Genomic DNA, 57671 nt, shown 5'->3' with positions numbered 1-57671 from the left:
GCAGGAGAAGGGAATAACCTGACTAACTAAAGCGCATCTGCTGTTCATGGCTTATCACGCGTGGCTGACGTTCCAGAATACGGGTATTGCGCGCGGCCTCCTCGCCGAGCCAGGTGGTGTTGGTGCGCGAGCCGGCCTCCCGATATTTCTCCAGATCGGAGAGCCGCACCATATACCCGGTAACGCGCACCAGGTCGTTTCCGGCCACATTCGCGGTGAACTCACGCATACCGGCGTTGAACGCCCCCAAGCACAGCTGCACCACCGCCTGAGGATTGCGTTTAACCGTCTCATCCAGGGTGAGAATATCGCTGATCCCCGAATGATAATGTTTATGGTGCGGGGCTACGGCCAGCAGGTGGCTGATGGGATCTGGCTCGTCACCGTACGGCAGACGCGCCCCCGGCGTGGTGCCTGAATCAGAACTGATCCCTGACTGCGCGTGCAGCATCGCGCGGTGCTGCCAGCCGTGTTTCACCGGCGTGTTTTCAACGAACGCCGCCAGCTGTTCACTGATGCGGTAACCCAGCGCATTGGCCTGCTCGTTTTTACCGTACCGTCCCGTAATGCCTGCTTTCTCGCACAGCACGTTTACCGCTTCGGCCAGACCGTACATGCCAAACATCGGTACAAAACGATCGGCATCAATCAGCCCCTCTTTCACCAGGAAGCTATTCTCAAAGAAGCCGGATTGTTCATATAAAAAATCGCAGCGCGCATTAATGATCGCGATTTGTTGCTGGCAGTAGTGGGGAAGGGTACGGGTGAAAAAGTCTTCCGGTGAGCGGCTGTGCTCCGCAATCGCTTTCAGGTTAAGGCGCACCAGCGTGCTGCCGCCGCCCGCCAGCGGCAGGGAGTTGTAACAGCTCACCACGCCATAGCGACCTTTTGTGAAAATTTTATCATTTACCGGGCCATTGGAAATATGCGGCTTACTACACTCACAAATGTTTTTCGCCACGCTCATCAGCAGATCGTCAGGGGTGACGTCCGGGTCGTAAATAAAGGTCAGGTTCGGCGCGACCTGCTTCAGCTCTGCGTCCGCTCGCAAAATGGCACGCGTGACGGGCGTATCCGCCGGGCCGATATTGGCATGCATAAAGGCATCGGGCAGGGTTCTGTCCAGGTAACGCCAGAAACGTTTTATTCGGCTATCGATTTCATCCTGTGTTAGAATTTTAACATATGGGTTGAGTATCTCATCGAGCTGACCCAGATAGACTGGCATCGATGTGACGGACGGAACATGGTGATAAAGGATAGTGAGCAGTGACAGGGCATCATCCAGATCTTTCGCCCCTTCCAGCTCCAGCCATTCTGAGCCGTTAGCCAGAAATTTAGCGTAGTCCGGCAGCACGTAGCGCGGTTTGTAAGGCGCATGACCTTCGAACATGTCGCAGATGTATCCCTCGTCCAGCGCGGCGCGGGCCGCCTCTGGCAGAGCGGGATAGAGCAGATTGTTCTCCGCTTCCAGCGCCAGAAAATGACGTTTTTGTTCCGGGGTTAACACCGGGCTGGTCACAATGTGCTGGCATCGTTGTTGCAGGGCGTCGGGCATGTTCAACTTCCTTGAGGGTTCTGCGGATGGTGAACGAATTGTAAGAAGCCAGCCTGCCGGGGCTTTTGATCCGACAGGGGGTATCGCTGCTTTTGTCGGCGGTTGACGCATGAAAGTTTGAAGAAGATCTCATTACAGTAATGCAAATTTGCACACAGTTTTCATTAACTGTGATGAATGTCGAAGTGTGGATGCGGGTGAATGTTAGAATACTCACAGACCCGCAAGGTAAAATTTATACGGCACTGCCGTTGGAGAATGTTATGACCGATTTAACTGCAAGCAGCCTGCGCGCGTTGAAACTGATGGACCTGACCACCCTGAATGATGACGACACCAATGAAAAAGTCATCGCCCTGTGCCATCAGGCAAAAACGCCAGTGGGTAATACCGCCGCCGTCTGTATCTACCCGCGTTTTATCCCGATTGCCCGCAAAACGCTGAAAGAACAGGGCACGCCGGACGTGCGCATTGCGACCGTGACTAACTTCCCGCACGGTAATGACGACATCGAGATCGCGCTGGCGGAAACCCGCGCGGCGATTGCGTACGGCGCAGACGAAGTTGACGTGGTATTCCCGTACCGCGCGCTGATCGCCGGCAACGAGCAGGTCGGTTTTGACCTGGTGAAAGCCTGTAAAGACGCATGTGCGGCGGCAAACGTGCTGCTTAAAGTGATCATCGAAACCGGCGAGCTGAAAGAAGAGGCGCTGATTCGTAAAGCGTCTGAAATCGCTATCAAAGCGGGCGCAGATTTCATTAAAACCTCTACCGGTAAAGTGCCGGTCAACGCGACTCCGGAAAGCGCGCGCATCATGATGGAAGTTATCCGTGATATGGGCGTGTCCAAAACCGTTGGCTTCAAACCGGCAGGCGGCGTGCGTACCGCAGAAGACGCGCAGCAGTTCCTGGCGATTGCCGACGAGCTGTTCGGCGCCGACTGGGCGGACTCCCGCCACTACCGCTTCGGCGCGTCCAGCCTGCTGGCCAGCCTGCTGAAAGCGCTGGGTCACGGTGACGGTAAGAGCGCAAGCAGCTACTAAGTTTGAATTGCCGGGTGGCCTACGCTAACCCGGCCTACAGGATCGTAGGGCGGGTCAACATACCCGCCGCCATTCACCCGATTCCGCATGGAGGTTACCGTGTTTCTCGCACAAGAAATTATTCGTAAAAAACGTGATGGTCATGCATTAAGCGACGAAGAGATCCGCTTCTTTATCAACGGCATTCGTGATAACACCATCTCTGAAGGGCAGATTGCGGCTCTGGCGATGACCATTTTCTTCCACGATATGTCGATGCCTGAGCGCGTGTCCCTGACCATGGCGATGCGAGATTCAGGAACCGTTCTGGACTGGAAAAGCCTCAACCTCAACGGCCCGATTGTGGACAAACACTCCACCGGCGGCGTGGGCGACGTGACCTCCCTGATGCTTGGCCCGATGGTGGCAGCCTGCGGCGGTTACATCCCGATGATTTCCGGGCGCGGCCTGGGTCATACCGGCGGTACGCTCGACAAACTGGAAGCCATTCCGGGCTTCGATATCTTCCCGGATGACAACCGCTTCCGCGACATTATTAAAGACGTTGGCGTGGCGATTATCGGCCAGACCAGCTCTCTTGCGCCAGCAGACAAGCGTTTCTACGCGACGCGTGACATTACCGCGACCGTAGACTCCATCCCGCTGATCACCGCCTCTATCCTCGCCAAAAAGCTGGCGGAAGGGCTGGACGCGCTGGTGATGGATGTGAAAGTGGGCAGCGGCGCGTTTATGCCGACCTATGAACTCTCTGAGGCGCTGGCTGAAGCGATCGTTGGCGTTTCCAACGGCGCGGGCGTGCGCACCACCGCACTGCTGACGGACATGAACCAGGTGCTGGCGTCCAGCGCCGGTAACGCCGTTGAAGTCCGCGAGGCCGTGCAGTTCCTCACAGGCGAATACCGTAACCCGCGCCTGTTCGATGTCACCATGGCGCTGTGCGTTGAGATGCTCATCTCCGGCAAGCTGGCCAAAGACGACGCTGACGCGCGCGCGAAGCTTCAGGCGGTGCTGGACAACGGCAAAGCGGCGGAGATCTTTGGTCGGATGGTGGCGGCGCAGAAAGGCCCGACCGACTTCGTGGAAAACTACGCGAAATACCTGCCCACCGCGATGCTCAGCAAAGCGGTCTATGCGGACAGCGAAGGCTTCGTCTCGGCTATGGATACCCGCGCGCTCGGCATGGCGGTCGTGTCTATGGGCGGCGGTCGTCGTCAGGCATCGGACACCATTGATTACAGCGTCGGCTTTACCGATATGGCCCGTCTGGGCGACAGCGTTGACGGCCAACGTCCGCTGGCGGTGATCCACGCGAAAGACGAAGCCAGCTGGCAGGACGCGGCGAAAGCGGTGAAGGCGGCAATAACTCTTGACGATAAAGCACCGGAAACCACACCGACGGTCTATCGTCGTATCACTGAATAGCGGTATACTGATCTGATCGCATTTTTATGAAGCACTAAGTACGGAGAACAATTATGAAACGTGCATTTATTATGGTGCTGGACTCATTCGGCATCGGCGCAACCGAAGATGCAGAACGTTTTGGTGACGTGGGTTCCGATACCCTGGGTCACATCGCGGAAGCCTGTGCAAAAGGTGAAGCGGACAACGGTCGTAAAGGCCCTCTGAACCTGCCAAACCTGACCCGCCTCGGGCTGGTAAAAGCGCATGAAGGTTCTACCGGTAAAATCGCAGCCGGTATGGACGGAAACGCGGAAGTGGTGGGCGCCTACGCGTGGGCGCACGAGCTCTCTTCCGGTAAAGATACGCCGTCCGGTCACTGGGAAATCGCTGGCGTGCCGGTGCTGTTTGACTGGGGTTACTTCTCCGATCACGAGAACAGCTTCCCGCAGGATCTGCTCGATAAGCTGGTGAAGCGCGCCAACCTGCCGGGCTACCTCGGCAACTGCCACTCTTCCGGTACCGTGATTCTGGATCAGCTCGGCGAAGAGCACATGAAAACCGGCAAACCGATTTTCTATACCTCTGCTGACTCTGTGTTCCAGATCGCCTGCCACGAAGAGACGTTTGGCCTGGATAAACTGTACGAGCTGTGCGAGATCGCCCGTGAAGAGCTGACCGAAGGCGGCTACAACATTGGCCGTGTTATCGCGCGTCCGTTTATCGGCGACAAAGCGGGTAACTTCCAGCGTACCGGCAACCGTCACGATCTGGCCGTGGAGCCACCAGCGCCGACCGTGCTGCAAAAACTCGTCGACGAGAAAGACGGCCAGGTCGTTTCCGTAGGTAAAATCGCGGACATCTACGCTAACTGCGGCATCACCAAAAAGGTCAAAGCGACCGGTCTGGATGCGCTGTTCGACGCCACCATCAAAGAGATGAAAGAAGCGGGCGACAAGACCATTGTCTTCACCAACTTCGTGGACTTCGACTCCTCCTGGGGCCACCGTCGCGACGTTGCCGGTTATGCCGCGGGTCTGGAGCTGTTTGACCGCCGTCTGCCAGAGCTGATGGAGCTGGTGGGGGAAGATGACATTCTGATCCTGACCGCTGACCATGGCTGTGACCCGACCTGGACCGGTACCGACCACACCCGTGAGCACATTCCGGTGCTGGTGTACGGCCCGAAAGTCAAACCGGGCTCGCTGGGTCATCGTGAAACCTTCGCGGACATCGGCCAGACGATTGCGAAATACTTTGGTACGTCTGACATGGAATATGGCAAGGCTATGTTCTAAACGGATTGGGTGAGGCCTGATGCCCTCACCCCGACCCTCTCCCACAGGGAGAGGGAGAACAGAATGTAGGCCGGGTAAGGCGCAGCCGCCACCCGGCAAAAACAACAATGTAAAAGGAACTGAAGATGGCAACTCCTCACATTAATGCAGAAATGGGTGATTTCGCTGACGTCGTATTGATGCCGGGCGACCCGCTGCGCGCGAAACACATTGCAGAAACCTTCCTCGAAGACGTGCGTGAAGTGAACAACGTGCGTGGCATGCTGGGCTTCACCGGTACCTATAAAGGCCGCAAAATCTCCGTGATGGGTCACGGCATGGGTATCCCATCCTGCTCCATCTATACCAAAGAGCTGATCACCGATTTCGGCGTGAAGAAAATCATCCGTGTCGGCTCCTGCGGCGCGGTGCGCATGGACGTTAAGCTGCGTGACGTGGTGATCGGCATGGGCGCGTGCACCGACTCTAAAGTCAACCGCATTCGCTTTAAAGATCATGACTTTGCGGCCATCGCTGACTTTGACATGGTGCGTAACGCGGTTGACGCAGCAAAAGCGCTGGGCGTTGACGCGCGCGTGGGCAACCTGTTCTCTGCCGATCTGTTCTACTCGCCAGAAGGCGACATGTTCGACGTGATGGAAAAATACGGCATTCTGGGCGTGGAAATGGAAGCGGCCGGTATCTACGGCGTGGCGGCTGAATTCGGTGCGAAAGCGCTGACCATCTGCACCGTGTCTGACCATATCCGTACTCACGAGCAGACCACCGCTGCCGAGCGTCAGACCACCTTCAACGACATGATCAAAATCGCGCTGGAATCCGTTCTGCTGGGCGATAAAGAGTAAGAGCTGTTGTGCCGGGTGGCGGCCTCGCCTGACCCGGCCTACGGTTTTGTAGGCCCGCTAAGCGCAGCGCCAGCGGGCTTTTTTACTAGCGCACGGCCTGAGCAATCCACGCCGATACATCCCGCAGCTCTTTTTCCTGCTCCGGAAAATCCCCAATTAATGCATCACATTCCTGCTGCAGCATATCCGCCCGATACAGACAGCCCTGTAAACGTGCGGCCAGCGCCTCCAGCGGTGCAGGATTGAGACTATCCGTAAAGACCTGCGTGCGGGTAATATGGCCCTTCTCCACGTCAAAGTGCAGCTCAACGCCGCCCCATGTAAATCGCTCATCCAGCAGGTGTGAAAACGCCGGTGCCTGACCGAAGTTCCACTCCCAGCTGCTCTGGCGCGCAAAGGTTTCCGCGAAGTTGGGCAGGTCCGGGGTTTTATCCGGAGAAATCACCTCGGCTTCTACGCGTTCACCGTAATGCTTGAAAAAGGCTTCACGGATCGCGTCGCAAATCTGCTCATGAGTAATCCCCGGCAGCAGATCCACCAGATTCGCCACGCGACCGCGCACGGAGGTAATGCCTTTCGCCTGGAGCTTTTTCTTGTCCGGGTTCAGATAGTTTGCCAGACGGCTCAGATCGGCATTCAGCAATAATGTGCCGTGGTGGAATCCGCGATCCATCGTTTCGCGGTAGGCTGAGCCTGACACTTTCCGGTCGCCTTCAGGTGTTTTCACCACCAGATCGTTACGACCCGAGGCTTCAGCCGTCACGCCGAGCGAATTGAGCGCGTTGAGCACAATGGAGGTCGAGATGGTTTTGTCGTATTCCGGCTTGCCCGCCATAAAGGTAAAGCAGGTGTTGCCGAGATCGTGGAACACCGCACCACCGCCGCTGCTGCGGCGCGCCAGGCGGACGTTGTCCTCTTCCATACGGCGGGTGTTACACTCTTTCCACGGATTTTGCGCGCGGCCAATAACGACCGTATCAGCGTTGCGCCAGAGAAACAGGACGCGCTGGGTGGCGGGCATCTGGCGGAAGATGCACTCTTCCACCGCGAGATTAAACCAGGGATCGTAAGAGTCAGAGATAAGCAGGCGTAACGTCGACATGGCAGAGTTCCTTTTCCGAATCATCCGCCTACTTTATCACTATTCTTTCTTCTCGCTCTCTTCCTCTTCGGGAACTGACTTGCTGGCGGTTAACAGGAACGGCGACTGCTGCCAGCGGGTGCGCTTGCCTTGCAGCAGCGTGCGCGCCAGTACCACGCCAATCGCCAGCGAGAGCAGCAGCATCAGGCGCAAAATATTGGTGGTGTTATCCACCTGTTTGGCTTCGGTTGGCAGGGTGTGGGTGTCGAGTGTCAGACGTAAATAGCCGAGTGGGCCATTCTTGCCCTGAATGGGTTCAACGATTTGTTGATTGAAATAACCGCCAGCTTTTTTGCCGTCCAGTGCCAGCCTGTCGCGCACGTCGACATGCTCACCCGCGCGGGCAATCAGGTCGCCCTGTTCATCGTACACGCCCGCATCCAGAATGCGGCTGTTTTCCGTAAGCTGGCGCAATACCTGGGCTATCCGCTTGTCATCCGGCGTTTCGGTGCGCATAGACGGCGCAACGTTGAGCGTCACCTGGCGCGCCAGCGTACGGGCCAGTTCTTCAAACTGCGGGTTACGCTGTCGTTGGTGATTCTGGCTAAACCAGGATGCCCCCTGCATAAGCGCCACTAATAGTGCGAGACAGATCAGGACAATCACGGCGCGATGAAGCCGGAATTTCAGTTTTGCGCGAGCCATATTCCACCTGCTTAAAATTTACGGCTTAATGTTGCCAGAAGTGATGGTTACAGGGTAGCCTCATGCGTTATTTTCCCTCTGGAACCTTCCGGCGCGAACGAAATTACAGGAGCTTCAATGCCGAACATTACCTGGTGCGACCTGCCAACGGATGTCTCTTTATGGCCAGGATTGCCGCTCTCTTTAAGTGGCGATGAGGTGATGCCTCTCGATTACCACGCTGGCCGTAGCGGCTGGCTGCTGTACGGACGCGGCCTGGATAAGCAACGCCTCACCCAGTATCAAACTAAACTGGGCGCAGCGATGGTCATCGTTGCGGCCTGGTGCGTGGAAGATTATCAGGTTATTCGCCTGGCGGGTTCCCTGACGCAGCGCGCCACGCGTCTGGCGCACGACGCCGGGCTGGACGTAGCCCCGCTCGGCAAAATTCCGCACCTGAAAACGCCTGGCCTGCTGGTGATGGACATGGACTCCACCGCCATTCAGATCGAGTGTATTGACGAGATTGCTAAACTGGCGGGCAGCGGCGAGCTGGTGGCGGAAGTCACCGAGCGCGCGATGCGCGGCGAGCTGGATTTCACCGCCAGCCTGAGACAGCGCGTGGCGACCCTGAAGGGGGCCGATGCTAACATTTTGCGTCAGGTGCGCGATGAACTGCCCCTGATGCCAGGGCTGACGCAGCTGGTGCTCAAGCTGGAGACGCTCGGCTGGAAAGTGGCGATTGCCTCCGGTGGGTTCACCTTCTTTGCCGATTACCTGCGTGACAAGCTGCGTCTGACCACCGTGGTGGCAAACGAGCTGGAGATCATGGACGGCAAACTCACCGGACAAGTGATTGGCGACATCGTGGATGCGCAGTACAAAGCCAATACGCTGACGCGTCTGGCGGAGAAATACGCCATTCCGGTCGAACAGACCGTCGCCATCGGCGATGGCGCGAACGATCTGCCGATGATCAAAGTTGCCGGACTGGGTATTGCCTACCACGCCAAGCCGAAAGTGAATGAAAAGACGGAAGTCACTATCCGTCATGCTGACCTGATGGGCGTGTTCTGCATTCTCTCCGGCAGCATTAATCAAAAATAGCGGCCTGCTTTTGTAGGCCGGGTAAGCGTCAGCGCTATCCGGCGCGCAGACCGCACAGAAATAACGAGGTAAACCGTGGCGAAAGCTCCAAAACGCGCATTTGTCTGTAATGAATGTGGTGCGGATTATCCGCGCTGGCAGGGGCAATGCAGCGCCTGTCATGCCTGGAACACCATCACCGAAGTGCGTGGTGTGGCGGCTTCGCCGAGCGTGGCCCGCAATGAACGCCTGAGCGGCTATGCGGGCAATGCAGGCGTGTCGAAGGTACAAAAACTTTCGGATATCAGCCTTGAGGCGCTGCCGCGCTTCTCAACCGGATTCAAAGAATTTGACCGCGTGCTCGGCGGTGGCGTAGTGCCGGGCAGCGCTATTCTGATCGGCGGTAACCCGGGCGCGGGTAAATCCACCCTGCTGCTGCAAACGCTCTGCAAGCTCGCCGAACAGATGAAAACCCTGTACGTCACGGGCGAAGAGTCACTCCAGCAGGTGGCGATGCGCGCGCACCGCCTCGGTCTGCCGACCGGCAATCTGAATATGCTCTCGGAAACCAGCATCGAGCAGATCTGCATGATCGCCGAAGAAGAGCAGCCGAAGCTCATGGTGATCGACTCCATTCAGGTGATGCATATGGCGGACATTCAGTCGTCACCGGGGAGCGTGGCGCAGGTGCGTGAAACGGCTGCGTACTTAACGCGCTTTGCCAAAACGCGCGGCGTAGCGATAGTGATGGTGGGCCACGTCACCAAAGACGGCTCGCTGGCCGGCCCGAAAGTGCTTGAGCACTGTATCGACTGCTCGGTGATGCTCGACGGCGATGCGGATTCCCGTTTTCGTACCCTGCGCAGCCATAAAAACCGCTTCGGCGCGGTGAATGAACTGGGCGTGTTTGCCATGACCGAGCAGGGGCTACGCGAAGTCAGCAACCCGTCGGCCATCTTCCTGAGCCGTGGCGACGAGATTACGTCCGGTAGTTCGGTGATGGTGCTGTGGGAGGGGACGCGTCCGCTGCTGGTTGAAATTCAGGCGCTGGTGGATCACTCGATGATGGGTAATCCGCGGCGCGTGGCGGTCGGTCTGGAACAGAACCGCCTGGCGATCCTGCTGGCGGTGTTGCACCGTCACGGCGGCCTGCAAATGGCGGATCAGGACGTGTTCGTCAACGTGGTTGGTGGGGTGAAGGTTACGGAAACCAGCGCGGATCTGGCGCTGTTGCTGGCGATGGTCTCCAGCCTGCGCGACAGACCGTTGCCGCAGGATCTGGTGGTATTTGGCGAAGTAGGGCTGGCGGGCGAAATTCGCCCGGTGCCGAGCGGTCAGGAGCGTATCTCCGAAGCGGCAAAACATGGCTTCCGCCGCGCAATTGTTCCGGCCGCCAACGTGCCGAAAAAAATCCCGGAAGGGATGCAGGTTTTTGGCGTTAAAAAACTCGCAGATGCGTTAAATGTCTTTGACGACTTATAATTACGTATTCGATTTTGCAGGAGGCACCGTAATTTATGTCATCATTTGACTACATCAAGACCGCTATCCGCCAGAAGGGCTGCACGTTACAGCAGGTAGCGGACGCCAGCGGCATGACCAAGGGCTACCTGAGCCAACTGCTGAACGCCAAAATCAAAAGCCCCAGCGCGCAGAAGCTGGAAGCGCTGCACCGTTTTCTGGGGCTTGAATTTCCGCGGATGCAAAAGAACATTGGCGTGGTGTTCGGTAAGTTCTACCCGCTGCATACCGGGCATATCTATCTGATCCAGCGCGCCTGTAGCCAGGTCGACGAGCTGCATATCATCATGGGTTATGATGAAACCCGCGATCGCCAGCTGTTTGAAGACAGCGCCATGTCGCAGCAGCCCACCGTGCCGGACCGCCTGCGCTGGCTACTTCAGACATTTAAGTATCAGAAAAATATTCGTATTCATGCCTTTAACGAAGAGGGCATGGAGCCGTACCCGCACGGCTGGGACGTGTGGAGCAACGGCATCAAAGCGTTTATGGAAGAGAAGGGCATTGCGCCTAACTGGATCTACACCTCTGAAGAGTCCGACGCGCCGCAGTTCCGCGAGCATCTGGGTATCGAAACCGTGCTGATCGATCCTAAACGCACCTTTATGAACATCAGCGGGGCGCAGATCCGCGAGAACCCGTTCCGCTACTGGGATTACATTCCGACCGAGGTGAAGCCATTCTTCGTGCGTACGGTGGCGATCCTCGGCGGCGAGTCGAGCGGGAAATCGACGCTGGTGAATAAGCTGGCGAATATCTTCAATACCACCAGTGCGTGGGAGTATGGCCGCGATTACGTCTTCTCACACCTCGGTGGTGACGAGATGGCATTACAGTATTCCGACTACGATAAAATCGCGCTTGGTCATGCCCAGTACATTGATTTCGCGGTGAAATACGCCAATAAAGTCGCCTTTATTGATACCGATTTCGTCACCACGCAGGCGTTCTGCAAAAAGTACGAGGGGCGCGAGCACCCGTTTGTGCAGGCGCTGATTGATGAATACCGCTTTGATCTGGTTATCCTGCTGGAAAACAACACCCCATGGGTAGCCGACGGCATGCGCAGCCTGGGCAGCTCGGTAGACAGGCGTGAGTTCCAGACCATGCTGGTGGAGATGCTTAACGAGAACAACGTTGAGTTTGTGCATGTGGAAGAGTCGGATTACGACACCCGTTTCCTGCGCTGCGTCGAGCTGGTGAAAGAGATGATGGGTGAGCAGGGGTAAAAAACTTACCCCTCACCCTAACCCTCTCCCCAAAGGGGAGAGGGGATCGCACGGAGCTGTCTTTACCCTCTCCCCCGTGGGGAGAGGGCAGGGTGAGGGGGAACAAACCACTCAATACTCAACCACCACTTTCCCACGCATATGCCCCTCCAGCACCATGTGGTGCGCTTCGGTAATGCTTTCCACGCTCAGCCCGTGCAGCGTTTCGCTGAGCGAGCTTTCCACCACGCCGTTATCCACCAGCTTCGCCACCTCATTTAAAATCTCGCCCTGGCGCGCCATATCCGCGGTCTGGTACATGCTGCGGGTGTACATAAATTCCCAGTGCAGGGCGGCAGATTTGGACTTCAGCTTGTCCTGGTTTAGCGGATGCGCATTTTCAACGATGGAACAAATGTGTCCCTGAGGGGCAATCAGATCGCTGACCGCATCCCAGTGCCCGTCGGTGTCGTTGAGGATAAAAATGTAATCCACAAAGGTGAGCCCCTGTTTCGCCAGTTCACCCTTCAGGTCGCGGTAATTTACGACAACGTCAGCCCCGCGATCGCGACACCATCGGGCGGAATCTTCTCGTGAGGCGGTTGCGACGATCTTCACCTTGCTGTTGTGCTTCGCAAACGGGATCGCCAGCGATCCGACTCCACCCGCGCCGCCAATTATCAGCAGCGTTTTATCTGCGTCGGCATCCTGAATCTTCAGCCGTTCAAACAGGCCTTCCCACGCGGTGAGCGCCGTCAGCGGCAGTGCTGCCGCAGAGGCCCAGCCAAGGTTTGCAGGCTTGTGCCCGACAATGCGCGCATCGATAAGCTGGTGCGTGGTATTGCTGCCCGGTCGGGTGATATCCCCCGCGTACCATACTTCGTCACCCGGTTTGAATCCAATGACGCCAGCCCCGACGGCTTTGACGATCCCGCTGGCATCCCACCCGAGAATGCGCAGCTCCTTCAGCCCGCTTTTGGCAATGCCTGCATGTACTTTGGTATCCACCGGGTTTACGGAGACGGCTTTCACCTCCACCAGCAGATCGTACTCGCCGGGCTGCGGCATCGGCGGGGTGATTTCAACGAAGGTGGAGGGATTTTCTGGGTTAACGGCAATGGCTTTAACAGACATGGTGTTCTCCTCAATGAATGCGTTGTGTTGAGGCTAGTCTATTAAGTGGTCAGCTGCATGATAAGATGGACAATCAAGAACTCAGCGTTCGTACAGGGTGAACAATCATGTTTAAACAGCTACAGGATATGGCGCTGTTTGCGCTGGTGGCTGAGATGGGCAGCTTTACTGCGGCGGCGCAGAAGGCGGAACTGCCGAAATCCAGCGTCAGCCAGCGCATTAGCCAGCTGGAGCAGCAGGTGGGGATCCGCCTGCTTAACCGCACGACGCGCAGAATAAGCCTGACGTTTGCGGGCGAGCACTATCTGGTGCACTGCCGCGAGATGCTGGCGGCCAGCGAGCGCGCGGAGTATGCCATTCAGCGGCTGCGAGAAAACCCCAGCGGACGGCTGAGGATCACCTGTCCGGCAGGGATTGGCGCGACGCTGCTGGCGCATATGAATGCCGAGTTCCAGCTTCGCTACCCTGACGTGTCGCTGGATGTATCAATTTCAGACGATGTGGTAGATCTGGTCGAGTCGGGTTTTGACGTGGCGCTGCGCACCGGCAAACCGCAGGATTCTTCCCTGATTGGCCGCATGATTGGGCACTGTCCGCGCTACATGCTGGCCTCGCCTGACTATCTGGCGCGTCGGGCGCCGTTAATCCATCCCCGACAGCTGGTGGATCACCGCTGCATTACGCACCGGGCATGGTCGGAGTGGCTTCTGCGAAGCGAGAGTGAGGATTACCGCTACCTGCCGGATAACGCCCACATGACGGATAACCTGGTGTACGCCCGAGAATGCGCCATTGCCGGGGCGGGGATCACGCTGTTACCCGCATTCCTGCTGGAAGATAAAATTGAAAAGGGCGCGCTGGTAAAGGTGCTACCGGAGTGGCGCGTTGAGGGGAACGATCTCTGGCTGGCCTATCCGAGCCGTAAGCTCAATTCGCCTGCGCTGATGAGATATATCGACTTTGCGATGCAGTTTGATGAGGTGAAGCGGTATTACGTGGGCAAATAAAAAAGCCGGGTGGCGGCTTCGCCTTACCCGGCCTACACACTGTGCGGCCTGATGCCCTCACTCTGGCCCCCTCACGGGGAGAGGGAACAAACATAAAAAACGGCAACCGAAGTTGCCGTTTTGCTTTTATTTCGCAATACGCTTGTACTTAATACGCTTCGGCTCCAGCGCGTCTGCGCCCAGCGTGCGTTTCTTGTACTCTTCGTATTCGGTGAAGTTACCTTCGAAGAACTCCACTTTACCTTCGTCCTGGTAGTCCAGAATGTGGGTTGCGATACGGTCAAGGAACCAGCGGTCGTGCGAGATAACCATGGCGCAGCCCGGGAATTCCAGCAGGGCGTTTTCCAGCGCGCGCAGGGTTTCGATGTCCAGGTCGTTGGTAGGTTCATCGAGCAGCAGAACGTTGCCGCCAACCTGAAGCAGCTTCGCCAGGTGCAGACGACCACGCTCACCGCCAGACAGCTCGCCCACGCGTTTGCCCTGGTCGGTGCCCTTGAAGTTAAAGCGGCCAACATAGGCGCGGCTTGGCATCTCGGTGTTGCCGATACGCATGATATCCAGACCGCCGGAGACTTCTTCCCACACGGTTTTGCTGTTGTCCATCGCGTCACGGAACTGGTCAACGGAGGCCAGCTTCACGGTCTCACCCAGGGTGATAGAGCCGCTGTCAGGCTGTTCCTGACCGGACATCATGCGGAACAGGGTGGATTTACCCGCGCCGTTCGGACCAATGATGCCGACGATAGCACCTTTCGGTACGGAGAAGGTCAGATCGTCGATCAGCAGGCGGTCGCCGTATGACTTACGCAGGTTGGTCACTTCAACCACTTTATCCCCCAGACGTGCGCCAGGCGGGATAAACAGTTCGTTGGTTTCGTTACGCTTCTGGTATTCGGTGTTGTTCAGCTCTTCGAAGCGCGCCAGACGGGCTTTGCCCTTGGACTGACGGCCTTTCGCGCCCTGACGAACCCACTCCAGCTCTTTCTCAATAGACTTACGGCGCGCCGCTTCCTGAGACGCTTCCTGCGCCAGACGCTGATCTTTCTGCTCCAGCCAGGAAGAGTAGTTGCCTTCCCACGGAATCCCTTCACCGCGGTCCAGCTCCAGGATCCAGCCCGCCACGTTGTCGAGGAAGTAGCGGTCGTGGGTAATTGCCACCACGGTGCCTTCGAAGTCGTGCAGGAAGCGTTCCAGCCAGGCCACGGATTCCGCATCCAGGTGGTTGGTCGGTTCGTCGAGCAGCAGCATGTCTGGTTTTTCCAGCAGCAGGCGGCACAGCGCCACGCGGCGGCGTTCACCACCGGAGAGATTCGCGATTTTCGCATCCCAGTCCGGCAGACGCAGGGCATCTGCCGCGCGCTCCAGCTGCACGTTCAGGTTGTGACCGTCGTGCGCCTGGATAATCTCTTCAAATTTGCCTTGCTGAGCGGCCAGTTTGTCGAAGTCCGCATCCGGCTCGGCGTATTTGGCATACACTTCATCCAGACCTTTCAGGGCGTTAACCACTTCGGATACCGCTTCTTCAACGGATTCACGCACGGTGTGTTCCGGGTTCAGCTGAGGTTCCTGCGGCAGGTAGCCGATCTTGATGCCAGGCTGCGGACGGGCTTCACCTTCGATGTCTGTATCGATGCCGGCCATGATGCGCAGCAGGGTGGACTTACCGGCACCGTTGAGACCCAGAACACCGATTTTTGCGCCCGGGAAAAAGCTCAGCGAGATATTTTTAAGAATATGACGTTTCGGCGGGACAACTTTGCCGACACGATGCATGGTATAAACGAATTGAGCCACGTTGGACTTCGCCTCTTTTATCGTGATGAGAATGAATTTCAGCCTCGAAGTGTAGCCTTTTTCACGCCCTAATCCCAGCCAGGAACGTCGGGAGTGTTAAAACGCGCAAGAAAGGTAAAAAAGTGTCCATGACGTGGCGCGTTGTGGGATGCCTGGTTAGCATAAGTTGAGGTAACTTTAACGTGGCAAGACGCTGCAACTGACGAAAAACAATGAGGAAGAGCTTGTGGAAAAAGCCAAACGGGTGGTCTGGCGTCTGCTGGCTGCCAGCGTATGCGTAATGGCGGTAAGCCAGGCGGTGCATGCCGATTCACTGGATGAACAACGTAACCGCTATGCCCAGATTAAGCAGGCATGGGACAACAAGCAGATGGATACCGTGCAGGCGCTGATGCCGACGCTGAAGGATTATCCGCTGTATCCGTATCTGGAGTATCGTCAGATCACTGATGATCTCATGAATCAACCGACCGTCACCGTAAATAACTTCATTCAGGCGAACCCGACACTGCCGCCTGCGCGCACCCTGAAGTCACGGTTTGTGAACGAGCTGGCCCGTCGCGAAGACTGGCGCGGCCTGCTGGCTTTCAGCCCGGATAAGCCGGGCGCGACGGAAGCGCAGTGTAATTACTATTATGCGAAATGGGCGACCGGTCAGCAGGAGGAAGCCTGGACCGGCGCGAAAGAGCTGTGGTTGACGGGCAAAAGCCAGCCAAACGCCTGTGACCCGCTGTTCAGCGCCTGGCGCGCCTCGGGCAAGCAGGATCCGCTCTCTTACCTGGAACGTATTCGCCTGGCGATGAAGGCCGGTAACACCCGGCTGGTCACCGTGCTGGCGGGCCAGATGCCCGCGGATTATCAGACCATTGCCTCTGCCGTTATCAGTCTGGCAAACGATCCCAATACCGTGCTGACGTTTGCGCGTACCACCGGCGCGACCGATTTTACCCGCCAGATGGCGGCGGTGGCCTTTGCCAGCGTGGCGCGTGAGGATGTGGAAAACGCCCGGCTGATGATCCCGCAGCTGGTGCAGGCCCAGCAGCTTAATGACGATCAAACCCAGGAACTGCGCGATATTGTGGCATGGCGACTGATGGGAACAGATGTCACCGACGAACAGGCGCGCTGGCGTGACGACGCGGTAATGCGTTCAAACTCTGTCTCGCTGGTGGAGCGTCGCGTGCGCATGGCGCTGGGAACGGGCGATCGTCGTGGCCTCAATACCTGGCTGGCGCGCCTGCCGATGGATGCTAAAGAGAAAGATGAATGGCGTTACTGGCAGGCGGACCTGCTGCTGGAGCGTGGTCGTGAAGACGAAGCCAAAGCGATCCTCCACTCCCTGATGCAGCAGCGCGGCTTCTACCCGATGGCGGCGGCGCAACGTCTGGGTGAGGAGTACACCCTGAAGATCGACAAAGCGCCAGCCAACGCGAACCCGGCGCTGACGCAGGGTCCGGAAATGGCGCGCGTGCGCGAGCTGATGTACTGGAATCTGGATAATACCGCGCGCAGCGAATGGGCCAACCTGGTCACCAGCCGTACCACCGACGAGAAGGCGCAGCTCGCCCGCTATGCGTTTGATAATCGCTGGTGGGATCTGAGCGTGCAGGCGACGATCGCCGGCAAGCTGTGGGATCATCTCGAAGAGCGTTTCCCGCTGGCTTATAAGGATCTGTTCGATCGCTACACCAGCGGCAAAGATATTCCGCAAAGCTACGCGATGGCCATTGCCCGTCAGGAAAGCGCCTGGAACCCGAAAGTGCGTTCGCCGGTGGGGGCCAGCGGCCTGATGCAAATTATGCCGGGCACCGCGACGCACACGGTGAAGATGTTTAATATCCCAGGCTACAGCAGCCCGTCCCAGCTGCTGGATCCGGAGACCAACATCAACATCGGTACCAGCTACTTGCAGTACGTCTATCAGCAGTTCGGTAATAACCGCATCTTCGCGTCAGCGGCGTACAACGCCGGGCCAGGCCGCGTGCGGACATGGCTTGGTAACAGCGCAGGGCGACTCGACGCCGTGGCGTTCGTCGAGAGCATTCCGTTCTCGGAAACGCGCGGATATGTGAAGAACGTGCTGGCGTATGACGCCTACTATCGGCACTTCATGGGGGAGAAAGATGCCCTGATGAGCGATGCCGAGTGGCAGAGACGTTACTGATCGGCGCGGGTTGTGTTATGCTGTACTCGCTAATGAGTACAAGAGGCAGCATAACATGACCCAGCATTCCCCGTATTCCTCGGCCATGGCCGAACAGCGTCATCAGGAGTGGCTTCGTTTTGTGGAGTTGCTCCGCCAGTCTTACGACAAAGATCTTCATTTACCCTTGCTACAGCTGATGCTGACGCCAGACGAGCGTGAAGCGCTGGGTACACGGGTACGCATTATTGAGGAACTGCTGCGTGGCGAAATGAGCCAGCGTGAACTGAAAAACGAGCTGGGCGCGGGCATCGCGACGATTACCCGGGGTTCAAACAGCCTGAAGTCGGCGCCGGTTGAACTGCGTCAGTGGCTTGAAGCGGTATTGCTGAAAAACGCCGGATGACGGCTTCGCCTTATCCGGCCTACAAACTTAACGATAAATCGCGTTATGGAACGGACTTAACGCCAGAATAACGGCCTGGTGGTAAACGCTCGAACGGGTGAGCTTGCCCGCGGTAAAGACGCCAATCGCCCCCTCTTTACGACCAATCTCATCAATGCCGGTGTAGTGCGACATTACCGGCCCCAGCGCCTCACCCGCGCGGACTTTCTCCAGTATGACCTCCGGCAGCGGCAGCGTGGCTGAACGCGCTTCGCCGCGCTGCTCGCGGCTTTCGATGACAACCCAGCTGAAGGTCGCCCCTTCGTCGATACCTGCTTCAATCGCGACCCAGAAGTCAGCATCTGGCGCGGCGGCTTTTGCATTCGCCACGCGATTTCGTGCGCCAGCGCGTGTTTCCTCGCTGCCAAACGGCTGTTCCGGCACACCGCTCTCGACGCCGACGGCGTCAATATGGCAGGATCCTTCGCCGAAGATCTCTTCAAATGCCCTTAGAATTGCCTGAATTTTGGCAGGATTGGTGGTAGCAGAGACAACATGGTGCATAATTAAGCTCGATTTAAAAAATTCATCGCAGTATAACGGAAAAAAAGCATGTTACAGGTATACCTTGTTCGCCACGGTGAAACGCAGTGGAACGCCGAGCGACGTATTCAAGGCCAGTCAGACAGTCCTCTCACCGACAAAGGTGTGCAGCAAGCGTGGCAGGTGGCGGAGCGCGCCAGAACGCTGGGTATCACTCACGTCATCTCCAGTGATTTAGGCCGCACGCAGCAGACGGCACGCATCATCGCTGATGCCTGTGGCTGCGACGTGACCCTTGAACCGCGCCTGCGCGAGCTGGATATGGGCGTGCTGGAAAAACGCCCTATCGATACGCTGACGGAAACCGAAGAAGGCTGGCGTCGCACGCTGGTGAACGGCACTGAAGATGGTCGCATCCCTGAGGGGGAATCCATGCAGGAGCTGAGCGTGCGCATGCATGCCGCGCTGGCCGAGTGCCTGAAACTCCCGGCAGGTAGCCGACCGCTGCTGGTGAGCCACGGTATCGCGCTGGGTTGCCTGGTGAGTACCATTCTGGGGCTGCCAGCTTACGCCGAGCGCCGTTTGCGTCTGCGCAACTGTTCCATTTCCCGTATCGACTATCAGGAAAGTGCCTGGCTGGCATCGGGGTGGGTGGTTGAGATGGCAGGGGACATTTCGCATCTTGATGCCCCTGCACTGGATGAGTTGCAGCGTTAACGACGTACCGGAATCAGGAATTCCATCCGCAGATTGATAGGGCCTTCTTCCGGTTTTGCATCTTGCGCCGGATAGTAGCGCTCAATGTCCTGACCTTTACGGCGATTCAGATTCAGCATTGGCATGCAGGTCCCGTAAACGGTCAGGATGAACTCCTGAACGCCCGTTCCTAACCCTTCGTATGAGAACATCACATACTCGCCGCCTTCCAGCACGACAGGCTTCGAGCCATGAATGTAACCGTTCGCCATGTCAGGCGTCAGCGCCGTGGTATAGAACACTTCCTGCTCGTCGTCTTTTTCCTGGCTTGGATACGTTTCGTTCAGGCCATACAGAATCGGCGGGATCGCCGGAGCGTGACTTAAAAATTCGCGCCAGAACTGAACGCGCATCTGATGGCGGAACTCGGAGATCTGCTCCAGGGAACAGGAGTAGCTCTGCGTGGTGCCGACCAGGTGCGTTTCCGGCAAGGTGATGATTTCATATTTTGGCATCGCAAACTCGCCCAGACGCAGCGGCGGACGCATACCAAAGGAGCTCCAGTCCGGCGAGCGGCGATAAAGCGCTGGCGTTAACGAGAACTGTTTTTTAAAGGCGCGAGTGAAGGTTTGCTGTGAATCGAAGCGATATTGCAGGGCAATATCCAGGATTGGTCGCGCGGTCAGGCGCAACGCGACAGCAGACTTTGATAAACGACGTGCGCGAATATAGGCACCGATAGCATGACCGGTGACATCCTTGAACATCCTTTGCAGATGCCACTTGGAATAGCCTGCTTTTGCCGCCACATTATCCAGTGACAAAGGCTGGTCGAGATGACCTTCCAGCCAGGTGAGCAGGTCGCGAATAATTCCAGCCTGATCCATATACTATCCTCATCCTTAAAACTGCCGCAGGTGCCTGTTTACAGGTTAGCGGATAATAGCATTTTTTGACGTTTTAGCATTCAGTGTTTTTTTTGCGCATAAATGCTTTTTGTGGTGATTTAAGTGCGGATATATTCTAATCCTGTGATCTTGCTACATTTTTATCTAACCTGTTGAATAATCGCTCAGCGTAATTTTTATGAATGGTAACAATATGAAATACAAGGTTTTAGTCTTTGCAGCACTGGCGCTGATGGCAGGGCGCGTGGCACAGGCGGAGCAAATTGGCTCCGTGGACACCGTGTTTAAAATGTTTGGGCCGGACCACAAAATTGTGGTGGAGGCCTTTGACGATCCGGACGTTAAAAACGTCACCTGCTATGTCAGCCGGGCGAAGACCGGCGGGATTAAAGGCGGCCTGGGGCTGGCTGAAGACACGTCTGACGCGGCCATCTCCTGCCAGCAGGTTGGTCCGGTGGAATTGAGTGACAAAATTAAAAACGGCAAAGCGCAGGGCGACGTTGTATTCCAGAAACGGACCTCGCTGGTGTTCAAAAAGCTACAGGTGGTCCGTTTTTATGACGCGAAGCGTAACACACTGGCTTATCTGGCTTATTCCGACAAAGTCGTGGAAGGCTCACCGAAAAACGCGATTAGCGCGGTGCCGATTATGCCGTGGCATTGATAAAAAAAACGGCGCAAAAGCGCCGTTTTTTACTGCGTGACGGGAGGATTACTCCTGGAGGTCACCGCAGAAACGATAGCCTTCACCATGGATCGTGGCGATGATTTCCGGCGTATCAGGCGTAGATTCGAAATGTTTACGAATACGACGGATGGTTACGTCAACGGTACGATCGTGTGGCTTCAACTCACGACCGGTCATTTTCTTCAGCAGTTCTGCACGGGACTGGATCTTGCCCGGGTTTTCGCAGAAGTGCAGCATCGCGCGGAATTCACTGCGCGGCAGTTTGTACTGCTCACCGTTCGGGCTAATCAGCGAACGGCTATTGATATCAAGTTCCCAGCCGTTGAATTTGTAGCTATCGACGCTACGACGCTCTTCACTGACCGTACCCAGATTCATGGTGCGGGACAGCAGGTTGCGTGCACGAATGGTTAACTCGCGAGGGTTGAACGGCTTGGTGATGTAGTCATCCGCGCCGATTTCCAGACCAAGAATTTTATCAACCTCGTTGTCACGGCCTGTCAGGAACATCAACGCGACGTTCGCCTGTTCACGCAGTTCGCGCGCCAGAAGAAGCCCGTTTTTGCCCGGCAGATTGATATCCATAATCACCAGGTTGATATCATTTTCAGAAAGGATCTGATGCATCTCTGCGCCATCGGTCGCTTCAAAGACATCGTAGCCTTCTGCTTCGAAAATGCTCTTTAACGTGTTGCGTGTTACAAACTCGTCTTCAACGATAAGAATGTGCGGGGTCTGCATGTTTGCTACCTAAATTGCCAACTAAATCGAAACAGGAAGTACAAAAGTCCCTGACCTGCCTGATGCATGTCGCAAATTAACATGATCGGCTTAACGTGACTAAAGTACGTAATTGCGTTCTTGATGCACTTTCCATCAACGTCAACAACATCATTAGCTTGGTCGTGGGTACTTTCCCTTTGGACCCGACAGTGTCAAAAACGGCTGTCATCCTAACCATTTTAACAGCAACATAACAGGCTAAGTGACACCGGACACCCAATAAAACTACGCTTCGTTGACATATATCAAGTTCAATTGTAGCACGTTAACAGTTTGATGAAATCATCGTAGCTGAATGCTAGCCTTTGTCACAATTTTTCAATAAACCAACTAGTTGCGGACATTGATTGATAAACGGTACGAATCCAATCGGAAAAGAGTATTCATAAGGTCATTATCATTACAAAACATAAGGATAATGGACTTCTGTTAACATTCTAACTGATTGTTCAGCCACAAAATAGTTTAGCTTTTTTTAATTGTTATGAAACGCTATTTCGGTGATTTGTGTTGCAAAATTGTAAATTCGTGCTGCGTAATATGTTGAAGTGAATCACATTTTTACCTGCTAACTGATTAAAAAGAGAGCATAAATGCATCTGTCGATTGTGCTGGTGGCACCAGCAAGAGCTGAAAATATTGGCGCTGCGGCGCGTGCCATGAAGACCATGGGTTTTACCGATTTGCGTATCGTAGACAGCGCGGCGCATCTGGAGCCTGCTGCGCGATGGGTGGCGCACGGTTCGGGTGATATTCTCGATAATATAACCACTTACGCTACGCTCGCTGAGGCGCTGCACGATATTTCGTTTACCGTCGCGACGACCGCGCGCAGCCGGGCGAAGTTTCATTATTACGCCACGCCTGCTGAACTGGTGCCACTACTGGAAGAAAAAAGCCAGTGGCTGGAGAAAGCCGCGCTGGTGTTTGGGCGAGAAGATTCCGGGCTAACTAACGAAGAACTGGAACTGGCTGACGTCCTGACGGGCGCGCCGATGGTGGCGGATTATCCGTCACTCAATCTGGGGCAGGCGGTGATGGTGTACTGCTATCAATTAGCATCCTTAATACAAATTTCTCAGCCGCCAGCGTCAGTAACGGATGAAAACCAGCTGGCGGCGCTGCGTATTCGTGCAGATAAGCTTCTCGAGCAACTGGGCGTCGCTGACGATCAAAAAATGGTGGACTGGTTACAGCAGCGCCTGGGGCGTCTTGAACAGCGCGACACGGCAATGCTGCACCGATTGCTTCATGATATTGAAAAAAAATTAGCCGAGTAAAATAGTGTCATAGGTTTTTATTATGGCCGATCCTGCTGATGTCTGGGGTTGCATCTGGGGTATTCCGATGAAAATAAATCTGCACGCAGCGGGACGTGAGAATGTCCCGAATTGTGATCAAATTAAAAATTCATTGACTTAAGGTGTCCGATCCTTTAACCCTAAAAGAATAGAGCACAGACAGATAATAATGACAGAGTACACAACATCCATGAAACGCATCAGCATCACCACCATTACTACAACCATCATCATTACCACAGGTAACGATGCGGGCTGACGCGTACAGGAAAAACAGAAAAAAGCCCGCACCTGAACAGTGCGGGCTTTTTTTTCGGCTAAAGGAAATGAGGTAGAACCATGCGAGTGTTGAAGTTCGGCGGTACATCAGTGGCAAATGCAGAGCGTTTTCTGCGTGTTGCCGATATCCTGGAAAGTAACGCCAGGCAGGGGCAGGTTGCTACCGTGCTCTCTGCCCCGGCAAAAATCACGAACCACCTGGTGGCGATGATTGAAAAAACCATCGGTGGCCAGGATGCACTTCCGAACATCAGCGACGCCGAACGTATCTTCGCTGAACTGCTTCAGGGGCTGGCAGACGCCCAGCCTGGCTTCCCGCTGGCGCAGCTGAAAACCACCGTTGAACTCGAATTTGCCCAGATTAAACACGTTCTTCACGGTATCAGCCTGCTGGGTCAATGCCCGGACAGCATCAACGCGGCGCTAATTTGCCGGGGTGAAAAACTCTCTATCGCCATCATGGCAGGCGTGCTGGAAGCGCGCGGTCATCACGTGACGGTCATCGATCCGGTTGAAAAACTGCTGGCTGTGGGACACTACCTTGAATCCACCGTCGACATTGCCGAGTCGACACGCCGCATTGCGGCGAGCAAAATCCCGTCTGACCACATGATCCTGATGGCAGGCTTCACCGCCGGTAACGAGAAGGGCGAACTGGTGGTGCTGGGGCGTAACGGCTCTGACTACTCCGCTGCCGTGCTGGCGGCCTGTTTACGTGCAGACTGTTGTGAGATCTGGACTGACGTTGATGGTGTATATACCTGTGACCCGCGCCAGGTGCCGGACGCCAGGCTGTTGAAGTCGATGTCGTACCAGGAAGCGATGGAGCTTTCCTACTTCGGCGCCAAAGTGCTTCACCCACGTACCATCTCCCCGATTGCCCAGTTCCAGATCCCTTGCCTGATTAAAAATACCGGTAATCCGCAGGCGCCGGGTACGCTGATTGGCGCCAGCGCTGATGAAGATGACCTGCCGGTAAAAGGCATTTCGAACCTTAATAACATGGCGATGTTCAGCGTCTCTGGCCCGGGTATGAAAGGTATGGTTGGCATGGCGGCACGCGTGTTTGCGGCCATGTCCCGTAATGGGATCTCCGTGGTGCTGATCACGCAGTCTTCTTCCGAATACAGCATCAGCTTCTGCGTCCCGCAGGGCGATTGCCTGCGCGCCCGTCGCGCGCTGGAAGAAGAGTTCTACCTGGAGCTGAAAGAAGAGCTGCTGGAGCCGCTCTCTATTCAGGAGCGTCTGGCCGTGATCTCCGTGGTAGGCGACGGCATGCGCACCCTGCGCGGAATCTCCGCCAAATTCTTTGCCGCCCTGGCGCGGGCCAATATCAATATCGTGGCGATTGCCCAGGGCTCATCAGAGCGTTCAATTTCCGTTGTCGTGGATAACGATGACGCCACTACCGGCGTGCGCGTGGTGCATCAGATGCTGTTCAACACCGACCAGGTGATTGAGCTGTTCCTGGTGGGCGTCGGCGGCGTCGGCGGCGCGCTGCTGGAGCAGGTAAAGCGCCAGCAGGAGTGGCTTAAGAAGAAACATATCGATTTGCGCGTCTGCGGAATTGCGAACTCGAAAGCGTTGCTGACTAACGTCCACGGTCTGAACCTGGAAAACTGGCAGGCGGAACTGGAAGAGGCGAAAGAGCCGTTCAACCTGGGTCGTCTGATCCGTCTGGTGAAAGAGTATCACCTGCTTAACCCGGTGATCGTCGACTGTACCTCCAGCCAGGCGGTGGCCGATCAGTACGCGGATTTCCTGCGCGAAGGTTTCCATGTGGTGACGCCGAACAAAAAGGCCAACACCTCGTCGATGGATTACTATCACCAGCTGCGTCTGGCGGCGAGCAAGTCGCGCCGCAAGTTTCTGTATGACACCAACGTGGGCGCAGGCCTGCCGGTCATCGAGAACCTGCAAAACCTGCTGAACGCGGGCGACGAACTACAGCGTTTCTCCGGCATCCTCTCCGGCTCCCTGTCGTTTATCTTCGGCAAGCTGGACGAAGGGATGAGCCTGTCGGAAGCCACCCGCGCCGCGCGCGAGCTGGGCTACACCGAGCCGGATCCGCGCGACGACCTCTCCGGTATGGATGTGGCGCGTAAGCTGCTGATCCTGGTGCGCGAAACCGGCCGCGAGCTGGAGCTTTCGGATATCGTGATTGAGCCGGTGCTGCCAGCAGAATTTGATGACAGCGGCGACGTCAGCGCTTTTATGGCCAGGTTGCCGCAGCTTGACGACGCCTTTGCCGCCCGCGTTGCGAAAGCCCGTGATGAAGGTAAGGTATTGCGCTATGTTGGCAATATTGAAGAAGACGGCGTCTGCCGCGTGAAGATTGCCGAAGTGGATGGCAACGATCCGCTGTACAAGGTGAAAAACGGCGAGAACGCCCTGGCGTTCTACAGCCATTATTATCAGCCACTGCCGCTGGTACTTCGCGGCTATGGCGCAGGGAATGATGTGACGGCGGCGGGCGTGTTTGCCGATCTGCTGCGTACCCTGTCATGGAAGTTAGGAGTTTAAGATGGTTAAAGTATATGCCCCGGCTTCCAGCGCCAATATGAGCGTCGGATTTGACGTGCTGGGCGCGGCGGTTACGCCGGTGGATGGTTCGCTGCTGGGCGATACGGTAACGGTTGAGGCGGCAGAGCGCTTCAGCCTGAATAACGTCGGCCGTTTTGCCAGCAAGCTGCCGCCTGAACCGCGTGAGAATATCGTTTATCAGTGCTGGGAACGCTTCTGTCAGGAGATCGGTAAAAACGTGCCGGTCGCCATGACGCTGGAAAAGAGCATGCCGATTGGTTCGGGACTCGGCTCCAGCGCCTGCTCGGTGGTCGCCGCGCTGGTGGCGATGAATGAGCACTGCGGCAAGCCGCTGAACAACAGCCGCCTGCTGGCGCTGATGGGCGAGCTGGAAGGGCGCATCTCCGGCAGCATTCATTATGATAACGTGGCGCCGTGCTTCCTTGGCGGCATGCAGCTGATGATTGAAGAAAATGGCATCATCAGCCAGCAGGTGCCAGGGTTTGATGAGTGGCTGTGGGTGCTTGCCTATCCGGGCATTAAGGTTTCTACCGCCGAAGCGCGTGCGATCCTGCCGGCGCAGTATCGTCGTCAGGACTGTATCGCCCACGGGCGTCATCTGGCGGGCTTTATTCATGCCTGCTATACCCGACAGCCGCAGCTGGCGGCGAAACTGATGAAAGACGTTATTGCCGAGCCGTATCGCACGAAGCTGCTGCCGGGCTTTAACGAAGCGCGACAGGCATCCATGGATATCGGCGCACAGGCGTGCGGCATCTCCGGCTCCGGCCCAACGCTGTTCGCCTTATGCGACAAGCCAGACACCGCGCAGCGCGTGGCGGACTGGCTCTCTAAACACTACCTGCAAAATCAGGAAGGCTTTGTTCATATTTGCCGTCTGGACACGGCTGGCGCACGAGTATTGGGATAACGAATGAAACTCTACAACCTTAAAGATCATAACGAGCAGGTCAGCTTTGCGCAGGCGGTAACGCAGGGTTTGGGCAAAAATCAGGGGCTGTTCTTCCCCCACGACCTGCCGGAATTTCAACTGACTGAAATCGATGAACTGCTTAAGCAGGACTTTGTCACCCGCAGCACCAAAATTCTGTCTGCGTTTATTGGCGACGAAATCCCGCAGGAGCTGCTCGAAGAGCGCGTGCGCGCGGCGTTTGCTTTCCCGGCCCCGGTGAAGCAGGTGGAGCCTGATGTTGGCTGTCTGGAGCTGTTCCACGGCCCGACGCTGGCGTTCAAAGATTTCGGCGGTCGCTTTATGGCGCAGATGCTGACCCACATCAGCGGCGACAAACCGGTGACCATCCTGACCGCGACCTCAGGTGATACCGGTGCGGCGGTGGCTCATGCGTTCTACGGCCTGAAAAACGTCCGCGTGGTGATCCTCTATCCGAAAGGCAAAATCAGCCCGCTTCAGGAAAAACTGTTCTGCACTCTTGGGGGCAACATTGAAACCGTGGCGATCGACGGCGATTTCGATGCCTGCCAGGCGCTGGTGAAGCAGGCCTTTGATGACGAAGAGCTGAAGGCGGCGCTGGGGCTGAACTCTGCCAACTCCATCAACATCAGCCGTCTGCTGGCGCAGATCTGCTACTACTTCGAAGCGGTGGCCCAGCTGCCGCAGGACGCGCGCAATCAGCTGGTAGTTTCTGTGCCAAGCGGGAACTTCGGCGATCTGACGGCGGGCCTGCTGGCGAAATCACTCGGCCTGCCGGTGAAGCGCTTTATCGCCGCTACCAACGCCAACGACACCGTGCCGCGTTTCCTGAAGGACGGAAAATGGGCGCCGAACGCGACGCAGGCCACGCTCTCCAATGCGATGGATGTGTCACAGCCTAACAACTGGCCGCGTGTGGAAGAGCTGTTCCGCCGTAAGGTCTGGCGTCTGGGCGACCTGGGCTACGCAGCGGTGACGGACGAAACCACGAAAGCCACCATGCGCGAGCTGAAAGCGGTGGGCTATACCTCTGAGCCGCACGCGGCGATTGCCTATCGTGCCCTGCGCGATCAGCTTCAACCGGGTGAGTATGGCCTGTTCCTCGGTACCGCCCATCCGGCCAAGTTCAAAGAGAGCGTGGAAGCGATCCTGGGTGAAACGCTGCCGCTGCCAAAAGAGCTGGCCGAGCGCGCCGACCTGCCGTTGCTGTCCCATGAGCTGCCCGCAGACTTTGCCGCACTGCGTAAGCTGATGATGACCCGAGCGTGAGTTTATTGCCCGGTGGCGGCTACGCCTTACCGGGCCTGGAACATTTCAGAAAGTAGGCCGGGTAAGGCGAAGCCGCCACCCGGCTTTTTTATGGAGAAAATAAGGAGAAAAACAGCAGGAAAAAAGCAGAAATTCCCAATAAATGCGGTCACTTAGGGTTTAGGATTGCAGAGAATAACATCCACCGTTCCCATCACGTACTCTCCTTACATCGGCCCACGTTGGGCAAGAAGAATAAGGAGTCACCTATGTCTACACTGAAACCTGCACTTATCGCGCTTTCACTGATGCTGGTCGCTCCCATGGTGGTGCAGGCAGCTGAGATCACCCTCGTCCCTGCGGTAAAACTGCAAATTGGCGATCGGGATAATAACGGACACTACTGGGATGGCGGCCGCTGGCGCGACCATGACTGGTGGAAAGCGCACTATGACTGGCGCGATAACCACTGGCGTCCGCACGATGAACATCGCGATCGTCACGATCATCACCGTCATGACGATCATCGCCCGGGGCCGGACCGGAAGCACCATTAATACAAACCCCGCCAGCTGGCGGGGTTGTCTTTTATTGCTCGTGACGCTTAAACACCAGCTCGTTTTTTCCTGACGATGCCTCGTCGAAGAAATACCCTTCACTGTTAAAGCCAGTGAGCTGCTCTGGCTTCGTCAGGCGGTTTTGAATGATGAAACGGCTCATCAGACCGCGCGCTTTTTTGGCGTAGAAGCTGATCACTTTAAATTTGCCGTTTTTCTCGTCGAGGAACACCGGCTTGATAATGTCCGCATTCAGCTTTTTCGGCTTCACCGATTTGAAGTACTCATCGGAGGCCAGGTTGATCACCACGTTGTCCCCCTGGGCTTGTAGCACCGCGTTAAGCTTATCGGTAATGACATCGCCCCAGAACTGGTACAAATCTTTGCCTTTGGCGTTTTCCAGGCGGATACCCATCTCCAGACGATATGGCTGCATCAGATCCAGCGGGCGCAGCACCCCGTACAGGCCGGATAACATGCGCAGATGCTGCTGGGCAAAATCGAAATCGGCTTCGCTAAACGTTTCTGCTTGCAGGCCAGTGTAGACGTCACCTTTGAAGGCCAACAGCGCCTGGCGGGCGTTAGCGGGCGTGAAGTCAGGCTGCCACTCATGAAAACGGGTGGCGTTCAGGTCGGCGAGTTTATCACTGATGCTCATCAGCGAAGCGATTTGCGGAGCCGAAAGCTTACGCGCCTCGTGGATCAGCTGTTGCGAGTAGTCCAGCAATTCCGGCTGGGTATAACGCTCAGTGGCGAGCGGGCTCTGGTAGTCGAGCGTTTTGGCAGGTGAAATCAGAATCAGCATATCCAGTCCTTGCAGGAAATTTAGAGCGACTTTAACAAAAAATCGCCCTGAATTGATCGATAGCTGTTATTGCCGCGGCAAATCATCCCAGGTGCCAGGGGCAATTTGTGATTCGATTTCGGGATAGCGTGAGGCGTCAAAAACGGGCTGTACGCCGAGCTTGCGCTGACGCAGATAATCGCGCGCGATCAGCGCTACAACCGGTGAAAGAAGCAAAATTGCCGTCAAATTGGTGATGGCCATCAGCGCCATAATGACATCCGCCAGTTGCCAGATCATCGGCATGCTGAGCAGGCAACCGACAAATACCATCGCCAGCACACCCGCGCGAAGGATGTTGCGGGCCAGACGCGAGTCAACTTTCAGGAAAATAAGGTTGTTCTCGGCATAGATATAGTTCACCACAATAGAACTGAAGGCAAAAAGCCCCACGACAAGGGCGACAAGGCCTGCGCCCCAACCGCCGACGAGGGAGACCAGCGCCTGTTGTACCCAGTGAATGCCTGCTGTACTGCCGGATGGATGTTCAACGGCGCCGGACAGCAACATTATCATCGCACTGGCGGAGCAGATAACAATGGTGTCTGTGAAGACGCCAATCATCTGTACAATGCCCTGCGCGGCGGGATGCGGGGGCCAGGATGCGGCCGCTGCGGCGGCATTCGGCGTGGAGCCCATTCCCGCTTCGTTGGAGAACATGCCTCGCTGAAAACCCGCAGTGAGCGCCTGGCTAAGGGTGTAACCCAGCGCGCCGGAAGCCGCTTCGCGCCAGCCGAACGCGCTTTGGAAAATGGTGACGATGACGTTCGGCACTTCGTCGATATGTATCGCGCATACCAACAGGCTGGTTGACACCCACAGCAGCGCCATCAGCGGAACCAGCCACTGCATCAGGCGGGCAACCCCTCTCAGCCCGGTCACAATGGTCAGCAGGGTGAGAAGGGCAAGCGCGCCGCCCGTCAGCCACTCCGGACAATTAAAGGCAAAGCGCAGCGCGTGGGCGACGGAATTAGCCTGAACGGTATTGAAAATAAGACCATAGGCCATCAGTAAAAAGATTGAGAACAGGACGCCCATCCAGCGCATTCCCAGTCCGCGAGCCATATACCAGGCGGGGCCGCCGCGAAATTGACCGTTGCCGTCTTTTTCTTTGTAGAGCTGCGCAAGCGAGCATTCAGCAAAGGAGGTGGCCATACCGATAATCGCCGTCACCCACATCCAGAATACCGCGCCCGGACCGCCCGCGCCGATTGCCAGCGCGACACCGGCCAGGTTACCGCTGCCGACGCGCGCGGCCAGGCTGGTACAGAGCGCCTGAAATGAGGTCAGGCCGCCCGGCTGTGGTGTGACGCTGTTTTTCAGACTTCTGCCAAATTTGCGAATATAGCGAAACTGAATCAGTCCGCTGCGCCACGTAAACCAGATACCTGCCCCTGAAAGCAGGTATATCATGATTGAACCCCAGAGAACTTCGTTAATAAAGAAAAAGAAATCAGGCACTAACGTCCCTCTTGTTGATGCCAACGTGAATATGTAAGCGCTACCACTGATTGTGCATGCTGTTACTTAGCAGCCTGTTAATATTCTGAGTTTATCATACTCTGCCTAAGCGCACTGTCTGCGGTTGCGCTGCCTCTCACTCGTGTTATCATCAGGGCAGACCGGTTACATCCCCCTAACAAGTAAACCTGTCATTTTTCCGCTGCTGGCAGGCTGTCGGTAGTGTGAATTATCCAGGGAACGTTAAAAGAGAAACACTATCATGACGGATAAATTGACCTCCCTTCGTCAGTTCACCACTGTCGTCGCTGACACCGGAGATATTGCGGCAATGAAGCTGTACCAGCCGCAGGATGCTACAACCAACCCTTCTCTGATCCTTAACGCCGCGCAGATCCCTGAGTATCGCAAACTGATCGACGAGGCGGTGACCTGGGCAAAAGCACAGAGCAATGACCGCGCGCAGCAGGTTGTGGATGCGACTGACAAACTGGCAGTAAACATCGGTCTGGAAATCCTGAAGCTCGTTCCTGGCCGTATCTCTACTGAAGTTGATGCTCGCCTGTCCTACGACACCGAAGCGTCTATTGCCAAAGCAAAACGCCTGATCAAACTGTACAACTATGCGGGCATCAGCAACGACCGTATCCTGATCAAACTGGCCTCTACCTGGCAGGGCATTCGCGCCGCTGAACAGCTGGAAAAAGAAGGGATCAACTGTAACCTGACTCTGCTGTTCTCCTTCGCACAGGCGCGTGCATGTGCCGAAGCTGGCGTATACCTGATTTCTCCGTTTGTGGGCCGTATTCTGGACTGGTACAAAGCCAACACCGACAAGAAAGAGTATGCGGCGTCTGAAGATCCAGGCGTGATTTCCGTGACGGAAATCTACGAATACTACAAACAGCACGGCTATGAGACCGTTGTTATGGGCGCAAGCTTCCGTAACGTCGGTGAAATCATTGAGCTGGCTGGCTGTGACCGCCTGACCATCGCCCCTGCGCTGCTGAAAGAGCTGGCAGAAAGCGAAGGAGCTATCGAGCGTAAACTGTCCTACACCGGTGAAGTGAAAGCGCGCCCAGAGCGCATCACCGAGTCCGAGTTCCTGTGGCAGCACAACCAGGATCCAATGGCCGTAGATAAACTGGCGGACGGTATCCGTAAGTTTGCTATCGACCAGGAAAAACTGGAAAAAATGATCGGCGACCTGCTGTAATCATTCTGCGTGACCGGGTTCCCGGTCACGCCTCTTTCCCCCGCCTCTGTCTGAATTTTCTCTCTGCGTGTATCATTCCCTTTAATCAGTACTTTTTGAATGGAATGGATATGAATACCTTACGCATCGGCTTAGTGTCGATTTCTGACCGCGCCTCCAGCGGTGTTTATCAGGATAAAGGCATCCCTGCTCTGGAAGCGTGGCTGGGCAGCGCGCTCACTACCCCGTTTGAGATCCAGACTCGCCTGATCCCGGACGAGCAGCCGATCATCGAGCAGACCCTGTGTGAGCTGGTGGATGAGATGAGCTGCCACCTTGTGCTGACGACGGGCGGAACCGGCCCCGCGCGCCGCGATGTAACGCCGGACGCGACGCTGGCTATCGCCGATCGTGAAATGCCGGGCTTCGGTGAACAGATGCGCCAGATCAGTCTACACTTTGTCCCGACGGCCATTCTTTCCCGTCAGGTCGGGGTGATCCGCAAACAGGCGCTGATCCTGAACCTGCCGGGGCAGCCGAAGTCGATAAAAGAAACGCTGGAAGGAGTAAAAGCCGAAGACGGGAGCGTTATCGTCCACGGTATCTTTGCAAGTGTACCGTATTGTATACAACTGCTTGACGGTCCGTACGTGGAAACTGACGGCAACGTGGTAGCAGCATTTCGCCCTAAAAGCGCTCGCCGCGAAACAATCTCCTGAAAATGCTTTAAATGTGACATTAGCGCCAGCCGCAGTAGCGTGTAAATGGATTTACGATATAGTAATTTTTTCTTTACGATTGCTGTAAAAAATAATCCACAACACATGCACAATGGTTCGCTATGTCACATAACACCCGACCTCTGAATCGACAGGACTACAAAACCCTCACGCTCGCTGCTCTGGGCGGCGCGCTGGAGTTTTACGACTTCATCATCTTTGTCTTCTTCGCCGCCGTCGTGGGGGCGCTGTTTTTCCCGGCTGATATTCCTGAATGGCTGCGTCAGGTGCAAACCTTCGGCATTTTCGCTGCCGGGTATCTGGCGCGTCCGCTGGGCGGCATTGTTATGGCGCACTTTGGCGATTTGATTGGGCGCAAGAAGATGTTTACCCTCAGCATCCTGCTGATGGCCGTGCCGACGCTGGCGATTGGCCTTTTGCCTACCTATGAGTCGATGGGCATTATCGCCCCGTTATTGCTGCTGCTGATGCGTATTCTCCAGGGCGCGGCCATCGGCGGGGGAGTGCCGGGCGCGTGGGTGTTTGTCGCTGAGCACGTCCCGGTGCGCCGCATCGGCATTGCGTGCGGAACGCTGACCGCAGGACTGACGATCGGGATCCTGCTTGGCTCCGTGGTTGCAACCATCATCAATACCAGCATGACGCAACAGGCCGTTCACGACTGGGGCTGGCGTATCCCGTTCCTGCTGGGCGGGGCGTTTGGGCTGGTGGCAATGTACCTGCGACGTTGGTTGCAGGAGACGCCAATATTTCTGGAAATGCAGCAGCGGAAGGCGCTGGCGCAAGAATTGCCGGTAAAAACCGTAGTAGTGCGGCATAAAAAAGCGGTAGTCGTGTCGATGCTTCTGACCTGGCTGCTGTCTGCGGGTATCGTGGTGGTCATTTTGATGTCGCCGGTCTGGCTGCAAAAACAGTACGGTTTTGCGCCTGCTGTGACGTTACAGGCGAACAGTATCGCGACAATTATGCTCTGCTTTGGCTGTCTGGCCGCGGGACTGGCGGCGGATCGTTTCGGTGCCAGCGTGACCTTTATTGTCGGCAGCCTGCTGCTGGCCGCGTCGAGCTGGGCATTCTACCATCTTGCGGGCAGCCATCCTGAACAGTTGTTCCTGCTGTACGGCATCGTCGGGCTGTGCGTGGGCGTCGTTGGCGCCGTACCGTACGTAATGGTCCGCGCCTTCCCGCCGGAGGTACGCTTCACCGGCATCTCTTTCTCTTATAACGTCTCGTATGCCATTTTCGGTGGGCTGACCCCGATTGTGGTCACGGTGTTGATGGGGCTGTCACCCCTTGCACCTGCATGGTACGTGCTGGCGTTATCGCTGATGGGGCTGGTATTGGGGATGTGGCTTCGCCAGTCAGAGGGATGTCGTGCCCGCGACGCGGGCACGACAGAGGGATCAGTGTTTTTCACCAATCGGTAATACGGTGCGGCCGAACTGCTCGTTCAGCACTTCACCCATTGCCAGGTAGATAGCGCTTGCGCCGCACACCAGACCGACCCAGCCGGCAACGTGAACGATGCCTTCGTTATCCGCCAGGTGACCCGCGGCAAGCAGAGCGAACAGCACGGTCAGGCTCAGGAAGACGAATTGCAGCGCGCGGTTCGCCTTCAGGGTGCCGAAGAACATGAACAGGGTGAACACGCCCCACAGTCCCAGGTACACGCCCAGGAAATGGGCGTTTGAAGCATCTGCCAGGCCCATTTTAGGCATCAGCAGAATGGCGACCAGCGTCAGCCAGAACGAACCGTAAGAGGTAAAGGCGGTTAAGCCGAAGGTATTGCCTTTCTTATATTCCAGCAGGCCCGCGAAAATTTGCGCGATACCGCCGTAAAAAATGCCCATCGCCAGGATTACGCCGTCCATCGGGAACATCCCGATGTTGTGCAGGTTCAGCAGAATGGTGGTCATGCCAAAACCCATCAGGCCCAGCGGAGCCGGATTAGCCAACTTAGTGTTGCCCATAAGTCCTCAAAAAAATCATCATTAATATGGTGAAATGGTTAAACCCGCGCCAGTTCTCCCTGACGGGGCGCGGCATCATAATGGGCGGCATCGGCGCCGTCTATGATCTCATCGGGGTGAAATTAAAAAATTTTTTATCCTTCCCCCTTGATGGATGCCGTTGTGACCCCATCTTGTAAGCAACCGCAGTGTGTGGACCTGAAAAAAATCAAATCTGGGCAGTTGAAAAAGCACGTTCTGCCCTTATTACAGGTACACAACCACATGTTGACTGAATTTTTAGTGGAGACGTTTAGATGGGTAAAATTATTGGTATCGACCTGGGTACTACCAACTCTTGTGTAGCGATTATGGATGGCACTACTGCACGTGTGCTGGAGAACGCCGAGGGCGATCGCACCACGCCTTCTATCATTGCTTATACCCAGGATGGTGAAACTCTGGTTGGTCAGCCGGCTAAACGTCAGGCAGTGACAAACCCGCAAAACACCCTGTTTGCGATCAAACGCCTGATTGGCCGCCGCTTCCAGGACGAAGAAGTTCAGCGTGACGTTTCCATCATGCCTTACAAAATCATCGCAGCCGATAACGGCGATGCATGGCTTGATGTGAAAGGCACCAAAACTGCACCTCCGCAGATCTCTGCTGAAGTGCTGAAGAAAATGAAGAAAACCGCGGAAGATTACCTGGGTGAACCGGTAACTGAAGCTGTTATCACCGTACCTGCTTACTTCAACGATGCTCAGCGTCAGGCAACCAAAGATGCTGGCCGTATCGCAGGTCTGGAAGTAAAACGTATCATCAACGAACCAACCGCAGCTGCGCTGGCTTACGGTCTGGATAAAGAAGTTGGCAACCGTACTATCGCGGTTTACGACCTGGGTGGTGGTACCTTCGATATCTCTATTATCGAAATCGACGACGTTGACGGCGAAAAAACCTTCGAAGTTCTGGCAACCAATGGTGATACCCACCTGGGTGGTGAAGACTTCGATACCCGTCTGATCAACTACCTCGTTGACGAGTTTAAGAAAGATCAGGGCATTGACCTGCGTAACGACCCGCTGGCCATGCAGCGCCTGAAAGAAGCCGCTGAGAAAGCGAAGATCGAGCTGTCTTCCGCTCAGCAGACCGACGTGAACCTGCCGTACATCACCGCAGACGCGACCGGTCCAAAACACATGAACATCAAAGTGACCCGTGCGAAACTGGAAAGCCTGGTAGAAGACCTGGTGAACCGTTCTATCGAGCCACTGAAAGTTGCATTGCAGGACGCTGGCCTGTCCGTGTCTGATATTCAGGACGTTATCCTGGTAGGTGGTCAGACTCGTATGCCAATGGTTCAGAAGAAAGTTGCTGAATTCTTTGGTAAAGAGCCACGTAAAGACGTGAACCCGGACGAAGCGGTTGCTATCGGTGCTGCGGTTCAGGGTGGTGTTCTGACGGGTGAAGTGAAAGACGTACTGCTGCTGGACGTTACTCCGCTGTCACTGGGTATCGAAACCATGGGTGGCGTGATGACTCCGCTCATCAACAAAAACACTACTATCCCGACGAAACACAGCCAGGTGTTCTCTACCGCTGAAGATAACCAGTCTGCGGTAACCATCCATGTGATTCAGGGTGAGCGTAAGCGTGCGGCGGATAACAAATCTCTGGGTCAGTTCAACCTGGACGGTATTAACCCGGCACCACGCGGCATGCCACAGATCGAAGTCACCTTCGACATCGATGCTGACGGTATCCTGCACGTGTCTGCGAAAGACAAAAACAGCGGTAAAGAGCAGAAGATCACCATCAAGGCATCTTCTGGCTTGAACGAAGCGGAAATCGAAAAAATGGTTCGTGATGCCGAAGCTAACGCGGAATCCGACCGTAAGTTCGAAGAGCTGGTTCAGACCCGTAACCAGGGTGACCATCTGCTGCACAGCACCCGTAAGCAGGTTGAAGAAGCGGGCGATAAACTGCCAGCGGAAGACAAAACTGCGATCGAAACTGCACTGAGCGCGCTGGAAACGTCTCTGAAAGGCGAAGACAAAGCGGACATTGAAGCGAAGATGCAGGAGCTGGCACAGGTTTCTCAGAAGCTGATGGAAATCGCTCAGCAGCAGCACGCACAGCAGCAGGCGGGCGCTGATGCTTCCCAGAACAACGCGAAAGACGACGATGTTGTCGACGCTGAGTTCGAAGAAGTGAAAGATAAAAAATAATCGCCCTGATGCAGGGTAATTAATCGGCACGGGCGTAGGAGTATTCTCCACGCCCGTGCTCGCATGTTAAGGGGCTTAAAAAAACCAATGGCAAAGCAAGACTATTACGAGATTTTAGGCGTTCCGAAAACTGCGGAAGAGCGTGAAATCAAAAAGGCATATAAGCGCCTGGCCATGAAATTCCACCCTGACCGTAATCAGGGTGACAAAGAGGCTGAAGCAAAATTTAAAGAGATTAAAGAAGCCTACGAAGTCCTGACCGATGCACAAAAACGTGCGGCTTATGACCAGTATGGTCACGCGGCCTTTGAACAGGGCGGCATGGGCGGCGGTGGATTTGGTGGCGGCGGCTTCGGCGGCGGCGCTGATTTCAGCGACATCTTTGGCGATGTATTTGGCGATATCTTCGGCGGCGGTCGTGGTCGTCAGCGCGCGGCGCGCGGCGCAGATCTGCGCTATAACATGGACCTGACACTGGAAGAAGCGGTTCGTGGCGTAACCAAAGAGATCCGTATCCCGACGCTGGAAGAGTGTGACGTTTGCCACGGCAGCGGCGCGAAAGCGGGGACTCAGCCACAGACCTGTCCAACCTGTCACGGTTCCGGTCAGGTGCAGATGCGCCAGGGCTTCTTCGCGGTGCAGCAGGCCTGTCCGCATTGTCATGGTCGCGGTACGCTGATTAAAGATCCGTGCACCAAATGCCACGGTCACGGTCGCGTGGAGAAAACCAAAACGCTGTCCGTTAAGATCCCGGCAGGCGTAGATACGGGCGACCGCATCCGTCTGGCAGGTGAGGGGGAAGCTGGCGAGCACGGCGCACCGGCAGGGGATCTGTACGTTCAGGTTCAGGTTAAACAGCACGCCATCTTCGAGCGTGAAGGTAACAACCTGTACTGTGAAGTGCCGATCAACTTTGCGATGGCGGCGCTGGGCGGCGAAATCGAAGTGCCGACGCTGGACGGTCGCGTTAACCTGAAAATCCCTGGCGAAACCCAGACCGGGAAGCTGTTCCGCATGCGCGGCAAAGGCGTTAAATCCGTTCGCGGTGGCGCGCAGGGTGACCTGTTATGCCGCGTGGTCGTTGAAACGCCGGTCGGCCTGAACGACAAGCAGAAACAGCTGCTGAAAGAGCTTCAGGAGAGTTTTGGTGGCCCGACGGGTGAGAAAAACAGCCCGCGCTCCAAAAGCTTCTTCGATGGCGTCAAAAAATTCTTCGACGATTTAACCCGCTAACCTGCCAGCTGGTTACTATCCTTTAAAGCCCGGAAGCGATTCCGGGCTTTTTGCTTTATAGCGTTATTCCTCGGTTAAACTGAATCTATAACCAATATTAATCTGTTTTTACCGATCTGTTTGCGCTGATATTATGGTTTTACCGAGGTATTGTTGTAAAAGAGAGTTTAAACGTGAAATTACTACACCGTTTCTTTAGCAGTGAGGCATCCGGCGGCGTCATCCTGATTATTGCTGCTGCAGCCGCCATGCTGCTCGCCAATATGGGCATGACGCGCGATCTCTATCACGCATTTCTGGAAACCCCCGTCGAGCTGAAGGTCGGGGCGCTGGAAATTAACAAGAACATGCTGCTGTGGATCAACGATGCGCTGATGGCGGTGTTCTTCCTGCTGGTAGGCCTGGAGGTCAAACGTGAGCTGGTGATCGGTTCTCTTGCCAGCCGTCAGCGCGCGGCGTTTCCGGTGATCGCGGCGATTGGCGGGATGATCGTTCCCGCGTTGCTCTTTCTCGCGTTTGCGTGGCAGGATCCGATTGCGCGTGACGGCTGGGCGATCCCGGCCGCAACGGATATCGCGTTTGCGCTCGGGGTCTTAGCCTTGCTCGGTAGCCGCGTCCCGGTAGCACTGAAAATTTTCCTGATGGCGCTGGCGATTATCGATGACCTGGGCGCTATCGTGATTATCGCGCTGTTCTACACCAGCGATCTGTCGGTTCTGTCGCTGAGCGTGGCGGCCGTGGCTATTGCGGTGCTGGCGTTGCTGAACGTCTTCAACGTCCGACGCACGGGTATTTATATTCTGGTGGGGATGGTGCTGTGGACGGCGGTGCTGAAGTCTGGCGTGCATGCCACGCTGGCGGGCGTCATCGTTGGCTTCTTTATTCCGCTGAAGGAGCAGGACGGCAAATCGCCTGCCAGACAGCTGGAGCATGTGCTTCATCCGTGGGTGGGCTTTATGATCCTGCCGCTGTTTGCATTTGCCAACGCGGGTGTTTCCCTGGCCGGTGTTACCCTGGACGGACTCACCTCTGTGCTGCCGCTGGGTATCATCGCTGGTTTGTTTATCGGTAAGCCGCTGGGTATCAGCCTGTTCTGCTGGCTGGCGCTGAAGCTGAAGCTGGCGTCATTGCCAAACGGAACCACCTTTAGTCAGATTATGGCCATCGGCGTGCTGTGCGGTATTGGATTCACCATGTCGATCTTTATCTCGACGCTGGCGTTTGGTGCCAGCGCGCCTGAGCTTATCGTCTGGGCGAAACTCGGCATTCTTATCGGGTCGTTACTGGCCGCGGTTATTGGTTATACCTTGTTGAAGGTGAAGTTGTCCGGACAGGCTGTCCAGGCATAACAGGAAACCGGGAGAAGGGAAGCCTTCTCCCGATAAACTATCAGGGAGTGAAAACGTGATGTCTCATTTGAACTATAACCATCTCTATTACTTCTGGCATGTCTACAAGCAGGGCTCGGTCGTGGGAGCGGCAGAGGCGCTCTATCTGACACCACAAACTATTACCGGGCAAATCAAAGCCCTGGAAGAGCGCTTACAGGGCAAGCTTTTTAAGCGGAAAGGACGTGGCATTGAGCCGAGCGAGCTGGGCGAACTGGTGTTCCGCTATGCGGACAAGATGTTCACCCTGAGCCAGGAGATGCTGGATATCGTTAACTATCGCAAAGAGTCGAACCTGCTCTTTGACGTGGGCGTGGCGGATGCGTTGTCCAAACGGCTGGTAAGCGGTGTGCTGGATGCGGCGGTGGTGGAAGATGAACAGATTCATTTACGCTGCTTTGAGTCCACTCACGAGATGCTGCTGGAACAGCTGAGCCAGCATAAGCTGGATATGATCATTTCGGATTGCCCAATCGACTCCACGCAGCAGGAAGGCTTGTTCTCGGTGAAAATTGGCGAATGCGGCGTCAGTTTCTGGTGCATTAATCCGCCGCCGGAAAAACCGTTTCCTGCTTGCCTGGAAGAGCGCCGCCTGCTGGTGCCGGGTAGGCGGTCTATGCTCGGACGTAAGCTGCTGAACTGGTTTAACTCGCAGGGGCTGAACGTGGAGATCCTCGGTGAGTTCGACGATGCGGCTTTGATGAAGGCTTTTGGCGAGGCGCACAACGCTATCTTCGTTGCCCCGACGCTGTACGCGCACGATCTCTATTCAGACGACAAGATTACCGAGATTGGCAGGGTGGATAACGTGATGGAAGAGTATCACGCCATATTCGCCGAAAGGATGATTCAGCACCCGGCGGTGCAGCGAATCTGCAACCGCGACTACTCGGCGCTGTTTACGCCGCCGGCAATCTGAAGACATAAAAAAACCCGCGTTAAGCGGGTTCTTTCAAACAAGCAACAACAAGTAGCGATTAAGCCAGTTTGTTGATCTGCGCGGTCAGGTTTGCTTTATGACGCGCTGCTTTGTTTTTGTGGATCAGACCTTTAGCAGCCTGACGATCCACGATTGGTTGCATTTCGTTAAATGCGTTCTGCGCTGCAGCTTTGTCGCCTGCTTCGATTGCTGCGTATACTTTCTTGATGAAAGTACGCATCATAGAGCGACGGCTTGCGTTGTGCTTACGAGCCTTTTCAGACTGAACGGCACGTTTCTTAGCTGATTTGATATTAGCCAAGTCCAACTCCCAAATATGTTCTATGTGGACAATTCAAAGGCCGAGGAATATGCCCTCTTTGCCTTCTTTTGTCAATGGATTTGTGCAAATAAGCGCCGTTAATGAGCGACGCTACGTTACGTAGTGATGGCGCAGGATTCTACCAGCTTGTCTTTCGTGAATACAGCCTTTCGGCATAAAAATCGCAGTTCTCGGGCAGATTTTTTTGCTGTGAAAGGTCAGCCTGATGAAATCATACGGCTTTCTGTTTCGCGTGAACAATCGCCGGTTAACCTTAACCGCCGTACAAGGTATACTTTGGCGATTTTCACTGTTTTGAGCCAGTCATGAAGCTGATACGCGGCATACATAATCTCAGTCAAGCCCCGCACGGGTGCGTGCTGACCATTGGTAATTTTGACGGCGTGCATCGTGGGCATCAGGCGCTGTTGCAGGGATTGCGTAAAGAAGGGGAGGCGCGTGGCCTGCCCGTTGTGGTGATGATTTTCGAACCGCAGCCGCTGGAGCTGTTTGCCGGCGAGAAATCCCCCGCGCGGCTGACGCGTCTGCGTGAGAAGTTACGCTACCTGGCGGAGTCCGGCGTGGACTACGTCCTGTGCGTACGCTTCGACCGTCGGTTTGCCGCGCTGACCGCACAAAACTTTGTCAGCGATCTGTTGGTCAGGCAGCTTGGCGTGCAGTTTCTCGCCGTGGGCGATGATTTCCGCTTTGGCGCTGGTCGTCAGGGCGATTTCTTGTTATTACAGAAGGCTGGCCTGGAGTACGGGTTTGACGTCACCAGTACGATGACCTTCTGTGAGGGCGGGGTGCGCGTCAGCAGCACGGCGGTACGTCAGGCGCTGGCGAACGATGAACTTGACACGGCAGAAACGCTGCTGGGTCATCAGTTCACAATTTCAGGTCGTGTGGTCCATGGCGATGCGCTGGGCCGCACGATAGGTTTTCCGACGGCGAATATACCGCTGCGTCGTCAGGTCTCCCCGGTTAAAGGGGTCTATGCGGTGGAAGTGGCAGGACTGGGTGAGAAGCCTTTTTACGGTGTTGCCAACATTGGTACACGTCCAACGGTTTCCGGTGTGCGTCAACAGTTAGAAGTACACCTGCTGGACGTTGTAATGGACCTCTACGGTCGCCATATAGATGTGATACTGCGTAAAAAAATACGCAATGAACAGCGATTCGCTTCGCTGGATGAACTTAAGGCGCAAATCGCGCGAGATGAATTAACGGCCCGCGAGTTTTTTGGGCTTTAGAACCGGCTTAACTGCCTACGTGATAAATACGGAACCGAGAATCTGATGAGTGACTATAAATCAACCCTGAATTTGCCGGAAACAGGGTTCCCGATGCGCGGCGATCTCGCCAAGCGCGAACCGGGAATGCTGGCGCGTTGGACTGATGATGACCTGTACGGCATCATTCGTGCAGCCAAAAAAGGCAAAAAAACCTTCATTCTGCATGATGGCCCTCCCTATGCGAATGGCAGCATTCATATTGGTCACTCTGTAAACAAGATTCTGAAAGACATTATCGTGAAGTCCAAAGGACTCGCGGGATATGACTCGCCTTATGTTCCGGGCTGGGACTGCCATGGTCTGCCAATCGAGCTGAAAGTGGAGCAAGAGTACGGTAAGCCAGGTGAGAAGTTCACCGCCGCAGAGTTCCGCGCGAAATGCCGCGAATACGCTGCCACCCAGGTTGACGGTCAGCGCGCTGACTTCATCCGTCTGGGCGTGCTGGGCGACTGGTCGCACCCGTACCTGACCATGGACTTCAAAACCGAAGCCAACATTATCCGTGCGCTGGGTAAAATCATCGGCAACGGTCACCTGCATAAAGGCGCTAAGCCGGTGCACTGGTGCGTGGACTGCCGTTCTGCGCTGGCAGAAGCGGAAGTAGAGTATTACGACAAAACCTCGCCTTCTATCGACGTGGCGTTCGAAGCGGTCGATCAGGATGCGATCAAAGCTAAATTTGGCCTGCCAGGCGTAAGCGGTCCAGTCTCGCTGGTTATCTGGACCACCACCCCGTGGACGTTACCAGCCAACCGTGCCATTTCCCTGTCCGGTGAGTTTGAGTACGCGCTGGTACAAATTGATGGTCGCGCGGTTATCCTGGCAAAAGATCTGGTTGAAAGCGTGCTTAAACGCGCGAACATCACTGATTACAGCGTGCTGGGTACCGTAAAAGGCGACGCGCTGGAGCTGATGCGCTTCAAACACCCGTTCCTGGACTTCGACGTTCCGGCGATCCTGGGCGACCACGTCACGCTGGACGCGGGTACCGGTGCGGTGCATACCGCCGGCGGCCACGGTCCTGACGACTACAACATCAGCCTGAAATACGGTCTGGAAATCGCCAACCCGGTCGGTCCGGATGGCTCTTACCTGCCTGGCACCTACCCGGCGCTGGACGGTATCAACGTCTTTAAAGCCAACGACATCATCGTTGACATGCTTCGCACCAGCGGCGCGCTGCTGCACGTTGAGAAAATGCAGCACAGCTATCCGTGCTGCTGGCGCCATAAGACCCCGATTATCTTCCGTGCGACCCCGCAGTGGTTCGTCAGCATGGACCAGAAAGGCCTGCGCGAGCAGTCTCTGAAAGAGATCAAAGGCGTGCAGTGGATCCCGGACTGGGGCCAGGCGCGTATCGAATCCATGGTGGCTAACCGTCCTGACTGGTGTATCTCCCGTCAGCGCACCTGGGGCGTGCCGATGTCGCTGTTCGTGCATAAAGAGACGCAGGAACTGCACCCGAACACCCTGGAACTGATGGAAGAGGTGGCGAAGCGCGTTGAAGTTGACGGCATTCAGGCGTGGTGGGATCTCGATTCCCGTGACATCCTGGGCGCTGACGCGGACAACTACGAGAAAGTGCCGGATACCCTGGACGTGTGGTTCGACTCCGGGTCTACCCACTCCTCCGTGGTTGACGTGCGCCCTGAGTTCGCCGGTCACGCTGCCGACATGTATCTGGAAGGCTCCGACCAACACCGCGGCTGGTTCATGTCATCCCTGATGATCTCCACCGCCATGAAGGGCAAAGCACCTTACCGCCAGGTACTGACCCACGGCTTCACCGTGGATGGTCAGGGCCGTAAGATGTCCAAATCCATCGGTAACACCGTTTCTCCGCAGGACGTGATGAACAAGCTGGGCGCGGATATTCTACGCCTGTGGGTGGCATCCACCGACTACACGGGCGAAATGGCGGTGTCTGACGAGATCCTGAAACGTGCTGCTGACAGCTATCGTCGTATCCGTAACACCGCGCGCTTCCTGCTGGCGAACCTGAACGGGTTTGATCCGGTAAAAGACATGGTGAAGCCGGAAGAGATGGTGGTGCTCGATCGCTGGGCGGTAGGCTGCGCGAAAGCGGCACAGGAAGATATTCTGAAAGCCTATGAGTCTTACGACTTCCACGAAGTGGTGCAGCGCCTGATGCGCTTCTGCTCCATTGAGATGGGGTCGTTTTATCTCGACATCATCAAAGACCGCCAGTACACCGCGAAAGCGGACAGCGTGGCGCGTCGTAGCTGCCAGACCGCGCTGTTCCACATCGCAGAGGCGCTGGTACGCTGGATGGCGCCGATCATGTCCTTCACCGCAGATGAAATCTGGGGTTACCTGCCGGGCGACCGTGAGAAGTATGTCTTCACCGGCGAGTGGTACGAAGGTCTGTTCGACCTCTCCAGCACTGAAGCAATGAACGACGCCTACTGGGACGAGCTGCTGAAAGTGCGTGGCGAAGTGAACAAGGTAATCGAGCAGGCGCGCGCTGACAAGAAAGTCGGTGGCTCTCTGGAAGCGACGGTGACCCTGTACGCAGAGCCTGAGCTGGCCGCGAAGCTGACCGCGCTGGGCGATGAATTACGATTTGTCCTGTTGACCTCCGGTGCGAAAGTTGCGGATTATGCCGAGGCATCTGCTGATGCTCAGCAGAGCGAACTGCTCAAAGGACTGAAGGTCGCACTGAGCAAAGCCGATGGTGAAAAATGCCCGCGTTGCTGGCATTACACTACCGATGTCGGCCAGGTGGCGGAACACGCAGACATCTGCGGACGCTGTGTAAGCAACGTCGCCGGCGACGGCGAAAAACGTAAGTTTGCCTGATGAGTAAAACTCTCTGTTCAACAGGACTGCGCTGGCTGTGGCTGGTGGTAGTGGTGCTGATTATTGATTTGGGCAGCAAGTTCCTGATCCTCCAGAATTTCGCTCTGGGGGATACGGTCCCGCTGTTCCCGTCGCTTAACCTGCACTACGCCCGCAACTACGGCGCGGCGTTTAGTTTCCTTGCCGACAGCGGTGGCTGGCAGCGTTGGTTCTTCGCAGGTATCGCAATGGGTATCTGCGTCGTGCTCGCGGTGCTGATGTACCGCTCGAAGGCCACGCAAAAGCTGAATAACATCGCCTACGCGCTGATCATTGGTGGCGCACTGGGTAACCTGTTTGACCGCCTGTGGCACGGCTTTGTAGTCGATATGATCGACTTCTACGTCGGCAACTGGCACTTTGCGACCTTTAACCTCGCCGATAGCGCAATATGCGTTGGTGCAGCGTTAATCGTGCTGGAAGGCTTCTTGCCTAAACCGGCCGCGAAAGAGCAGGCGTAACAAAACCAGCCGGGTGACGCGTAGCGATCCCGGCCTACAGAATTTGTGGCCCCCGTAGGCCCGGTAAGCGTAGCGCCACCGGGCAACAGGTGACCCAAAACAAGCGAGCAATTTGCATGTCTAAATCCGTACAGAGCAACAGCGCGGTTCTCGTTCATTTCACGCTGAAGCTGGATGACGGCTCCACGGCCGAATCCACCCGCAACAATGGCAAACCGGCGCTGTTTCGTCTGGGCGACACCTCCCTGTCTGAAGGCCTCGAACAACAGCTTCTCGGGCTGAAAGAGGGTGAGAAAAAAGCGTTCTCACTGGAGCCGGATGCGGCATTCGGTGTGCCAAGCCCGGATCTGATTCAGTACTTCTCGCGCCGTGAGTTTATGGATGCGGGTGAACCGGAGATCGGGGCGATTATGCTCTTTACCGCTATGGACGGCAGTGAAATGCCTGGCGTGATCCGCGAAATCAACGGGGATTCCATCACCGTTGACTTCAACCATCCGCTTGCCGGGCGTACCGTTCATTTTGATGTAGAAGTGCTGGAGATCGATCCGGCGCTGGAGGACTGAAATGCAGATCCTGTTGGCTAACCCGCGCGGTTTTTGCGCCGGTGTAGACCGCGCTATCAGCATTGTTGAAAATGCGCTGGAGATTTACGGCGCGCCGATTTACGTGCGTCACGAAGTGGTGCACAACCGCTACGTGGTCGACAGCCTGCGCGAGCGCGGTGCGATTTTTATCGAGCAGATCAGCGAAGTGCCGGACGGCGCAATCCTCATCTTCTCAGCGCACGGCGTATCCCAGGCCGTACGTAACGAAGCCAAAAGCCGCGATCTGACCGTATTCGATGCCACCTGTCCGTTAGTGACCAAGGTGCATATGGAAGTGGCGCGTGCAAGCCGTCGTGGTGAAGAGTCGATTCTGATTGGCCATGCCGGTCACCCGGAAGTTGAAGGCACCATGGGTCAGTACAGCAACCCGGAAGGGGGTATGTATCTGGTTGAGTCGCCGGAAGACGTTTTTACGCTGAATGTGAAAAACGAAGCGCGTCTGTCGTTTATGACCCAGACGACGCTTTCCGTGGACGACACCTCAGACGTGATTGACGCCCTGCGCCAGCGCTTCCCAAAAATCGTCGGGCCGCGCAAAGATGATATCTGCTACGCAACCACCAACCGTCAGGAAGCCGTGCGCGCGCTGGCTGAACAGGCGGACGTGGTGCTGGTGGTCGGTTCAAAAAACTCCTCTAACTCTAACCGTCTGGCCGAACTGGCGCAGCGTATGGGGAAAGCGGCGTTTCTGATCGACGACGCAACGGACATTCAGGAAGCGTGGGTGAAAAACGCGGACTGCGTCGGTGTTACCGCAGGTGCTTCAGCGCCGGATATTCTGGTGCAAAACGTCATTGCCCGCCTGCAAGAGCTGGGTGGTGGCGAAGCGGTGCCGCTGGAAGGCCGTGAAGAGAACATTGTCTTTGAAGTGCCGAAAGAGCTGCGAATCGACGCCCGCGAAGTGGAATAATTTCTTTTCTGATGAAAGGCCAGCACCTTCTGTGCTGGCCTTTTTTTTGCTTCGTATCTTATCGTGACGACAAAATCATGTCTTTTACTGATATCTGAGTCGGTTTCACGTTAAATTCTAATTATTGGTGTTTTCAGTTGGCAGCCTTAGCGAAGGCTGGTTAATCTGAAAACGGTTTACATCATTTTAACGTAAGAGAATAACTATGCATGATGCACAGATCCGTGTCGCCATTGCGGGCGCGGGTGGACGTATGGGTCGCCAGCTGATTCAGGCGGCACTACAGATGGATGGCGTGGCACTTGGCGCGGCCCTGGAGCGTGAAGGTTCATCCCTGCTGGGCTCCGATGCGGGCGAGCTGGCAGGCGCGGGCAAGACAGGCGTTACCGTGCAGAGCAACCTGGAGGCGGTGAAAGAAGACTTTGACGTGTTCATCGACTTTACCCGTCCGGAAGGCACTTTGACTCACCTGGCGTTTTGCCGCCAGCACGGTAAAGGGATGGTGATTGGCACCACCGGTTTCGATGATGCCGGTAAACAGGCCATTCATGAAGCAGCCGCCGACATTGCAATTGTCTTCGCCGCGAACTTTAGCGTAGGCGTTAACGTTATGCTGAAACTGCTGGAAAAGGCAGCGAAGGTGATGGGCGACTATACCGACATTGAGATTATTGAAGCGCACCACCGCCATAAAGTCGATGCCCCATCTGGCACGGCGCTGGCGATGGGCGAAGCGATTGCTTATGCAATGGATAAAGATTTGAAAGACATCGCGGTCTATTCTCGCGAAGGTCACACTGGCGAGCGCGTGCCTGGCACCATTGGTTTTGCCACCGTTCGCGCAGGTGATATCGTCGGCGAACATACCGCTATGTTCGCCGATATTGGTGAAAGGGTCGAAATCACACATAAAGCATCCAGCCGCGTGACGTTTGCAAACGGGGCGGTACGCTCCGCACTGTGGCTAAAAGATAAGCCAAATGGTCTTTTTGATATGCGAGATGTGCTCGAACTCAACAATTTGTAAGCGTTATTACCCATCGTGATGTGGTTATTGCAGTCGTAACTATTTGATTGCATAGGGCAATATTTTATTGCCCTTTTATTTTGTTCATTTCAAAGAATTATTGTATTTAACTCATTTAAAGTAAGTGTTTTCATGCTATTTTATGTTGCTGTACTGTAAATTTTGACCATCTGGTCCACTTTTTATTCCCGCAAGACGATTGTTTCTTTTAAACTGCCTGCGCAAGCGGTTTCCACAGTGATTTAGTTGATCTTTTTGCCGCTTAATTTGAAATCAAGCCATCAGGCCTGCAAAAGAATAAACAAAATCCCCGTTTTAAGTTGACTTTTACATGGCAAATCCCCAGAATGCCGCCGTTTGCCAAAAATCCGCTGGCAACACATTTGCATTGATCCATGACATGGTTATGAATTAATATGCAAATAAAGTGAGTGAATATTCTCTGGAGGGTGTTTTGATTAAGTCAGCGCTATTGGTTCTGGAAGACGGAACCCAGTTTATCGGTCGGGCCATAGGGGCAACGGGTTCGGCGGTTGGGGAAGTCGTTTTCAATACTTCAATGACCGGTTATCAAGAAATCCTCACTGATCCTTCCTATTCTCGCCAAATCGTTACTCTTACTTATCCTCATATCGGCAATGTCGGCACCAATGCGGCTGACGAAGAATCCTCTCAGGTACATGCGCAAGGCCTGGTCATTCGCGACCTGCCGCTGATTGCCAGCAACTTCCGCAACACCGAAGACCTCTCTTCTTACCTGAAGCGCCATAACATTGTGGCGATTGCCGATATCGATACCCGTAAGCTGACGCGTCTGCTGCGCGAGAAGGGTGCACAAAATGGCTGCATCATCGCAGGGGACAACCTCGATGCGGCGCTGGCGCTGGAAAAAGCGAAAGCCTTCCCGGGCCTGAACGAGATGGACCTGGCGAAAGAAGTGACTACCACAGAAGCCTACAGCTGGACGCAGGGAAGCTGGACGCTGGAAGGCGACCTGCCGGAAGCGAAACCGGAAAGCGAGCTGCCGTTCCACGTGGTGGCCTACGATTTTGGTGCCAAGCGCAACATCCTGCGTATGCTGGTTGACCGTGGCTGCCGCCTGACGGTCGTCCCGGCACAAACGTCTGCGGAAGATGTTCTGAAGATGAACCCGGACGGCATCTTCCTCTCTAACGGTCCTGGCGACCCGGCGCCGTGTGACTACGCTATCGACGCCATTAAGTCCTTCCTTGAAACCGATATCCCGGTATTCGGCATCTGTCTCGGCCATCAGCTGCTGGCGCTGGCGAGCGGAGCGAACACCGTCAAGATGAAGTTCGGCCACCATGGTGGTAACCACCCGGTGAAAGATATCGACAACAACACGGTAATGATCACCGCGCAGAACCACGGCTTCGCTGTGGATGAAGCGACGATGCCAGCTAACCTGCGCGTGACGCATAAGTCACTGTTCGATGGTACCTTGCAGGGTATCCATCGCACCGATAAGCCTGCGTTCAGCTTCCAGGGCCACCCTGAAGCCAGCCCGGGCCCACACGATGCCGCGCCGCTGTTCGATCACTTCATCGAACTTATCGAGCAATACCGTAAGACTGCTAAATAATCAGGAGCTGAGAAGACCATGCCAAAACGTACAGACATAAAAAGCATCCTGATCCTTGGCGCTGGCCCGATCGTGATCGGCCAGGCCTGCGAATTTGACTACTCCGGCGCGCAGGCGTGTAAAGCCCTGCGTGAAGAGGGTTACCGTGTCATCCTGGTAAACTCAAACCCGGCCACCATCATGACCGACCCGGAAATGGCAGATGCGACATACATTGAGCCGATTCACTGGGAAGTGGTACGCAAAATTATCGAGAAAGAGCGTCCGGATGCGGTGCTGCCGACCATGGGCGGCCAGACGGCGCTGAACTGCGCGCTGGAGCTGGAGCGTCAGGGCGTGCTGGAAGAGTTCGGCGTGACCATGATTGGTGCAACCGCCGACGCGATTGATAAAGCAGAAGACCGTCGTCGCTTCGACGTGGCAATGAAAAAAATTGGCCTCGACACCGCGCGTTCCGGTATCGCACACAACATGGAAGAAGCGCTGGCCGTCGCGGCTGACGTGGGCTATCCGTGCATCATCCGTCCATCATTCACTATGGGCGGCACCGGCGGCGGTATCGCCTACAACCGCGAAGAGTTCGAAGAGATTTGCGAACGCGGTCTGGATCTCTCCCCAACCAAAGAGCTGCTGATTGATGAATCGCTGATTGGCTGGAAAGAGTACGAGATGGAAGTGGTGCGTGATAAAAACGACAACTGCATCATCGTCTGCTCCATCGAAAACTTCGACGCGATGGGGATCCACACCGGCGACTCCATCACCGTTGCGCCAGCTCAGACGCTGACCGACAAAGAGTACCAAATCATGCGTAACGCCTCGATGGCGGTACTGCGTGAAATTGGCGTGGAAACCGGCGGCTCGAACGTGCAGTTCTCGGTGAACCCGAAAACCGGCCGTCTGATTGTTATCGAAATGAACCCGCGCGTGTCCCGTTCCTCCGCGCTGGCCTCCAAAGCCACCGGCTTCCCGATTGCGAAAGTGGCGGCGAAACTGGCGGTGGGTTACACCCTTGACGAGCTGATGAACGACATCACCGGTGGCCGCACGCCAGCGTCCTTCGAACCGTCCATCGACTACGTTGTGACCAAAATTCCTCGCTTTAACTTCGAGAAATTCGCCGGCGCGAACGACCGTCTGACTACCCAGATGAAATCCGTTGGTGAAGTCATGGCGATTGGCCGCACGCAGCAGGAATCCCTGCAAAAAGCGCTGCGTGGCCTGGAAGTGGGCGCGACCGGCTTTGACCCGAAAGTCAGCCTGGACGACCCGGAAGCACTGACCAAAATCCGCCGCGAGCTGAAAGACGCGGGCGCAGAGCGTATCTGGTACATCGCCGATGCCTTCCGTGCGGGCCTCTCCGTCGACGGCGTATTTAACCTGACTAACATCGACCGCTGGTTCCTGGTGCAGATTGAAGAGCTGGTGCGTCTGGAAGAGAAAGTGGCAGAGCTGGGCATCAACGGCCTTGACGCAGACTTCCTGCGCATGCTGAAGCGTAAAGGCTTCGCCGATGCGCGTCTGGCTAAACTGGCGGGCGTACGTGAAGCGGAGATCCGCAAGCTGCGCGACCAGTATGACCTGCACCCGGTTTACAAGCGCGTGGATACCTGTGCGGCAGAGTTCTCGACCGATACCGCGTACATGTACTCCACCTATGAAGATGAGTGCGAGGCGAACCCGTCCGTCGACCGCGACAAGATTATGGTGCTGGGCGGCGGTCCAAACCGTATCGGCCAGGGCATTGAGTTCGACTACTGCTGCGTGCATGCCTCGCTGGCGCTGCGCGAAGACGGTTACGAGACCATCATGGTCAACTGTAACCCGGAAACCGTCTCGACCGACTACGACACTTCCGACCGCCTCTACTTCGAGCCGGTTACGCTGGAAGACGTGCTTGAAATCGTGCGCATCGAGAAGCCGAAAGGCGTGATCGTGCAGTATGGCGGCCAGACTCCGCTGAAGCTGGCGCGTGCGCTGGAAGCAGCAGGTGTGCCGGTCATCGGCACCAGCCCGGACGCGATTGACCGTGCGGAAGACCGCGAGCGTTTCCAGCAGGCAGTTGATCGTCTCAAGCTGAAACAGCCGGCGAACGCCACCGTGACCGCGATTGAAATGGCCGTTGAGAAAGCGAAAGAGATTGGTTACCCGCTGGTGGTGCGTCCATCCTACGTACTGGGCGGCCGTGCGATGGAAATCGTCTATGACGAAGCCGACCTGCGTCGCTACTTCCAGACGGCGGTGAGCGTTTCCAACGATGCGCCAGTGCTGCTCGACCGCTTCCTCGACGACGCGGTTGAAGTCGACGTTGACGCTATCTGCGACGGCGAAATGGTGCTGATTGGCGGCATCATGGAGCACATCGAGCAGGCTGGCGTGCACTCCGGTGACTCCGCATGTTCTCTTCCTGCGTACACCCTGAGCCAGGAGATTCAGGATGTGATGCGTCAGCAGGTGCAGAAGCTGGCCTTCGAGCTACAGGTTCGCGGCCTGATGAACGTTCAGTTCGCAGTGAAAGACAACGAAGTTTATCTGATTGAAGTCAACCCGCGTGCGGCGCGTACCGTACCGTTCGTCTCTAAAGCGACCGGTATTCCGCTGGCGAAAGTGGCGGCGCGCGTGATGGCTGGCCAGACGCTGGCTCAGCAGGGCGTCACGAAAGAAATCATCCCGCCGTACTACTCGGTGAAAGAGGTGGTGCTGCCGTTCAACAAATTCCCGGGCGTTGATCCACTGTTAGGGCCAGAGATGCGCTCTACCGGGGAAGTGATGGGCGTGGGCCGCACCTTCGCAGAAGCGTTTGCCAAGGCACAGCTGGGCAGCAGCTCCACCATGAGAAAATCGGGCCGTGCGCTGCTCTCCGTTCGCGAAGGCGATAAAGAGCGCGTGGTTGACCTGGCCGCCAAGCTGCTTAAACAGGGCTTCGAGCTGGATGCAACCCACGGCACGGCAATTGTGCTGGGTGAAGCTGGGATCAACCCGCGTCTGGTGAACAAGGTGCATGAAGGTCGTCCGCACATTCAGGACCGTATCAAGAATGGTGAGTACACCTACATTATCAACACCACCGCAGGTCGCCAGGCGATTGAAGACTCCAAGCTGATTCGCCGCAGCGCGCTCCAGTATAAAGTGCATTACGACACCACCCTGAACGGCGGTTTCGCGACGGCCATGGCGCTGAATGCGGATGCCACCGAGAAGGTGATTTCGGTGCAGGAAATGCACGCTCAGATTAGCAAGTAATCTGCGTAGGCCCGGCAAGCGTTAGCGCCGCCGGGCAAGTGGCGGGTGGCGCTTCGCTTACCCGCCCTACGGTTTTCTTTACCCATCTTAAGAACCTTCTGGTTTTTCATCCGCTTTCAGTCAGTTAGCCTAAAATGGTTAGGTCGATAACGAAAATTCAACTGAGAGCAGGGGAAAACACCATGCAAAATAAACTACTGATCGCTTCCGTTCTGGCTGCCACTGCAATGTTCACTGTGGCGGGCTGTTCGTCAAATCAGGCCGTAAAAACCACCGATGGTAAAACTATCGTTACTGACGGGAAACCGCAGGTGGATGACGATACCGGTCTGGTATCGTACAAAAACGCCGAAACCGGTCAAACTGAACAGATTAACCGTGACCAGGTTAAATCAATGGGTGAGCTGGATAACTAAAAAAAAAGCAGTGGCACATGCCACTGCTTTTTTTGCGTCAGAATGATCGATTACCAGCGATGGTTTAACAAAATATGACCGCCGTAAGCGGCATAGCTGTTTTCACCCCACTCACCGCTGGCACGCAGGGAGATCGTTGTGGTTTCGTTCAGGTTGCCGGTTATGCCCAGCTCTAACTGACCACGATCTTCTGGCGTATCGTTGCTGACGGTTTCGTCGTTGAATGCCAGATCGTTTTGACCAGCACCTTTCAACCAGTTAACTGCGACGTATGGCTGCCAGGCCTTGACGTCCTTCTGCTGGAAGTAGCTTGCTTTAACGCCAAGACGACCAAAGACGCTGTCATTGTCCAGCGTGGTTACGCGTACGCCGTCGCGATCGGTGTGATTTTCCTGATCGAGATAGCTGTAGATCACCTGCGCCTGTGGCTCGATCTTCCATGTACGTTCATTTTCAGACTGGATAACCCACGCGTGGCCGACTTCAACAGACGCGGCGAAACCTTTGCTATCGTAATCTTCATCGTTACGATTGCTGGTGACTTTGTTGTTGTACCAGCTATAAGCGGCCCAGGTATCAACGTAGCTGCCCAGACGTAATTTCTGATCTTCCTGCCAGGTGGCGTACAGCCCAACATTAAAGCCATCAACTTTACCCTGTGCGTCACGCACGTTGTGCTTCGCATCAGAATGGGTCTTCGCCTGGCCTGCACCGAACATACCACCGGCACGCAGGATGCCGTTATCCATTGGCTTGCTCATGAAATCGCTGCCGACTTGCAGAACGGTGGTGGTGGTGTCGTAGCTGACTTTATCGCCACCCGCATCGTTCTCATGATAGCGACCCTTAACGTACATCCAAGTGTTCAGATCGTCTTCATTGCGGAAAGTGAGCTGGTCGCGATCGTCGCGCTTATGCAGGAACATGCTCTGCGCGGCAAGGTAGTTACCTAAGTAAGCACCCACTTCAGGTGCCATAACTTCCGGGGCACTGTTACCGCCGTTATCGGTGTTGCCGCCGTTATCGGTGTTGCCGCCGTTATCGGTGTTGCCGCCGTTATCGGTGTTGCCGCCGTTGTCGGTGTTACCGCCGTTATCGGTGTTGCCGCCGTTGTCGGTGTTGCCGCCGTTGTCGGTGTTACCACCATCATCGGCGTTACCACCGTCATCTGTGTTACCACCGTCATCGGTGTTACCACCGTCATCGGTGTTGCCACCGCCGTCGGTGTTACCGCCGTCATCATTATTGCCACCGTCATCGGTGTCGTCGGAAGGATCATCAGAAGGCGTCGCCTTTGATTCCAGATACCAGTTTCCGTCACTGTGCTGGTAGAGGTTATACTCCCAGGCGCCTGCGACGACCGGTTTTGCCAGCGTCAGCTGGGCTTCGGAACTGCCGCCAATGCTGACAATTTCCATACCGTTAATGGTTTGCGCGCCTGCGCCGCCAATGTTGGTAATGCTGACGCCGGACTGACCGAAGCTGCTGCCCGTAATGGTGAGGTGGTCAGTTGGTGAGTTATCTTCACCCAGAGTGCTGTTCATCACAATCTGGCTACCGTCAGAGCCGGTGTAGTCGCCATTAATCGTAAAATTATTGCCAACGCTATTATCAGCCGCACTCAGCAACAGCGTGCCGCCATTAGCCACGTTGCCGTTGATGGTATCAACACCGGAAGCGCTGAGCGTGGAGTTACCCTGGACTGCATTCCATGCCGCCAGCGTACCGCCGCTAAGAATCGCGATGTTGTTGTTCACTTCGCCTGCGGTGGCAAAGGTCGCGCCGTTTTCAACGGTAACGGTGGCGTTACTGCCCTTGACGCCGAGCGTTGCTCCGGTGGAGACCAGCGTGGTGCCACCGTGCAGAACCGTATTCCCTGTATAGCTATTTTTGCCTGTCAGGGTCAGCGTGTTGGAATCAACTTTTTCGACGTTACCGCTACCGGTCATGTCGGTGGCGAAAGTGAAATCGCTACCCTGATTAAAAATGACGGTACCATTGTTGGTGAGCCCACCGCTGAGCGTCGCAGTTTTTTCGCCATCGCCCAGTTGCAGCGAGGCGTCTTTGGCCACCCGCGTATTACCGGTATTCGATACCGCACCCGACAGGGTTAACGCGCCAGTCTCTATCAGCAAGGAGTCGCCAGAGCCAATAATGTCGAGATCGCCCGACAGTGCCCAGCTTTCACCCTCCATTTTTACGCTGGCAAAACCGTCGCCTACATTCAGACCCACGAAGTTACTGTCTTCCGTACCGGTGCCGATCAGAGTGAGAGTGTTTCCCATGGAATTGGTGGAAATAACGTCACCGATAAGAGTGGAACCCGTATCAAGTACCAGGGTGTTATTTTTATTGCTGGCGAACATAATAGCCGCAGTATCGCCACTAATCGTTCCGCTATTCGTAATATCTACTTTTGCCGTATCTTTTACATTAATGCCGTTCTGGGTTCCTTGTACCGTACCACTGTTTAATATCTTTGTATTGCCAGTGCCTAGTGTGATAGCGTCACCGCTTGTACCAATAATTGCACCACTGTTATTAATACCAATGCCAGTCTGAGAACTCAGGCCTGTTTTTCCTTTTATCACTCCAGTGCTGGTGTTGGTAATATTTACTGCTGAGGAGCTTTCACTGACATAAATGCCATTTTCCGCACCGATGATATTTCCATTGTTGTTGAAATCGCCGAGTAATGACTGAATATTCACAGCATTCGCAGTGGTGGAAGAAATGGTTGCACCACTGTCATTGTTAATAACTACACGTTGCGCGCCAGTATTAATATCGAGGCCAGTTCCTGTACCGGAAATATTTCCTTTGTTAGTGACATTATCGATCGCAAACCCAGAGACAGATACCGCCGCTTCACTACCGGCGGAGGAGATCGTCACGTTTTTATTAATAATATATTCAGCATCGGCTGAGAAATCTTGAGGAACAGAAGTTGATTGGTCAATCGTTGCAGAAAACGCAACCGCAGGGGTGCATATCAACAAGGCAGGAAATATCTTTCCAAGAGTTTTGGTTGTATGATTTAATCTAAAGAAATTGTTGCTCATGTACACATCCATTTGAGTGAGAAGGAACATTAGATAACGTGCGTAAAACGTATTTAGTCTGTCTTAAAGCGTGAGCTTAAAACAAAAAAAGCATAAAATTATTATTTTTTCAATAGGTTATGTACAGGTTGATTTATTAAATAATGACTTAAGTTTCGCTAAAAATATCTGTTGATAATATGAATGGCCATAACTATTTTGTAGGATGAATTTGTCTCGCGTATCGCTCTTCGTGTTTAGCGCCACTGTCGCTGGTAAGGTGGGATGGGTTGCCAATACTTGCGTTTTACTTTTAACCGTTAGATAGCCCCTTTAAGTCGGGGTGGTAACTGTCTACACTCAATGCTACAAGAAAAGTAAAAGACAGGCATATTCATGGTTCTGATAATTTATGCGCATCCCTATCCGCAACATTCGCATGCGAATAAACGGATGCTTGAGCAGGCAAGGACGCTCGAAAACGTTGAGATACGTTCCCTCTATCAACTCTATCCTGATTTCAGTATCGATGTCGCCGCCGAACAGGAGGCGCTCTCTCGTGCCGATCTGATCGTCTGGCAGCATCCGATGCAGTGGTACAGCACACCTCCGCTGCTGAAATTGTGGATCGACAAAGTCTTGTCGCACGGTTGGGCATACGGACATAACGGCAAAGCGCTTCAGGGAAAAAGCCTGATGTGGGCTGTAACCACCGGTGGGGGTGAAAGCCACTTTGAGATTGGCGCTTTCCCCGGATTTGACGTGCTGGCGCAGCCGCTCCAGGCTACCGCCCTTTACTGTGGCCTGAACTGGCTTCCGCCTTTTGCAATGCACTGTACCTTTGTCTGCGACGATGAAACCTTGCAGGCGCAGGCTCGTCACTACAAACAACGCTTACTCGAGTGGCAGGAGGGGCACAATGGATAGCCATACGATGATACAGGCGCTGATTTACCTCGGCGCGGCGGCATTAATTGTGCCCGTGGCGGTCCGTCTGGGGCTGGGCTCGGTGCTCGGCTATCTGATTGCCGGGTGTGTGATTGGCCCCTGGGGCTTTCGGCTGGTGACGGATGCCGAGTCAATCCTGCATTTTGCGGAAATCGGCGTGGTGCTGATGCTGTTTGGGATTGGCCTGGAATTGGATCCGCAGCGGCTGTGGAAACTGCGCGCCTCGGTGTTTGGCGGTGGCGCTTTGCAAATGCTGGCCTGCGGTCTGCTGTTGGGCGGGTTCTGCATTTTGCTGGGGATGGAGTGGAAAGTCGC

At 55.4% G+C, this 57671-nt stretch carries 51 protein-coding genes and 1 other annotated feature (2 of these 52 only partly in view); of the genes, 37 read left to right on the top strand and 14 right to left on the bottom strand.

Features of this window, described 5'->3' with window-relative positions; all coding sequences use genetic code 11:
- Positions 1 to 48, bottom strand: the beginning of a protein-coding gene (locus tag C3451_RS06620) for a YjjW family glycine radical enzyme activase (protein ID WP_032625395.1). Its footprint begins 813 nt before the window's first position; 48 of the gene's 861 nt are visible here — the first part of the coding sequence; its start codon is at positions 46 to 48; its stop codon lies off the left edge, out of view.
- Entirely contained in the window at positions 23 to 1558 is a 1536-nt protein-coding gene (locus C3451_RS06615; protein ID WP_032625398.1) for a YjjI family glycine radical enzyme, read from the bottom strand. The genes C3451_RS06620 and C3451_RS06615 overlap by 26 nt, the downstream gene beginning before the upstream one ends.
- Positions 1559 to 1821: 263 nt before the next feature.
- Here C3451_RS06615 and deoC point away from each other — a divergent pair, with 263 nt between their 5' ends.
- From deoC to deoD, 4 genes are all read left to right on the top strand, one after another.
- Positions 1822 to 2601 (top strand): deoxyribose-phosphate aldolase, encoded by a 780-nt coding sequence (deoC, locus tag C3451_RS06610; protein ID WP_022646987.1) that lies wholly within the window; start codon positions 1822 to 1824, stop codon positions 2599 to 2601.
- A 99-nt stretch (positions 2602 to 2700) separates the two neighbouring features.
- Positions 2701 to 4023, top strand: a complete 1323-nt coding sequence (gene deoA / locus C3451_RS06605; protein WP_023299277.1) for a thymidine phosphorylase — start codon at positions 2701 to 2703, stop codon at positions 4021 to 4023.
- 53 nt (positions 4024 to 4076) lie between these two features.
- The gene (gene deoB / locus C3451_RS06600) at positions 4077 to 5300 is read left to right on the top strand and encodes a phosphopentomutase (protein WP_124304261.1); all 1224 of its coding nucleotides are present in this window, start codon (positions 4077 to 4079) and stop codon (positions 5298 to 5300) included.
- Between the two features lie 125 nt (positions 5301 to 5425).
- A complete protein-coding gene (gene deoD, locus C3451_RS06595; RefSeq protein WP_003856538.1) occupies positions 5426 to 6145 on the top strand; it encodes a purine-nucleoside phosphorylase in 720 nt (239 codons plus the stop codon).
- Positions 6146 to 6230: 85 nt separating this feature from the next.
- On the opposite strand, the gene lplA is transcribed toward deoD, so the two are convergent.
- Both lplA and C3451_RS06585 read right to left on the bottom strand, forming a co-directional pair.
- Positions 6231 to 7247: a lipoate--protein ligase LplA gene (gene lplA / locus C3451_RS06590; protein ID WP_022646990.1), complete on the bottom strand. Its 1017-nt coding sequence runs from the start codon at positions 7245 to 7247 to the stop codon at positions 6231 to 6233.
- Between the two features lie 39 nt (positions 7248 to 7286).
- The gene (locus tag C3451_RS06585; RefSeq protein ID WP_015572615.1) at positions 7287 to 7931 is read right to left on the bottom strand and encodes a YtjB family periplasmic protein; all 645 of its coding nucleotides are present in this window, start codon (positions 7929 to 7931) and stop codon (positions 7287 to 7289) included.
- A 117-nt stretch (positions 7932 to 8048) separates the two neighbouring features.
- On the opposite strand from C3451_RS06585, the gene serB reads away from it, so the two are divergent.
- From serB to nadR, 3 genes are all read left to right on the top strand, one after another.
- A complete protein-coding gene (serB, locus tag C3451_RS06575; RefSeq protein WP_003856524.1) occupies positions 8049 to 9017 on the top strand; it encodes a phosphoserine phosphatase in 969 nt (322 codons plus the stop codon).
- A gap of 75 nt (positions 9018 to 9092) precedes the next feature.
- The gene (radA, locus tag C3451_RS06570) at positions 9093 to 10478 is read left to right on the top strand and encodes a DNA repair protein RadA (RefSeq protein WP_003856523.1); all 1386 of its coding nucleotides are present in this window, start codon (positions 9093 to 9095) and stop codon (positions 10476 to 10478) included.
- Between the two features lie 35 nt (positions 10479 to 10513).
- Positions 10514 to 11746, top strand: a complete 1233-nt coding sequence (gene nadR, locus C3451_RS06565; protein ID WP_003856522.1) for a multifunctional transcriptional regulator/nicotinamide-nucleotide adenylyltransferase/ribosylnicotinamide kinase NadR — start codon at positions 10514 to 10516, stop codon at positions 11744 to 11746.
- Between the two features lie 111 nt (positions 11747 to 11857).
- Here the strand turns inward: nadR and C3451_RS06560 are convergent, their stop codons facing one another.
- A complete protein-coding gene (locus tag C3451_RS06560) occupies positions 11858 to 12859 on the bottom strand; it encodes a zinc-binding alcohol dehydrogenase family protein (RefSeq protein ID WP_045621237.1) in 1002 nt (333 codons plus the stop codon).
- A gap of 107 nt (positions 12860 to 12966) precedes the next feature.
- Here C3451_RS06560 and C3451_RS06555 point away from each other — a divergent pair, with 107 nt between their 5' ends.
- Positions 12967 to 13866, top strand: coding sequence for a LysR family transcriptional regulator (locus C3451_RS06555; RefSeq protein ID WP_023305412.1), 900 nt, complete (start codon positions 12967 to 12969; stop codon positions 13864 to 13866).
- A gap of 126 nt (positions 13867 to 13992) precedes the next feature.
- Here C3451_RS06555 and ettA read toward each other — a convergent pair whose 3' ends face one another.
- Positions 13993 to 15660, bottom strand: coding sequence for an energy-dependent translational throttle protein EttA (ettA, locus tag C3451_RS06550; protein WP_014882470.1), 1668 nt, complete (start codon positions 15658 to 15660; stop codon positions 13993 to 13995).
- 226 nt (positions 15661 to 15886) lie between these two features.
- Here ettA and sltY point away from each other — a divergent pair, with 226 nt between their 5' ends.
- Positions 15887 to 17824 (top strand): murein transglycosylase, encoded by a 1938-nt coding sequence (gene sltY, locus C3451_RS06545; protein WP_022646993.1) that lies wholly within the window; start codon positions 15887 to 15889, stop codon positions 17822 to 17824.
- A gap of 55 nt (positions 17825 to 17879) precedes the next feature.
- Entirely contained in the window at positions 17880 to 18209 is a 330-nt protein-coding gene (trpR, locus tag C3451_RS06540; RefSeq protein WP_003856511.1) for a trp operon repressor, read from the top strand.
- Positions 18210 to 18236: 27 nt separating this feature from the next.
- On the opposite strand, the gene yjjX is transcribed toward trpR, so the two are convergent.
- Positions 18237 to 18752 carry an inosine/xanthosine triphosphatase gene (gene yjjX, locus C3451_RS06535; protein WP_022646994.1) on the bottom strand — a complete coding sequence of 172 codons (516 nt, stop codon included), beginning with the start codon at positions 18750 to 18752 and terminating at the stop codon, positions 18237 to 18239.
- Positions 18753 to 18800: 48 nt separating this feature from the next.
- Between yjjX and gpmB the strand changes: the two genes are divergently transcribed.
- Entirely contained in the window at positions 18801 to 19448 is a 648-nt protein-coding gene (gene gpmB / locus C3451_RS06530) for a 2,3-diphosphoglycerate-dependent phosphoglycerate mutase GpmB (RefSeq protein WP_006810187.1), read from the top strand.
- Here gpmB and robA read toward each other — a convergent pair.
- Positions 19445 to 20314 carry an MDR efflux pump AcrAB transcriptional activator RobA gene (robA, locus tag C3451_RS06525; protein ID WP_022646995.1) on the bottom strand — a complete coding sequence of 290 codons (870 nt, stop codon included), beginning with the start codon at positions 20312 to 20314 and terminating at the stop codon, positions 19445 to 19447. The two genes, gpmB and robA, sit on opposite strands and share 4 nt — an antisense overlap.
- 214 nt (positions 20315 to 20528) lie before the next feature.
- On the opposite strand from robA, the gene creA reads away from it, so the two are divergent.
- A complete protein-coding gene (creA, locus tag C3451_RS06520) occupies positions 20529 to 20999 on the top strand; it encodes a protein CreA (protein ID WP_003856503.1) in 471 nt (156 codons plus the stop codon).
- Positions 21000 to 21047: 48 nt separating this feature from the next.
- On the opposite strand, the gene arcA is transcribed toward creA, so the two are convergent.
- A complete protein-coding gene (gene arcA / locus C3451_RS06515) occupies positions 21048 to 21764 on the bottom strand; it encodes a two-component system response regulator ArcA (RefSeq protein ID WP_124304260.1) in 717 nt (238 codons plus the stop codon).
- A gap of 95 nt (positions 21765 to 21859) precedes the next feature.
- On the opposite strand from arcA, the gene yjjY reads away from it, so the two are divergent.
- From yjjY to C3451_RS06480, 7 genes are all read left to right on the top strand, one after another.
- Positions 21860 to 22000: a protein YjjY gene (gene yjjY / locus C3451_RS06510; RefSeq protein ID WP_001541509.1), complete on the top strand. Its 141-nt coding sequence runs from the start codon at positions 21860 to 21862 to the stop codon at positions 21998 to 22000.
- Positions 22001 to 22399: 399 nt separating this feature from the next.
- The gene (locus tag C3451_RS06505; protein WP_038415292.1) at positions 22400 to 23086 is read left to right on the top strand and encodes a tRNA/rRNA methyltransferase; all 687 of its coding nucleotides are present in this window, start codon (positions 22400 to 22402) and stop codon (positions 23084 to 23086) included.
- A 211-nt stretch (positions 23087 to 23297) separates the two neighbouring features.
- Positions 23298 to 23366, top strand: a complete 69-nt coding sequence (thrL, locus tag C3451_RS06500) for a thr operon leader peptide (protein ID WP_015572623.1) — start codon at positions 23298 to 23300, stop codon at positions 23364 to 23366.
- Positions 23305 to 23422, top strand: a sequence feature (Thr leader region). Its footprint overlaps the gene before it by 62 nt.
- Positions 23423 to 23446: 24 nt before the next feature.
- On the top strand, positions 23447 to 25909 hold the full coding sequence (gene thrA / locus C3451_RS06495) for a bifunctional aspartate kinase/homoserine dehydrogenase I (protein ID WP_022646997.1): 2463 nt from the start codon (positions 23447 to 23449) through the stop codon (positions 25907 to 25909).
- Position 25910: 1 nt separating this feature from the next.
- Positions 25911 to 26840, top strand: a complete 930-nt coding sequence (gene thrB, locus C3451_RS06490) for a homoserine kinase (protein ID WP_023299286.1) — start codon at positions 25911 to 25913, stop codon at positions 26838 to 26840.
- 3 nt (positions 26841 to 26843) lie between these two features.
- Complete coding sequence (thrC, locus tag C3451_RS06485) at positions 26844 to 28130, top strand: threonine synthase (protein ID WP_003856490.1); 1287 nt, start codon at positions 26844 to 26846, stop codon at positions 28128 to 28130.
- A gap of 248 nt (positions 28131 to 28378) precedes the next feature.
- Positions 28379 to 28666 (top strand): DUF2502 domain-containing protein, encoded by a 288-nt coding sequence (locus C3451_RS06480; RefSeq protein ID WP_045621239.1) that lies wholly within the window; start codon positions 28379 to 28381, stop codon positions 28664 to 28666.
- Between the two features lie 31 nt (positions 28667 to 28697).
- On the opposite strand, the gene yaaA is transcribed toward C3451_RS06480, so the two are convergent.
- Both yaaA and C3451_RS06470 read right to left on the bottom strand, forming a co-directional pair.
- Positions 28698 to 29471, bottom strand: coding sequence for a peroxide stress protein YaaA (gene yaaA / locus C3451_RS06475; protein ID WP_045621241.1), 774 nt, complete (start codon positions 29469 to 29471; stop codon positions 28698 to 28700).
- Between the two features lie 66 nt (positions 29472 to 29537).
- Positions 29538 to 30971 (bottom strand): sodium:alanine symporter family protein, encoded by a 1434-nt coding sequence (locus C3451_RS06470; protein WP_045621243.1) that lies wholly within the window; start codon positions 30969 to 30971, stop codon positions 29538 to 29540.
- Between the two features lie 262 nt (positions 30972 to 31233).
- Between C3451_RS06470 and tal the strand changes: the two genes are divergently transcribed.
- The 3 genes from tal (at position 31234) to C3451_RS06455 (ending at position 34330) form a co-directional block, all read left to right on the top strand.
- Entirely contained in the window at positions 31234 to 32187 is a 954-nt protein-coding gene (gene tal, locus C3451_RS06465; RefSeq protein ID WP_063139110.1) for a transaldolase, read from the top strand.
- 110 nt (positions 32188 to 32297) lie between these two features.
- Positions 32298 to 32885 carry a molybdopterin adenylyltransferase gene (gene mog, locus C3451_RS06460; protein WP_003856479.1) on the top strand — a complete coding sequence of 196 codons (588 nt, stop codon included), beginning with the start codon at positions 32298 to 32300 and terminating at the stop codon, positions 32883 to 32885.
- Between the two features lie 122 nt (positions 32886 to 33007).
- Positions 33008 to 34330: an MFS transporter gene (locus tag C3451_RS06455; protein WP_124304259.1), complete on the top strand. Its 1323-nt coding sequence runs from the start codon at positions 33008 to 33010 to the stop codon at positions 34328 to 34330.
- Here C3451_RS06455 and satP read toward each other — a convergent pair.
- Complete coding sequence (gene satP, locus C3451_RS06450; protein ID WP_022647004.1) at positions 34307 to 34873, bottom strand: acetate uptake transporter; 567 nt, start codon at positions 34871 to 34873, stop codon at positions 34307 to 34309. The genes C3451_RS06455 and satP overlap by 24 nt on opposite strands.
- Positions 34874 to 35169: 296 nt before the next feature.
- Between satP and dnaK the strand changes: the two genes are divergently transcribed.
- From dnaK to nhaR, 4 genes are all read left to right on the top strand, one after another.
- Entirely contained in the window at positions 35170 to 37083 is a 1914-nt protein-coding gene (gene dnaK, locus C3451_RS06445; protein WP_006810169.1) for a molecular chaperone DnaK, read from the top strand.
- Positions 37084 to 37170: 87 nt separating this feature from the next.
- Positions 37171 to 38316, top strand: coding sequence for a molecular chaperone DnaJ (dnaJ, locus tag C3451_RS06440; RefSeq protein ID WP_008502040.1), 1146 nt, complete (start codon positions 37171 to 37173; stop codon positions 38314 to 38316).
- A gap of 173 nt (positions 38317 to 38489) precedes the next feature.
- Positions 38490 to 39665 carry a Na+/H+ antiporter NhaA gene (gene nhaA, locus C3451_RS06435; RefSeq protein ID WP_045621246.1) on the top strand — a complete coding sequence of 392 codons (1176 nt, stop codon included), beginning with the start codon at positions 38490 to 38492 and terminating at the stop codon, positions 39663 to 39665.
- 58 nt (positions 39666 to 39723) lie between these two features.
- Positions 39724 to 40623, top strand: coding sequence for a transcriptional activator NhaR (gene nhaR / locus C3451_RS06430; RefSeq protein ID WP_003856462.1), 900 nt, complete (start codon positions 39724 to 39726; stop codon positions 40621 to 40623).
- A 58-nt stretch (positions 40624 to 40681) separates the two neighbouring features.
- On the opposite strand, the gene rpsT is transcribed toward nhaR, so the two are convergent.
- Positions 40682 to 40945, bottom strand: a complete 264-nt coding sequence (gene rpsT, locus C3451_RS06425; RefSeq protein WP_003856458.1) for a 30S ribosomal protein S20 — start codon at positions 40943 to 40945, stop codon at positions 40682 to 40684.
- Between the two features lie 326 nt (positions 40946 to 41271).
- Here rpsT and ribF point away from each other — a divergent pair, with 326 nt between their 5' ends.
- From ribF to C3451_RS06375, 9 genes are all read left to right on the top strand, one after another.
- Complete coding sequence (gene ribF, locus C3451_RS06415) at positions 41272 to 42198, top strand: bifunctional riboflavin kinase/FAD synthetase (protein WP_045621247.1); 927 nt, start codon at positions 41272 to 41274, stop codon at positions 42196 to 42198.
- Positions 42199 to 42243: 45 nt separating this feature from the next.
- Complete coding sequence (gene ileS, locus C3451_RS06410; RefSeq protein WP_038415308.1) at positions 42244 to 45060, top strand: isoleucine--tRNA ligase; 2817 nt, start codon at positions 42244 to 42246, stop codon at positions 45058 to 45060.
- Complete coding sequence (gene lspA / locus C3451_RS06405; RefSeq protein ID WP_022647008.1) at positions 45060 to 45560, top strand: signal peptidase II; 501 nt, start codon at positions 45060 to 45062, stop codon at positions 45558 to 45560. Before ileS ends, lspA begins: the two co-directional genes overlap by 1 nt.
- Before the next feature lie 116 nt (positions 45561 to 45676).
- Positions 45677 to 46126, top strand: coding sequence for an FKBP-type peptidyl-prolyl cis-trans isomerase (gene fkpB, locus C3451_RS06400; RefSeq protein ID WP_022647009.1), 450 nt, complete (start codon positions 45677 to 45679; stop codon positions 46124 to 46126).
- A 1-nt stretch (position 46127) separates the two neighbouring features.
- Entirely contained in the window at positions 46128 to 47078 is a 951-nt protein-coding gene (gene ispH / locus C3451_RS06395) for a 4-hydroxy-3-methylbut-2-enyl diphosphate reductase (RefSeq protein WP_045621249.1), read from the top strand.
- Between the two features lie 205 nt (positions 47079 to 47283).
- Complete coding sequence (gene dapB, locus C3451_RS06390; protein WP_045621251.1) at positions 47284 to 48105, top strand: 4-hydroxy-tetrahydrodipicolinate reductase; 822 nt, start codon at positions 47284 to 47286, stop codon at positions 48103 to 48105.
- 454 nt (positions 48106 to 48559) lie between these two features.
- The gene (carA, locus tag C3451_RS06385; protein WP_124304258.1) at positions 48560 to 49708 is read left to right on the top strand and encodes a glutamine-hydrolyzing carbamoyl-phosphate synthase small subunit; all 1149 of its coding nucleotides are present in this window, start codon (positions 48560 to 48562) and stop codon (positions 49706 to 49708) included.
- A gap of 18 nt (positions 49709 to 49726) precedes the next feature.
- Positions 49727 to 52951, top strand: coding sequence for a carbamoyl-phosphate synthase large subunit (carB, locus tag C3451_RS06380; RefSeq protein WP_032625437.1), 3225 nt, complete (start codon positions 49727 to 49729; stop codon positions 52949 to 52951).
- Positions 52952 to 53133: 182 nt separating this feature from the next.
- Positions 53134 to 53367, top strand: a complete 234-nt coding sequence (locus C3451_RS06375) for a YgdI/YgdR family lipoprotein (protein ID WP_003856439.1) — start codon at positions 53134 to 53136, stop codon at positions 53365 to 53367.
- A gap of 50 nt (positions 53368 to 53417) precedes the next feature.
- On the opposite strand, the gene C3451_RS06370 is transcribed toward C3451_RS06375, so the two are convergent.
- The gene (locus C3451_RS06370) at positions 53418 to 56429 is read right to left on the bottom strand and encodes an autotransporter outer membrane beta-barrel domain-containing protein (RefSeq protein ID WP_063139107.1); all 3012 of its coding nucleotides are present in this window, start codon (positions 56427 to 56429) and stop codon (positions 53418 to 53420) included.
- Positions 56430 to 56804: 375 nt separating this feature from the next.
- On the opposite strand from C3451_RS06370, the gene kefF reads away from it, so the two are divergent.
- Both kefF and kefC read left to right on the top strand, forming a co-directional pair.
- Complete coding sequence (gene kefF, locus C3451_RS06365) at positions 56805 to 57335, top strand: glutathione-regulated potassium-efflux system oxidoreductase KefF (RefSeq protein WP_023305423.1); 531 nt, start codon at positions 56805 to 56807, stop codon at positions 57333 to 57335.
- Positions 57328 to 57671 carry the beginning of a glutathione-regulated potassium-efflux system protein KefC gene (kefC, locus tag C3451_RS06360; RefSeq protein WP_124304257.1) on the top strand. The gene runs 1522 nt beyond the window's last position, so the window shows 344 of its 1866 coding nt (coding positions 1-344); the start codon lies at positions 57328 to 57330; its stop codon lies off the right edge, out of view. Before kefF ends, kefC begins: the two co-directional genes overlap by 8 nt.

It is taken from the genome of Enterobacter sp. 301B, from assembly GCF_003850715.1.
Taxonomy (GTDB): Bacteria; Pseudomonadota; Gammaproteobacteria; order Enterobacterales; family Enterobacteriaceae; genus Enterobacter; species Enterobacter intestinihominis.
This window is presented reverse-complemented; position numbering and strand designations above follow the sequence as displayed.

Excerpts from the sequence above, each read along its gene's own strand:
- thrA (WP_022646997.1), top strand. The coding sequence starts at position 23,447 with ATGCGAGTGTTGAAGTTCGGCGGTACATCAGTGGCAAATGCAGAGCGT.
- C3451_RS06615 (WP_032625398.1), bottom strand. The coding sequence starts at position 1,558 with ATGCCCGACGCCCTGCAACAACGATGCCAGCACATTGTGACCAGCCCG.
- C3451_RS06585 (WP_015572615.1), bottom strand. The coding sequence starts at position 7,931 with ATGGCTCGCGCAAAACTGAAATTCCGGCTTCATCGCGCCGTGATTGTC.
- deoB (WP_124304261.1), top strand. The coding sequence starts at position 4,077 with ATGAAACGTGCATTTATTATGGTGCTGGACTCATTCGGCATCGGCGCA.
- satP (WP_022647004.1), bottom strand. The coding sequence starts at position 34,873 with ATGGGCAACACTAAGTTGGCTAATCCGGCTCCGCTGGGCCTGATGGGT.
- thrB (WP_023299286.1), top strand. The coding sequence starts at position 25,911 with ATGGTTAAAGTATATGCCCCGGCTTCCAGCGCCAATATGAGCGTCGGA.
- lplA (WP_022646990.1), bottom strand. The coding sequence starts at position 7,247 with ATGTCGACGTTACGCCTGCTTATCTCTGACTCTTACGATCCCTGGTTT.
- serB (WP_003856524.1), top strand. The coding sequence starts at position 8,049 with ATGCCGAACATTACCTGGTGCGACCTGCCAACGGATGTCTCTTTATGG.
- ribF (WP_045621247.1), top strand. The coding sequence starts at position 41,272 with ATGAAGCTGATACGCGGCATACATAATCTCAGTCAAGCCCCGCACGGG.
- nadR (WP_003856522.1), top strand. The coding sequence starts at position 10,514 with ATGTCATCATTTGACTACATCAAGACCGCTATCCGCCAGAAGGGCTGC.
- thrC (WP_003856490.1), top strand. The coding sequence starts at position 26,844 with ATGAAACTCTACAACCTTAAAGATCATAACGAGCAGGTCAGCTTTGCG.
- fkpB (WP_022647009.1), top strand. The coding sequence starts at position 45,677 with ATGTCTAAATCCGTACAGAGCAACAGCGCGGTTCTCGTTCATTTCACG.
- yjjX (WP_022646994.1), bottom strand. The coding sequence starts at position 18,752 with ATGCACCATGTTGTCTCTGCTACCACCAATCCTGCCAAAATTCAGGCA.
- C3451_RS06375 (WP_003856439.1), top strand. The coding sequence starts at position 53,134 with ATGCAAAATAAACTACTGATCGCTTCCGTTCTGGCTGCCACTGCAATG.
- robA (WP_022646995.1), bottom strand. The coding sequence starts at position 20,314 with ATGGATCAGGCTGGAATTATTCGCGACCTGCTCACCTGGCTGGAAGGT.
- deoC (WP_022646987.1), top strand. The coding sequence starts at position 1,822 with ATGACCGATTTAACTGCAAGCAGCCTGCGCGCGTTGAAACTGATGGAC.
- ileS (WP_038415308.1), top strand. The coding sequence starts at position 42,244 with ATGAGTGACTATAAATCAACCCTGAATTTGCCGGAAACAGGGTTCCCG.
- creA (WP_003856503.1), top strand. The coding sequence starts at position 20,529 with ATGAAATACAAGGTTTTAGTCTTTGCAGCACTGGCGCTGATGGCAGGG.
- carB (WP_032625437.1), top strand. The coding sequence starts at position 49,727 with ATGCCAAAACGTACAGACATAAAAAGCATCCTGATCCTTGGCGCTGGC.
- dnaK (WP_006810169.1), top strand. The coding sequence starts at position 35,170 with ATGGGTAAAATTATTGGTATCGACCTGGGTACTACCAACTCTTGTGTA.
- C3451_RS06560 (WP_045621237.1), bottom strand. The coding sequence starts at position 12,859 with ATGTCTGTTAAAGCCATTGCCGTTAACCCAGAAAATCCCTCCACCTTC.
- tal (WP_063139110.1), top strand. The coding sequence starts at position 31,234 with ATGACGGATAAATTGACCTCCCTTCGTCAGTTCACCACTGTCGTCGCT.
- mog (WP_003856479.1), top strand. The coding sequence starts at position 32,298 with ATGAATACCTTACGCATCGGCTTAGTGTCGATTTCTGACCGCGCCTCC.
- arcA (WP_124304260.1), bottom strand. The coding sequence starts at position 21,764 with ATGCAGACCCCGCACATTCTTATCGTTGAAGACGAGTTTGTAACACGC.
- C3451_RS06370 (WP_063139107.1), bottom strand. The coding sequence starts at position 56,429 with ATGAGCAACAATTTCTTTAGATTAAATCATACAACCAAAACTCTTGGA.
- yaaA (WP_045621241.1), bottom strand. The coding sequence starts at position 29,471 with ATGCTGATTCTGATTTCACCTGCCAAAACGCTCGACTACCAGAGCCCG.
- lspA (WP_022647008.1), top strand. The coding sequence starts at position 45,060 with ATGAGTAAAACTCTCTGTTCAACAGGACTGCGCTGGCTGTGGCTGGTG.
- kefF (WP_023305423.1), top strand. The coding sequence starts at position 56,805 with ATGGTTCTGATAATTTATGCGCATCCCTATCCGCAACATTCGCATGCG.
- nhaR (WP_003856462.1), top strand. The coding sequence starts at position 39,724 with ATGTCTCATTTGAACTATAACCATCTCTATTACTTCTGGCATGTCTAC.
- trpR (WP_003856511.1), top strand. The coding sequence starts at position 17,880 with ATGACCCAGCATTCCCCGTATTCCTCGGCCATGGCCGAACAGCGTCAT.
- gpmB (WP_006810187.1), top strand. The coding sequence starts at position 18,801 with ATGTTACAGGTATACCTTGTTCGCCACGGTGAAACGCAGTGGAACGCC.
- C3451_RS06455 (WP_124304259.1), top strand. The coding sequence starts at position 33,008 with ATGTCACATAACACCCGACCTCTGAATCGACAGGACTACAAAACCCTC.
- C3451_RS06555 (WP_023305412.1), top strand. The coding sequence starts at position 12,967 with ATGTTTAAACAGCTACAGGATATGGCGCTGTTTGCGCTGGTGGCTGAG.
- C3451_RS06505 (WP_038415292.1), top strand. The coding sequence starts at position 22,400 with ATGCATCTGTCGATTGTGCTGGTGGCACCAGCAAGAGCTGAAAATATT.
- deoD (WP_003856538.1), top strand. The coding sequence starts at position 5,426 with ATGGCAACTCCTCACATTAATGCAGAAATGGGTGATTTCGCTGACGTC.
- ispH (WP_045621249.1), top strand. The coding sequence starts at position 46,128 with ATGCAGATCCTGTTGGCTAACCCGCGCGGTTTTTGCGCCGGTGTAGAC.
- C3451_RS06480 (WP_045621239.1), top strand. The coding sequence starts at position 28,379 with ATGTCTACACTGAAACCTGCACTTATCGCGCTTTCACTGATGCTGGTC.
- dnaJ (WP_008502040.1), top strand. The coding sequence starts at position 37,171 with ATGGCAAAGCAAGACTATTACGAGATTTTAGGCGTTCCGAAAACTGCG.
- dapB (WP_045621251.1), top strand. The coding sequence starts at position 47,284 with ATGCATGATGCACAGATCCGTGTCGCCATTGCGGGCGCGGGTGGACGT.